Below are 41,890 nucleotides of genomic sequence, written 5' to 3'. Positions count from 1 at the left end.
TTCCACCCCACCCCATGCGAGGCAAGGTCCTATCCGGTATTAGACCCGGTTTCCCAGGCTTATCCCAGAGCTGAGGGCAGGTCACCCACGTGTTACTCACCCGTTCGCCGCTCGTGTACCCCCGAAGGAGCCTTACCGCTCGACTTGCATGTGTTAAGCACGCCGCCAGCGTTCGTCCTGAGCCAGGATCAAACTCTCCAACAAAAACTGGCTCTCACAACCGCACCACCCACGGACGGGACCGCGATGGCGCGTCAAACAAACTGGCACAAAAACCAATTCATAAACAAGCTCGACACACTGTTGAGTTCTCAAAAGACACCCGCACACCATCGCGATCCTCGCGGACCGGGCCGGGGCAACTTTTCCAACCTACATGGTCCTGTTCGCGGTGTCAACCGCCAGTCCCATGTTCCGGCGGTCACATCCTTGCGGACGTTCCTGCCGGGGGCGGCCGCCGTATTCGGGGGCCGACTCTGGGCCGGTGAAACCGTCCCGGTCTGTCGTACTACCCGCCGTGGCGACGAGGAGAAAGCTACCCAAGCCGCTGCAGCGCAGTCAAATCGGGGTCGCCTTCTCGTTGTGCATGCAGGTCAACGGCCTCGCGCCGCGGGGTATTCCCACCCGGCGCTGCGGCCCGTGAACCCGGACGTACAGAGGGGTCAACCGACCCGCGGGCCGGAGTATTCCGACCGCGGCTCGGACCGCTGAACGCTCCGCCCGGCCGGCCGGCCGGCCGGTCAGGAACGAACCACCTGGACCCCGGCCAGGTTCCGCTTCCCGCGACGCAGTACCAACCACCGGCCGTGCAGCAGGTCGCTCTCCGACGGATGCCAGGCCTCGTCACTGATCTTGGTGTTGTTCACGTACGCACCGCCTTCGTTCACCGTGCGGCGAGCGGCGCCACGGCTGTCGGTGAGGCCGGAGTTCACCAGGAGGTCCACGATCGTCGGCTGTTCGGTGAGCCGAGCGGTCACCGTCGGGATCTCCGCCAGGGCGGCGTCGAGCGTGGCGGCATCGAGCTCACGCAGCTCGCCGCGCCCGAACAGCGCCTGACTGGCCGCGACGACCTGCCGGGTGTGGTGCTCGCCGTGCACGAGCGTGGTGAGCTCCTCCGCGAGCCGCTTCTGCCCGGCGCGCAGGTGCGGCCGCTCGGCGATGTCCTTCTCCAGTGCCTCGATCTCGTCGAGCGACAGGAACGTGAACAGTCGCAGGTACCGGCCGACGTCGGCGTCCGCGACGTTGACGAAGTACTGGTACCAGGCGTACGGCGAGGTCATCTCGGGGTCGAGCCAGATGTTGCCGCCCCCGGTGGACTTGCCGAACTTGCGGCCCTCGGAGTCGGTGACCAGCGGCACGGTGAGCGCGTGTGCGGTGCCGCCCTCGACCCGTCGGATCAGCTCCACCCCGCCGACGATGTTCCCCCACTGGTCGGAGCCGCCGATCTGCAACCGGCAGCCGTGCTCGCGGTAGAGCCGCAGGTAGTCCTGGGACTGCAACAGCAGGTAGCTGAACTCGGTGTAGGACATGCCTTCGGCCGCGAGGCGGCGCTTGACGGTCTCCCGGCCGAGCATGACGTTGACGGAGAAGTGCTTGCCGACGTCACGCAGGAACTCCAGGACCCCCTGTCCCCCGGTCCAGTCCAGGTTGTCGACCACCAGGGCACCGGTCGGCGAGGAGTCGAACTCCACGAACCGCTCCAGCTGTCCGCGGATCCGGCTCGCCCACTCGGCGACGACGTCGGCCGTCTGCAACGTGCGCTCACCGGTGTCGCGGGGATCACCGATCATCCCGGTGGCCCCGCCGGCGAGCACGATCGGGCGCGCTCCGGCCTGCTGGAAGCGCCGAAGGGTGAGCAACGGCACCAGGTTCCCCGCGTGCAGGCTGGGGGCGGTCGGGTCGAAGCCGCAGTAGAGCGTCAGCGGGTCCGGCCCGTCGAGTTCGGACCGCAAGGCGTTCCGGTCGGTGCTCTGCGCGATCAGGCCGCGCCACTCCAGCTCGTCGAGGATGTTCGTGCTCACGTGTTCGATCCTCCCCCAATGCGAACGGCCGGCGCCCCGGGGTGGGGGCACCGGCCGTCGATCGTCCGGGCCGAGTCAGGCGGCGAGCCGCCCCGCGATCTCCCGCGGCAGCGAGTCGAGCAGCGACGGCAGGCTCAGCACGCTGCCGAACGACAGCGCGACGCCCTGTTCCTCGGTCAGCGTGATGACCCGGCCTTCCCGGCCGACCCGCAGTGCCGGGTACCCAGGTTGCCGCTCGATCTCCGACCCCTCGGTGCCGGGAATGGTGATCCACACGACGAGGTCGCTCTGGTCCAGGAGGTTCAGCCGCTCCGCGCTGATGTCGGCATAGAACCGGTCTCCCGCCAGCTGGTCGAACTCCGGCGGGATCTGGAAGCCGAGCGAGGACAGGAACCGGCCGCGCGAGTCCTGCGAGCTCCAGACGAAGTAGTTCGCGGCGTCGAGCGAGCTGCGGGCGGCCACCACCGCCTTCTTGCCGGCGAACTCCGCGTTGTCGGACCGGACCGCCGCGAACCGGCTCTCCAGGTCCGTGACCAGCTTCTCCGCCTCGTTGCTCTTGCCCAGCGCGGCGCCGATCAGCCGGGTTGCGTCCTGCCACGGGGCGCCGTAGTCGACGAACCCCTCCGGTTGCGCGATCGTCGGCGCGATACGGGAGTAGGTGTCGTACTGCTCGCGGGTCATCCCGGCACTCACGCCGACGATCAGATCGGGACGCAGCGCGGCGAGGGTCTCGAGGTTGATCTCACCGTTGAGTACCTGGGGCTGCTGACCCTGCAGTTCGTCCTGGGCCCACGGCCACGTCGCCGACGGCCGGTTCCCCGTGAACTCACGGATCGCGACCGGGACGACGCCGAGCGCGAGGATCGCGTCCTGGTCGGTGTAGCCCAGTGAGACCACCCGCTGCGGGGCGGACGGGACGACGGTGGTGCCGAACTTGTGCGTGACCGAGGCGGGGAAGGTACTCCCCGCATTCGGCACGGTCGACGCGGCCGTGGCGGAGCTCGGGGCCCCCGACGAGCCACAGGCCGCGGCCGCGAGCAGCGCGGTGCAGATCAGCGCGAGGAACCGCAGGCTACGGAGAGCCCGGGACGGTGAAGGAGGGGAGGCGGACACGAATGAAGGTTAGGCATCCCTACTTCGATCGGGAAGTCACAGAACGGTCACGAGCTTTCGCCGGCCGGTAGACGCTCACGGCGGGCGAGCCGTCCAACCAGAACCGCCACGGCAGCTCCGCCGCGGCCACCACCCCGACCCGCGGCCCGCTCCGGATCGCCGCCGGATCGACCGGTGGGCCGGCCAGCAACCGCACCGGCGACGCCGGGTCCGTGACGTCGACGCCGTTGTGCTCCCGCCCCAGCCCGAGCAGCGAGGCCAACCGGGCCGGGCCGCGCGCCAGGTCGGGGTCCCGGCGGGCGGTCGGACGCCGCGCCCGCGCCACACCCAGGTCCGACGTCACCTCTCCTGCGCGCAGCAGCACCGCGCCCGCGTCACCGTCGTCGAGGCAGGTGACGTTGGCGCAGAAGTGCATGCCGTAGACGAAGTAGACGTACAGGAACCCGGGCGGGCCGAACATCACCTCGTTGCGCGGGGTGCGGCCGCGGAAACTGTGCGACGCGGGGTCGTCCGCGCCGCGGTACGCCTCCACCTCGACGAGCCGGACGGCGACGGGGCCGTCGGGGGTGTCGGCCTCGATCGTGCACCCCAGCAACCGCGCGGCGGCCGGCAACACATCGGTCGCCAGCTCGCCACGCGGGAGGAGTCGCTGGTCGGGCGTGCGCGTCATCCGACCCAGGACCGGGCCCCGTCGATCGCCGCGCGCAGCCCGTCGAGCTGCTCGGCCACCTGCACGCCGGCCGTCCCGCCGCGTGCGTTGCGCGACGCGATGGACCCCTCGACGGTCAGCACCTCCCGGACGGCCGGGGTCAGGGCCGGGTGCACCCCGGCCAGCTCGGCGTCGGTCAGGTCCTCGAGGCCGACTCCCCGCGCCTCGGCCGCCCGGACGCACCCACCGGCCGCCTCGTGGGCGACCCGGAACGGCACGCCGGCACGCACGAGCCACTCGGCGATGTCGGTGGCCAGCGTGAACCCGGCCGGGGCGAGCTCGGCGAGCCGGTCGGTGTGGAACACCAGCGTGCCGACCATCCCCGCGACCGCGGGCAGCAGGAGTTCGAGCTGCTCGACGGAGTCGAACAGCGGCTCCTTGTCCTCCTGCAGATCCCGGTTGTAGGCCAGCGGCTGCGCCTTGAGCGTGGCCAGCAGCCCGGTCAGGTTGCCGATCAGCCGGCCGGCCTTTCCGCGGGTCAGCTCGGCGACGTCCGGGTTCTTCTTCTGCGGCATGATCGAGCTGCCGGTGGAGAACGCGTCGTCGAGGGTGATGTAGGAGAACTCCGCCGTCGCCCAGACGATCACCTCCTCGGCCAGCCGGGACAGGTCGACCGCGATCATGGCCAGCACGAAGGCGGCCTCGGCGGCGAAGTCCCGCGACGCGGTGCCGTCGATCGAGTTCGCGCTCGACGAGTCGAAGCCCAGCTCCGCGGCCACCGCCTCCGGGTCCAGCCCGAGGGAGGATCCCGCCAGCGCGCCCGACCCGTACGGCGAGACCGCCGCGCGGGCGTCCCAGTCGCGCAGCCGGTCGACGTCGCGCAGCAGCGCGTGCGCGTGCGCCGCCAGGTGGTGCGCCAGCAGGACGGGTTGGGCGTGCTGCAGGTGCGTGCGCCCGGGCATCGGGGCCTCCGGGTGCGCTCCCGCCTGCGCGACCAGTGCGTCGACGACGTCGAGCACGCCGGCACCGACCCGGCGGGCCGCGTCACGCAGCCACATCCGGAACAACGTGGCGACCTGATCGTTGCGCGACCGGCCGGCGCGCAGCTTGCCGCCCAGCTCCGGGCCGGCCCGCTCGATCAGCCCGCGCTCGAGCGCGGTGTGCACGTCCTCATCGGACTCCGCGGGCCCGAACGCGCCGGCGGCCACATCGGCCTCCAGCTTGTCCAACGCGGCCAGCATGCCGGTGAGCTCGTCGTCGGTGAGGAGCCCGGCGCGGTGCAGCACCCGGGCGTGCGCCTTCGAGCCGCGGATGTCGTAGGGCGCCAGCCGCCAGTCGAAGTGGGTGGACTTCGACAAGGCGGCCAGCGCGTCGGCCGGTCCGGAGGCGAACCGGCCGCCCCACAAGGCGGTCACGAGCCGGAGCCCCCCAGCCGCTGGTCCCGGCGGGCGGCGATCTTCGACGGCAGGCCCCACAGCTGCACGAAGCCCTTGGCCAGCGACTGGTCGAAGGCGTCGCCCTCGTCGTAGGTGGCCAGGTTGAAGTCGTACAGCGACGCGTCGGAACGCCGGCCCGTCGGGACGGCCCGGCCACCGTGCAGGGTCATCCGGACCTCACCGGAGACGAACTCCTGGGTCTGCGCGACGAACGCGTCCAGCGCGTACTTCAGCGGCGAGAACCACAGGCCGTCGTAGACCAGCTCGGTCCAGCGCTGCTCGACGGTCCGCTTGAAGCGGGCGAGGTCGCGCTCGACGGTGACGTTCTCCAATTCCTGGTGCGCGGTGATCAGCGCGATCGCGCCGGGGGCCTCGTAGACCTCACGGCTCTTGATGCCGACCAGCCGGTCCTCGACCATGTCGAGCCGGCCGACGCCCTGCGCGCCCGCCCGCCGGTTGAGCTCCTGGATGGCCTGCAGCACCGAGACGGGCTTGTCGTCGATCGCGACCGGCACACCTCTCTCGAACCGGATCACCACCTCGTCGGCCTCGCGGGGCTCGGCCGGGTTCGACGTGTAGGAGTAGACGTCCTCGATCGGGGCGTTCCAGATGTCCTCGAGGAAACCGGTCTCGACGGCCCGGCCCCACACGTTCTGGTCGATCGAGTACGGCGACTTCTTCGACACGTCGATCGGCAGGTTGCGGTCCTCGGCCCAGGCGATCGCCTTCTCCCGGGTCCATGCGAAGTCCCGGACCGGGGCGATCACCTTCAGGTCCGGGGCGAGCGCGCCGATGCCGACCTCGAAGCGGACCTGGTCGTTGCCCTTGCCGGTGCAGCCGTGCGCGACCGTCGACGCGCCGTGGTACTTCGCGGCCTCGACCAGGTGCTTGACGATCAGCGGCCGGGACAGCGCCGAGACCAGCGGGTAGCGGTCCATGTAGAGCGAGTTGGCCTGCAGCGCGGGCAAGCAGTAACCGTCGGCGTACTCGTCGCGCGCGTCGGCGACGACGGCCTCGACGGCGCCGCACGCCAGTGCCCGCTTGCGGATCTCCTCGAGGTCCTCGCCGCCCTGGCCGACGTCGACGGCCACGGCCACCACCTCGGCACCGGTCTCCTCGGCGATCCACCCGATGCCCACCGAGGTGTCCAGCCCACCCGAGTAGGCCAGTACGACCCGGTCCGTCATGTCAGTTCTCCTTCGTCGGTAGCGCTTGTAGTCGCTCTGCGAGCTCGGCGCCGGTGAGGGGCTCGCGGGCGACCACGAGGATCGTGTCGTCGCCGGCGATGGTGCCGACGACATCGTGCAATGCGGCCCGGTCCAGCGCGCTGGCCAGGTAGTGCGCGGCCCCGGGTGGGGTCCGGAGCACGGCAAGGTTCCCACTCGCGTCCGCCGACACGAGCAGCTCCCCCATCAGCCGGGCCAGGCGGGTGGTGCCGCCCTCGGGCGGGTGGGTCAGGCCGAAGCCCGGATTGCCGTCCTCCGGGATCACGTAAACCGGTGCTCCCCCGTCGGCACCGCGCAGCTTCACCGCACCGAGTTCGTCGAGATCACGAGACAGCGTCGCCTGGGTGGTGTCGATGCCCTCCGCGCCGAGCAGGGTGAGCAGTTCACTCTGGCTCCGCACGGCGCGTTGCGTGATCAGCTTGACGATACGGGCCTGGCGCGCCACCCGGCTCGCGGCGCCGGGCCGGGCCGCCCCGCCGTCGGGCCGGGCGGCTGTCATCGCCGGAGCAGCCAGGTCAGCAGCGCCTTCTGGGCGTGCAACCGGTTCTCCGCCTCGTCCCACACCGCGCTGGCCGGGCCGTCGATGACCTCGTCGGTGATCTCGTCGCCGCGGTGTGCGGGCAGGCAGTGCAGCACGATCGCGCCCTCGGCGGCCCGGGCCAGCAGGCCGGCGTTGAGCTGCAGCGGGCGGAACGGTGCGGAGCGGTCCAGGCCGTCGCTCTCCTGGCCCATCGACACCCAGGTGTCGGTGACCAGCACGTCGGCGCCGTCCACCGCGGCGTCCGGGTCGGCGATCAGCTCGACGCCGCTACCGGTCTCCGCCGCACGGGTCTTGGCGTCCCGCAGCACGTCGGGGTGCGGGGTGAAGCCCTCGGGCGCGGCGATGCGCACGTCCATGCCCGCGGTCGCGCCGCCCAGCAGCAGCGAGTGCGCCATGTTGTTGGCACCGTCGCCGAGGTAGGTCAGCGTGAGCCCGGCGAGCCGGCCGAAGCGCTCCCGGACCGTCTGCAGGTCCGCGAGCACCTGGCAGGGGTGGAACTCGTCGGTCAAGGCGTTGACCACCGGCACCCGGGAGACACTGGCCATCGCCTCGATGCGGGCCTGCCCGGAGGTCCGCCAGACCACCGCGTCGACGTAGCGTGAGAGCACCCGGGAGGTGTCCTCGATCGTCTCGCCGCGGCCGAGCTGGCTGGCCCCCGCGTCGATGATCAGCGGGTTGCCGCCGAGTTCGGCGATCCCGACCTCGAACGAGATCCGGGTCCGGGTCGAGGACTTGTCGAAGATCACCGCGACGGACTTCGGCCCGGCCAGCGGCCGGTGCGCGAAGCGGTCGGCCTTCATGGCGTCGGCGAGGTCGAGGATCTCGCGCTGCTCGTCGGGGGTCAGGTCGTCGTCGCGGAGCAGGTGCCTAGGCACTGGTCTCACCCGCCTTGTCGAGGATGCCCGGCAGGTCGGCCAGGAACTCCGCGGCCTGGGCCTCGGTGAGCACCAGCGGCGGAGCCAGCCGGACCCGGTCCGGAACGGCGTTGTTGATCAGGTAGCCCGCGTCACGGGCGGCGTTCGCCACGGCGGCCGAGACGGGTGCGCGGAGCCCGACGCCGATCAACAGCCCCGCGCCGCTGATCTCGCGGACCAGCGGATGGCCGAGTGCGGCGATGCCGGTCGCGATCTCCTTGCCCACCAGGTTCACCTGCTCGAGCAGGCCGTCGGCGAGCGTGCGCAGCACCGCGAGCGCGGCCGCGCAGCTGATCGGGTTCCCGCCGAACGTGGTCCCGTGGTGGCCGGGTTCGAGGAGCCCGCCGGCCGCCCCGATACCGATGCAGGCACCGATCGGCAGCCCACCGCCCAACCCCTTGGCGAGCGTCACCACGTCCGGGACGACCCCGGTGCTCTGGTGGGCGCACCATGCGCCGGTGCGGCCGATACCGGTCTGCACCTCGTCGAGCACCAGCAGCGCCCCGCGCTGTTCGGTGATCTCGCGGGCGGCCCGGAGGTAACCCTGCGGTGGCACGATGACGCCGGCCTCACCCATGATCGGCTCCAGGAACACCGCCGCGGTGTCGCCGTCGACGGCCGCGTCGAGGGCCGCGACGTCGCCGTAGGGCACGTGCGAGACGCCCGGCGGCATCGGCTCGAACGGGGACCGCTTGGCCTGCTGGCCGGTCAGGGCGAGCGCGCCCATGGTGCGGCCGTGGAAGGCGTTCTCGGCCGCGACGATGTTGGGGCGCCCGGTCCGCCGCGCGATCTTGAAAGCGGCCTCGTTGGCCTCGGCACCGGAGTTGCAGAACACCACCCGCGCCTGCGGAACGCCGAGCAGCTCGAGGAGCTTCTCGGCCAGCGCCACCGGCGGCTCGCTGATGTAGAGGTTCGAGACGTGGCCCAGCGTGGAGATCTGCGCCGTCACCGCCTCGACGACCGCGGGGTGCGCGTGGCCGAGGGCGTTGACGGCGATGCCGCCGAGCAGGTCGAGGTACCGGCGGCCGTCGGCGTCCCACACCTCGGCACCGTCGCCGCGCACGAGGGCCAGCGGCGGGGTGCCGTAGTTGTTCATCATCACGGCCTGCCACCGCGCCGTCAGGTTCTCGCCCGGCGCCGATGATTCGCTCGTGAACTCGCTCCGCGCCGATGATTCGCTCGTGAACTCGCTCATGGGATCACCATCGTTCCGACTCCCTCGCTGGTGAAGACCTCGAGCAGTACCGAGTGCGGTACCCGCCCGTCGATCACGTGCGCCCGCCCGACCCCGCCGCGTACCGCGCGCAGGCAGGCCTCCATCTTCGGCGCCATGCCGCTCTCCAGGTCGGGGAGCATGGGCTCGAGCTGGTCGGCGGTCAGCTCGCTGATCACCGACTCGGGGTCCGGGTAGTTCGCGTACAGGCCCTCGACGTCGGTGAGCACCACGAGCTTCGCCGCACCGAGGGCGCCCGCGAGCGCGGCCGCCGCGCTGTCGGCGTTGATGTTGTAGACGGTGCCGTCGACGTCCGGGGCGACGCCGGCGACGACCGGGATGCGTCCGGCCCGGACGATGTCGAGCACGGCATCGGGGTTGACCTGCACGACGTCGCCGACCAGGCCGATGTCCACCGTCTCGCCGTCGACCAGCGCGGTGCGCTTCTCCGCGGTGAACAGCCCCGCGTCCTCGCCCGAGAGCCCGACCGCGTACGGCCCGTGCTGGTTGATCAGCCCGACCAGCTCCCGGCCGACCTGGCCGACCAGCACCATGCGCACCACGTCGATGGTCTCCGGGGTGGTCACCCGCAGGCCGCCGCGGAACTCCCCCGGCAACCCGAGCCGGTCGAGCATGGCGGTGATCTGCGGCCCGCCGCCGTGCACGACGACCGGGTGGATGCCGGCCAGGCGCAGGAACACCATGTCCTGCGCGAAGGCCTGCTTGAGCTCGTCGTCGACCATGGCGTTGCCGCCGTACTTGACCACGACGATCTGGTCGTGGAAGCGCTGCAGCCAGGGCAGCGCCTCGGCCAGCACGCCCGCCTTCTCACCCGCGCGCTTGAGCCGCAGCGCGGACCCCGTCAGTTCGGGCTCAGGAGGGGTAGGCACTGTTCTCCTCCACGTAGGCGTGCGACAGGTCGGTGGTGAGGATCTCCGCGGCACCGTCGCCGAGGCCGAGCCCGATCTCGATGACGATCTCCTTGCCGGACAGGTCCGCGTCCGTGCGGCCGCCGGCGGCCACCCCGCCCCGGCACAGCAGCACGCCGTTGATCGTGACGTCGAGCGTGTCGGGGTCGACGGCGGCGTCGGAGTAGCCGACCGCGGCCGCGATCCGGCCCCAGTTCGCGTCCGAGCCGAACATCGCGGTCTTGACCAGGCTGTCCCGAGCCACCGTGCGGGCGACGGTCACCGCGTCGTCCTCGGTGGCCGCGCCCGTCACCTGGACGGCGATCCGCTTGGTGACGCCCTCCGCATCGGCCTGCATCTGCTGCGCCAGGTCCTTGCAGACAGCGGTGAGCGCGGCGGTGAGGGCCGCCGGGTCGGGGGTGACACCGGAGGCGCCGGAGGCGAGCGCCACCACCGTGTCGTTGGTGGACATCGAGCCATCCACGTCGAGCCGGTCGAAGCTGACCCGGACCGCGGCGCGCAGCGCCTGCTCGAGTACGGGCGCGTCGACCACCGCGTCGGTGGTGAGCACCGAGAGCATCGTGGCCATCGACGGGGCGATCATGCCGGCACCCTTGGTGAGGCCGCCGACGCTCCAGCCCGCCTCGTCGGTGTGCGCGGCCTGCTTGGCCATGGTGTCCGTGGTCATGATCGCGGTGGCCGCCGCGAGCCCGGCGTCCGGCGTGGCGGCGAGTTCGCCCGCGGCGGTCTCGACGCCGGCGAGCACGGTGTCACGCGGCAACTGCGCGCCGATCAGCCCGGTCGAGCAGACCGCGACCTCGATCGCGCCGCAGCCGAGCATCTCGGCCGCCTTCTCCGCGGTGGCGTGCGCGGTCTGGAAGCCCTCCGGACCGGTGCACGCGTTGGCGCCGCCGGAGTTGAGCACGACCGCCCGCAGCCGTCCGGTGGTGAGCACCTGCTGCGACCACAGCACCGGCGCGGCCTTGACCTTGTTGCGGGTGAAGACCCCGGCCGCGACCTGCTCCGGGCCGTCGTTGACGACCAGCGCGAGATCGGGGTTGCCGTTGGCCTTGATCCCCGCGGCGATGCCCGCCGCCCGGAAGCCCTTGGGCGTCACGACACTCACGGGGCCACCCCCGTGACGGGCAGGCCCGTGGTCTCCGGCAGCCCGAGGGCCAGGTTCATGCACTGCACAGCGCCTCCGGCGGTGCCCTTGGTGAGGTTGTCGATGGCGGCGACGGCGATCAGCCGGCGCGCGTCGGGGTCGACCGTGACCTGCAGGTGCACGGTGTTGGAGCCGAGGGTGGCCGCGGTGGTGGGCCAGGTGCCCTCGGGCAGCAGGTGGACGAACGGCTCGTCGGCGTAGGCCTTCGCGTAGGCCTCCCGGGCCGCGGCGCCGTCGCCGATCAACGGCGCCGAGCAGGACGCCAGGATGCCGCGCGGCAACGGGGCGAGAACCGGGGTGAAGCTCACGGTGACGGGCGTACCGGCGGCCACCGACAGGTTCTGCGCGATCTCCGGGGTGTGCCGGTGCCCGCCACCGACGCCGTAGGCGCTCAGCGAACCCATCACCTCGGCCCCGAGCAGGTGCGGCTTGAGCGACTTGCCCGCGCCGGAGGTCCCGGTGACCGCGGTGATCACGACGTTCGGTTCGGCGAGGCCGGCGGCCAGCGCCGGGAACAGGGCGAGGCTGATCGCGGTCGGGTAGCAGCCGGGGACCGCGACCCGCTTCGTCCCGCGCAACGCCTCGCGCGCGCCGGGCAGCTCGGGCAGCCCGTAGGGCCAGCTCCCGGCGTGCTCGCCGCCGTACCAGCGGGTCCAGGCGTCGGCGTCGGTCAGCCTGTGGTCGGCCCCGCAGTCGATGACGACGGTGCCGGGGCCGAGTTCGGCGGCCAGTTCGGCGGACCTGCCGTGCGGCAGCGCGAGGAAGACGACGTCGTGCCCGGCGAGGGTCTCGGCCGTGGTGTCGGCGAGGACGCGGTCGGCGAGGGGCAGCAGGTGCGGCTGGTGCTGACCCAGCGGCGTGCCTGCGCTCCCCCCGGCCGTCAACGCACCGATCTCCACCTCGGGATGCGCGAGGAGCAGCCGCAGCAGCTCCCCTCCGGCATACCCGCTCGCTCCCGCCACCGCGATCCGCACCACGTGGATGATTATGCAGAGCTACGCAAGATGATGCAAACCGATTCCGTCACAGCGGTTCGCCGTCCCCGTCGTTCAGCATCCCACCCGGAGCATCAGGACCGGCGCGGACGGGGGTGGTCAGGCACCCGTGGTCGGTGGGCGGCCGCACTCGTGCCGGTCCAGCAGGTCGAGCAGGCCCTCGGGGTAGACCGCGCGGTGCCGTCGCGGAACGCCGCGCGCGGCTGCCAGCTGACCGGACCGCCCTCGTCGAGCACGACCCCGACGACGTCGCGCTCGTAGAGCGACCGGTCCGTCAGGTCGGCGGTGCGGGCCAGGACGATCTCGTGCCCCGGGACAGCCGGCGTAGGTGACGATGTTCTCGAGCACCCCCACCGGCTCGATCCCGTCGAGCTCGACGGCGAGCTCCTCGCGCATCTCACGGCGCAGCGCATCCGCGACGGGCTCCCCGAACTCGACGCCGCCGCCGAGCGGCCGGTAGAACGCCTGGCCCTCGATCGGGTCGTGGCCCTCGGAGACGAGCAGATCCGCACCCCGCCCCACGATGGCGAGCGCGAGCGTGCGGATGCGGGGCGTGGTCGTGGCCTCAGACCGTAGCCGGGAATGATCGAGCAGCCCCGCGGCTTGGATCAAGCGTGGAGATCGGTGTGTACACGTTCGCGGACGTCGATCCGGAACCCGGCGGCATCGGCCCGGCCCAGCGGGTGCGCGAGGTCGTCGAGGAGATCGCGCTGGCCGACGAGGTCGGGTTGGACGTGTTCGGCGTCGGGGAGCACCACCGCGCCGACTACGCCGCGTCGGCGCCGGCGATGATCCTGGCCGCGGCGGCCGAGCGGACGAGCCGCATCCGGCTGACCAGCGCCGTCAGTGTGCTGAGCTCGGACGATCCGGTGCGCGTGTTCCAGCAGTTCGCCACCCTGGACCTGCTCTCCGGGGGACGCGCGGAGATCATGGCCGGGCGCGGGTCGTTCATCGAGTCGTTCCCGCTGTTCGGTCACGACCTGTCCGACTACGACGAGCTGTTCGCCGAGAAGCTCGACCTGCTGCTCGCGCTCCGCTCCCACGAGCGCGTGACGTGGTCGGGCCGGCACTGCCCCGCGCTGACCGACCAGCCCGTGCACCCACGCCCCATCCAGGACCCGCTGCCGGTGTGGGTGGCCGTCGGGGGCAACCCGCAGTCGGTGGTCCGCGCCGGCGCACTCGGACTTCCGCTGGCCGTGGCCATCATCGGCGGGCAACCCGAGCGGTTCGCTCCGCTCGTCGAGCTGTACCGCGAGGCCGCGCGCCGGTCCGGGCACACCGACCTGCCGGTCAGCCTCAACACCCACGGCTTCGTCGCCGAGACCCGCGAGGCCGCGATCGCGCAGTACCACCCCGGTCACGCCGAGGTGATGAACCGGATCGGTCGCGAGCGCGGCTGGCCACCGAGCACCCGGGCCGACTTCGTGGCGCAGACCGGGCTGCGCGGCGCAATGGCGGTGGGCAGCCCGGAGGAGGTGGCCGAGAAGATCCTGTTCCAGCACGAGATCTTCGGCCACCAGCGCTCGCTCACCCAGCTCGCGCTCGGCACCGTCGCGCACCGCGACGTCATGCGGGCGATCGAGCTGCTGGGGACCGAGGTCGCTCCGATCGTGCGGGCGGAGGTCGCCCGCCGGGAGACCGCGCCCGCAGCGACGGGCTGAACCGCCCCGGGGGGCTCTCAGGCTGCCGTCCCCCGGCGCTTCATCAGCGCCCGCGGAATGTAGACCCCGAGCCGCGCTGCCCGGCTGATGAGCAGCGCCCGGTCGGTGACGCCCAGCCTGGCGGCGATGTGCGGGATCCGTCCGGTCACGGTGCCCTCGGCCAGTTGCAGCCAGGCGGCGATGCGCCAGTCGGGCCGGCCCTCGATGAGCAGTCCGAGGATGGTGAGGTCGAACGGGGTCAGGCCGTGCAGGTCTGCGGGCGGGGAGAGCAGGACGACGGCCCACAGGTGGTGCGGGGGCTGGGGCGGGCACCTCAACGCCGTGACCTGCAGCAGGCGGTTGCCTTCGTCCGGCGTCAGGAACCGGGCGCGGTCGGCCCCGTCGTCGAGGTGCCGGGCGGCAGTGAGAACCACGGCCGAACGGGCCCGCAGCAGCGGGTGGCCGGGCATGTCGCCGAGCGGCGACACCTGCCCGGAGCGGGTGACCACCACTCCGGCCACCGCGCCGCGAACGGTCCGGGCCAAGGTGGTGACCTCGCGCATCGGGTCGACCGCATGGGCGATCGCGGGCGCCAGTCGTCCGGCGAGCTCACGCGCCCCGTCGGTGGCGTACGCCGCGGTGTCGGTGTGCAGGACCAGCAACCCCCGATAGGTGCCGCGTGGTGAATAGAGGCCGACTCCCATGGCCTCGCGGAACCCGGCGGGCGCGAGATGCTCGACCCAGACGAGGAACTCCTCCGGAGGGATCGGGCAGTCCTGCAGCCGCATCGGTGGACACGGCCGACCGAGACCGGCTCGTTCCACGTCCTCGAGCAGCGCCCGGCCGGTGAGGTAGCGCTGTGTCGCCACGTCGTAGCCGTTCATGACGAGGGTGCGGTGTTCCGCTTGCTCGGGATCGAGCAACGCCAGGAAGCCGGCCTGGAACGGCATCACCCGGTGCAGCGGCTCCAGCAGGGCCTCGGCCCGTTGCTGGATGCCGGCCGGCGCCGCGGCGATCCCTGCGACCTCGGCTGCGATCGCGGCGGCCGTCGGCCCGAACCCGCCTGCTCCGACCATCTCGGCCTCCTGTCATGCCGGGTCGCCGAGACCGGGCGGGATGTCGAGGCCCCGGGTGAACGCGCGGATCAGGGCGACCCCGCGGTGCGGAGTACCGAGCCTCGACGCCGCGTGGTCGATGTAACCGGTGAGCTCCCGCTCGGAGACATCGAGCGCGGCGGCGACACGCCCGTCGGGCCATTCGGCCAGGAGCATCCCCAGCAGTTCCAGTTGGGTGACGGTCAGCCCGCGCCGCTCCCCGACATCGGACACGACGATCGCCGCACACAGGAAGTGCGGCGGCTCGTCGGCGCAGCCCAGCACCGTGATCCGCCGTAGGGCCAGCACCGAACGGTTGAGGTACGGGCACAGGAACGACGCGTACTGCGACCCGCCCTCGGCCAGCCCGGCGACCACGGGGAGCAGCGTCGAGCCCGGGCTCAGCAACGGGTGATCGGGCAGACCTGTCAACGGCAGGACACTGCCGGCGCGGGTGAGCACGCCGCCGCCCGGGGCGCCGCGCACCGCCCGGGCGGCCACCGTCACTGTGCGGGCCGGGTCCAGCGCGGCCGCGATCGTCGACGCCAGCAGCCCGATCAGGTCGCGCGCCTCGTCGGTGGGATGGGCGATCGTGTCCGTGTTCAGCCCGAGCACCCCCACATGGCGGTCGTCGGCGGTGAACAGCCCCACGCCCAGAGCCTCCCGGAACCCTGCGGGCCACAGGTAGTCCGCCCGGGACCGCACCTCGTGGGCGGGAACCGGCAGGGCCCGGATGCGGCGCGCCGGACATGTCGGATCCAGACCCGCGAGCTCCACCTCGGCGACGGCGTCCGGCCCTCCCAGGCGCCGATGGATCCGCTCGTCGTACCCGTCGATGACCAACGGGACGAACGTCCTCGAGTCCGGGTCCAGCAGCGCGAGCCAGCTGGCTTCGAACGGCACCAGCCGGCGCAGAGGCTCCGGCAACGCCTTCGCCCGATGCGCCACCGAGCAGGCCGACGCCGTCGCGATCTGCTGCACCTCGAGGGCTACGCCGAGCGCGTCCTCCGCGAGCTGCGGCATCCGGCCCACCTCGATCCCGCTCGGGCCTCCAGCCGGCCACGCCGACGACGCGCACTGCACGGATGGAGCTTCCTCATGCGCTGCCCGCTCGCCGTCACGGCAGCCTTCACCGCCGGCCAGGCCACCGCATCACCCCGGCAGGGCGAGTCGACCGGCCCCGGTGGGCGGCACCGGTCGCGCGACGTCAGCGGAGTCCGGCCGACAACTCCCGCAGGTCACCGCGCGGGTCGTCGACGGTCTCCGCCGTGGTGCCGAAGCTCCGCACCGTCCGCGCGTCCCCGTACGCCGGCCGCCCCGGGTCGCCGGTCGTCGCGAACGCCACCCACGCCCGGTGCATCGCGTCGGCGAGCGCCTGGGGCGGGGCGGCGCCGACCAGGGCCCGGGCGCCCGGGACGTCCGGGGTGTCGAAGACGAACGGCAGCTCGAGAGCGTGGCACTCCCGAGCCGGCCGCCGTAGGCCGGCGAGTCCCGGTGGAACTCGTAGACGTGCGCGCCGCGATGCGCCTCGGCGAGCCGGACGGCCGGAAGTCGATAGCAGAAATCGGTCATCACGTCGGCCAGCAGCACGCCGGGGGTGGCGTCCGGGCGGGCCGCGCAGTAGCGGTCGAGCGTGCCGGGCGGCAGCCGGTAGCCCGCCGCGACGGCGGCGAGGGCACCGTCGGTGATCGCGTCGGCGACCCCGGTCGGGACCAGGAACAAGCGTTTGCGGCGATCTCACCCCACTTCGCCGGATCCGGGGCGGCCTGGAACTGCGCGGCCGGCGCCCGCTGGGCGCGCACCAGCTCAGCCGGTGGGATCGCGGCCGGCGACTCCCGGGCGGCCGGGGCCCCGAGCTGCTCGGCGAGGTACCCGGTGACCCGCGAGGCGGTGGCGGAGGTCAGCACGTGGTGTGCGGCGCCGCTCTGCAGGATTGCCCGGCCGGGCCGCACTACCCGCAAACGGCCGCGCGAGCGATGTCCCCCCGCTACCGTCCGGGCGATGGGACGGGGAACGGCGAGCACGCTGTACGGGATGGCGGTCCTGGCCGCCCTGGTCACGCCGGGCTGCACCCACACCGTCGACGGCGTTCCCGCGGCAGCCGCCGGGCCGCCGTCCGCGACCACCCGTGGAGTCGCACCGGCCGGGCCGCGCACCGGGCTGGACGCCGACGTGGTCTCCGACGAGTGCCTGCTCGACGCAACCCAGTTCGCCGCCCTGCTCGGCGAGCCTGTGCTCGAGCCGGAGAACCTGACCGTCCACCGCGGCGACGGTTCCAGCGGCACGAGTTGCTGGGCGCACGCCGCGGAGGGCTTTCCCACGCCGATCGGCGCGATCAACGTCTACACCGTCCGGACCGGCACCCCTGCGGACTTCGTCCGGGCCGCGCCCGCGGGTCGGCGCCGTGACCTGCCCGGCGCGGGCGAGGCGGCGGCGCTGGTCGACACCGGGAGCGGGCCGACGCTGCAGCTCGCGAGCCCCCGGTACCTGGTGACGATCATCGTGCTGCGGGACCGCGGCCCGGCCGACGAGGTGTGGCGCGCCGCGGCCCGGCAGGCGCTGGCCCGCCTCGACCGCTGACGCCGGTCGTACGCGGAACAGTCGCCGGAACAGCGCCGCCCGCTCACCGGCAGGTCAGCCGCGCAGGACGGCTCCGTGGCGCTCGGCGGCCACCGCGACCGCCGCGTCGCGAGCCGCGTTGGCCTCCTCGTTGGTCAGCGTCCGGTCGTCGGCACGGAACCGCAGCGAGAACGCCAGCGACTTGCGTCCCTCGCCGACCTGCTCACCCGTGTAGACGTCGAACAACCGGACCTCTTCGAGCAGCTCGCCACCGCCGTCGGTCAGTGCGTCGGCCACCTCGGCGGCCGGCACGTCCCCGGCCGTCACCAGCGCGACGTCGACCGAGATCGGCGGGTACGGCGACACCCGCGGAACCGGCCGGCGCTCGTCCAGCGGCAGGGCGTCGAGATCGATCTCCATGGCGGAGGTCCGCGGCGGCAGCCCGAGCGCCTCGATCACCTTGGGGTGCAGCTCACCGGCGTGCCCGACGACCCAGTCACCGACCCGCAGCGCGGCCACCCGCCCCGGGTGGAACGGCGCCAGCTCGGCCCGGGTCACCCGCAGCTCGACCCCGGCCGCCTGGCCGACCAGCCGGGCGGCCTCGATGGCGTCGGCCCAGCTCGCGGGGCGGCCCGGCCCCCACCAGCCGCGCGGCTCCCGGTCGCCGGCCAGTACCACGCCGACGTGCACCGGCTGGGCCGGCAGCGCGGCGTTGATCTGCGCGATCTCGGCGTCGGACGGCCGCTCGGTCACCCCGGGATCGGGCATCGGCACCGACTCCGCGTGCGGCAGCACGACCTGGCCGATCTGGTACAGGGCGAGGTCCTCCAGCCCGCGGGCCCGGTTGCGCACCAGGGTGTCGAGCAGCCCGGGCAGCAGCGTCGTCGTCAGCCGCGGCCGCTCGGCGTCGATCGGGTTGAGCACCTGCACGGTGCGGCGACGCACGTCGTCGGCGTCGAGGCCGAACGCGTCCCACACCGCGTCGCCGACGAACGGGAACGGCTCCACCTCGACGTGCCCGGCCTCGGCCAACGCCCGCGACACGGCGCGCCGGCGGCGCTGGGCCGGGGTGAGACCCCGGCCGGCCGGGGCGGCCGGCAGTGTCGACGGGATGGTCTCGTAGCCCTCCAGCCTCAGCACCTCCTCGACCAGGTCGGCCGGGGCGGTCAGATCGGGCCGCCAGGACGGCGGCGACGCCACCACCAGGCCGTGCCCGTCGGGGCCGGTGTCCAGCTCGACCGCGCAGCCGATCTGCGCGAGCCGGCGCACGGTCGCGCCGCGCTCGTAGCTGACACCGGCGGTGCGGTCGGGCAGCTCCAGCGGCATCCGGACCGGGGCGAGCCTCGGCGCGGCGCCGACATCGGTGCGGCCGGGGACGATCGTGCCCCCGCCGTGCTCGACGAGCAGCCGGGCGGCGCGCTCGGCCGCGATCGGCGGCAGCTGCGGGTCGACCGACCGCTCGAACCGCTTCGACGCCTCACTGGGCAGCTTGTGCCGGCGCGCGGCGCGCGCGATCACGGCCGGGTCGAAGTGCGCGGCCTCGATGAGGACGTCGACGGTGGCGCCAGGCCCGTGCACGGCGGGGATCTCGGTCGACGCCCCGCCCATCACACCTGCCAGTGCGATCGGCCCGGAGTCGTCGGTGATCAGCAGGTCGTCCGGGTCGAGGGCGCGCTCCACGTCGTCGAGCGTGGTGAGCTTCTCCCCCTCCTTCGCCCGCCGCACCACGATGTCCCCGGACAGCCGGGTCGCGTCGAACGCGTGCAGCGGCTGCCCGAGCTCGAGCATCACGTAGTTGGTGACGTCGACGGTCAGCGAGATCGGCCGCATCCCGGCTGCCAGCAACCGGCGGGCCATCCACCACGGCGTCGGCGCCGACGGATCGACCCCCGACACCCGGCGCGCGACGTAGCGCGGGGCACCGACCTCGTCCTCGATGCGTACCGGCCAGGACGACGCGTCCTCCCGCGGCACCTCGACCCGGGTGGCCGGGTCGGTGAAGTCCACGTCGAGCGACGCGGCGAGCTCACGGGCCAGGCCGCGCACCGCGAAGCAGTACCCGCGGTCGGGTGTGACAGCCAGCTCGATGACCGCGTCGTCGAGCCCCAGCAGCGGGATCGCGTCGTCACCGGGCTGCGCCGTGCCGGGCGGCAGCACCAGGATTCCGGTGTGGTCGGCGCCGATGCCCAGCTCCCGGGCTGAGGCGATCATGCCGTCGGAGACGTGGCCGTAGGTCTTGCGCGCCGAGATCGCGAACCCGCCGGGCAGCACCGCACCGGGCTGCGCGACCACGACGAGGTCCCCGACGGCGAAGTTCTGCGCGCCGCAGACGATGCCGCGCCGCTCGGGCGTGCCGTCCAGGCCCGGGCCGAACTCGACCTGGCAGTAGCGGATCGGCTTCTTGAACTCGGTGAGCTCCTCGATCTCGGCCACCCGGCCGACCACCAGCGGGCCGGTCAGCTCGGGGCCGCGGTGGATGTCCTCGACCTCCAGGCCGACCCGGACGAACGCCTCGGCGACCTCGTCCGGGTCGCTGGGCAGCTCGGTCGGGTCAGCAACCCTCACGTGGTCGGCCAACCACGACACCGGAACGCGCACGACGTACTCCTGACTGGGAAAGAGAGGAAGGGCTTCAGACGCCGAAGGCGCGGCTGAACCGGACGTCACCCTCGACCATGTCCCGCATGTCGGGCAGACCGTTGCGGAACTGCAGGGTCCGCTCCAGGCCCATGCCGAACGCGAAGCCCGAGTAGACCTCTGGGTCGATGCCGGCGGCACGCAGCACGTTCGGGTTGACCATGCCGCAGCCACCCCACTCGACCCAGCCGGGGCCGCCCTTCTTCTCCGGGAACCACACGTCCACCTCGGCAGACGGCTCGGTGAAGGGGAAGAACGACGGGCGCAGCCGGGTGCGGGAGTCCTCGCCGAACATGGCCCGGGCGAACGCGTCGAGGGTGCCCTTGAGGTGAGCCATGGTGATGCCCTTGTCGACGGCGAGACCCTCGACCTGGTGGAACACCGGGGTGTGGGTGGCATCGAGCTCGTCGGTGCGGAACGTGCGGCCCGGGCACACCACGTAGACCGGCAGCTCACGGTCGAGCAGCGCGCGCACCTGCACCGGGGAGGTGTGGGTGCGCAGCACCATGCCCGAGTCCTGGCCCTTCTCCGGGTCGCCCAGGTAGAAGGTGTCCTGCATGGTGCGGGCCGGGTGGTCCTTGCCGAAGTTCAGCGCGTCGAAGTTCAGCCAGGACGCCTCGACCTCCGGGCCCTCGGCCACCTCGTAGCCCATCGCCACGAAGACGTCGGCGATCTGCTCGGAGATCTGCGTGAGGGGGTGCCGGGCGCCGCGGGGGCGGCGGTCCCAGGGCAGCGTGACGTCGACGGCCTCCTCGGCGAGCACCTTCGCGTCGCGCTCGGCGGTCAGCACCTCACGGCGGGCGTCGAAGGCCTCCTGGACCCGGACCCGGGCCGCGTTGACGCGCTTGCCGGCGTCGGCCCGCTCAGGGCCGGGAAGCGAGCCGAGCTCGCGACGGGCCAGCTGCAACGGGGCCTTGTCGCCCAGGTGGGCGGGCTTGATCGCGGCGAGGGCAGCAAGGTCCTCGGCTCCGGCGAAGGCCTGTTCGGCGGCCTGCACGGCCTGCTGCAGGGCGGACTCGGCGAGCAGGGCGGGCGGCCGATCGTGGTCGGCGGGCGCGGACGACATCGAAATGGGGGGTCTTCTCCTCGACGGGCGGGACGCCCGCGATCGTAGAGCAGCGCGAACGACGACGTCGTTGCGGTTGCGCGGCGGGCCTCCGTACCAATGCTTCGGCCCTCGACCGCCGGGCCTCAGGGCGCGAGTCGTGGTGAGCCGGAACACGTTCTCCGGGTCGTAGCACCCCTGTGGCCGCCAGCAGCCGCGCGTAGTCACCACGGTAGTCGGCCTGCGCCCGGTCCGTGTCCTCGGCTGCGGCGACGTTCACGTAACCGCCCGCCATGGGGTGCGGCCGAAGCGCCTCGTAGTAGGCCCGGCCCCGGGCGTGCGCGCGGCAGTGTCCGCCGGATCGGTCCAGCCCGGCCGTCGCGTCCAGCAGCGCGGAGTCGGACCCGGCGGCGACGCCGTCGAGGTCCGCGCTCGACGCGCGTGCCCGGTCCAGATCCCGGGCGGCCGGCGCGACCTCGACGTCGGCGGCCAGCAGCTTGGCCCGCGCTACCGGGAGATACCGTCGACGGCGCTGGTCAGCCGGTTCGAGCAGGGGTGCAGCGTCGGGCGCCCGCACTCGCATACAGGCAGATCGCGGCCGCGGTGGCCAGGTTGAGGCTCTCCGCGCGCCCGTAGAGGGGTACCCGGACGCGGTGATCAGCCGCCTCGGCCACGGTGGCGGGCAGCCCGTGCGCCTCACCACCGAAGATCCACGCGGTGGGGCCGGTGAGCACCGCGGCGGCGTCCGGGGAGTGCAGGTCGAGCTCACCGTGGCCGTCGGCGGCCAGCAGGGTGAGCCCGGCGTCGCGGCAGGCCTGCAGCGCCGCGAGCGGGTCGCGCTCCCGGGCCAGCGGCAGGTGGAAGACACTGCCGGTGGAGGCGCGGACGGCCTTGCCGTTGTGCGGGTCGACGGTGTCGCCCGCGAGCAGTACCGCGTCGGCACCGGCGGCGTCGGCCGCCCGGACGACGGTGCCGGCGTTGCCCGGGTCGGCGACCCCGGCGAGCACCGCGACCAGATCCGGGGTACCGCGCAGCGCGGTGGCGAGGGGGACGTCCAGCAGCGAGCAGACGGCGACGAGACCCTGCGGGGTGACCGTGTCGGACAGCCCCTCGGCGGCCTTGTCGGTGATCTCCGAGACCGGCACGCCGGCGCTGCGCGCCGCATCGACCAGTTCCGGGTTGCGCTCCGCGGCAACCGGGGTCACGAACAGCTCGTACACCCGCCCGCCCCCGTTCAGGGCCTCGCGGACGGCCTGGGCGCCCTCGGCGAGGAAGCGCCCGGCCTTGTCACGCCCCGCGCGTCGCAGCAGCTTGCGAGCAGCTACGACGCGCGGAGTTCGCTCAGTACCAAGCACAGTGCCGGGACTGATCAGGCGGCGGTCCCGTCCTGGGACGAAGCCTGGGCGGGCACGTTGGCCCGGGCCAGCTCGACCAGCGCGGCGAACGCGGCCGGGTCGCTGATCGCGAGCTCCGACAGGTTCTTGCGGTCCACCTCGACGCCCGCGGCCTTGAGGCCCTGGACGAAGCGGTTGTAGGTCATGCCGTTCGCGCGCGCGGCGGCGTTGATCCGGGTGATCCACAGCTGCCGGAAGTCGCCCTTCTTGGCGCGACGGTCGCGGTAGGCGTAGTTCAGCGAGTGGAGCATCTGCTCCTTCGCCTTGCGGTACAGCCGCGAACGCTGCCCGCGGTAGCCGCTGGCCAGCTCCAGGGTTGTCCGGCGCTTCTTCTGGGCGTTGACCGCGCGCTTCACGCGTGCCATGGGTATGTCCTGTCTCTCGTACGACCGGTCGGCGGTCGGGGGCGCCGCCCGGTCGGGTCAGCGGGAAGGGTGAGCGCGGAGCGTCAGAGGCCGAGGAGCTTCTTGACCCGCTTGACGTCGGCCTTGGAGACCGGAACCTTGCCGGACAGCCGGCGGGTCATGGTGCTGGGCTTGACCTCGAGGCGGTGGCGCAGGCCGGCCTGCTGCCGCATGATCTTGCCACTGCCGGTCACCTTGACCCGCTTGGACATCCCGCTGTGCGACTTGTTCTTGGGCATGACTGTTCCGTTCACCAGTGACGTCCCGGGGTGGACGTCTGCGTCTTGTGTGGTGCGTTCCGTGCAGACCGTCAGGCCTGCGGCTCCTCGGCGGGCGCTTCCGCCGGGGTCTCGGCGCTCGCCCCCGCAGCAGGCTTCGGCTTGGCCGGCTTCTTCAGCGGAGCGATCACCATCGTCATGTTGCGGCCGTCCTGCTTCGGCGCGGCCTCGACGACACCCAGATCCACCACGTCCTCGGCGAGCCGCTGCAGGAGCCGGAACCCCAGCTCGGGGCGGGACTGCTCGCGACCACGAAACATGATCGTGACCTTGACCTTGTTGCCACCCTCGAGGAAGCGCACGACGTTGCGCTTCTTGGTCTCGTAGTCGTGGGTGTCGATCTTCGGCCGGAGCTTCTGCTCCTTGATCGTGGTGAGCTGCTGGTTTCGCCGGGACTCGCGGGCCTTCTGCGCGCTCTCGTACTTGAACTTGCCGTAGTCCATGAGCTTGCAGACGGGCGGGCGGGCCTGAGCAGCGACCTCGACGAGGTCCAGCTCGGCCTCCTGCGCCAGCCGCAGGGCGTCCTCGATACGCACGATGCCGACCTGCTCGCCGTTCGGGCCCACGAGTCGGACCTCGGGAACGCGGATGCGGTCGTTGATGCGCGTCTCTGTGCTGATGGGGTCTCCTTGATATCGACGTCGTTGCGGTGCGACGACAGCGAAGACCCGTCGATCATGCGACGAGCATCGTGACTCGTCGCCGGACCGGACCCGGGCACTTCGAGTGCACGGGTGGGAGCGGGGCTCCACTTGATCGCCCTGACGTAGATACCAACGCACGACAGGGTGGTCGCATTCCGAAGGGTACCAGCACCCCCCGCCGGCGCCGAACAGGGCCGGCCCGCCGAGCGCACGGGGCGTCGAGGTTCCGCCGACCGAGGACGGCTTCTCCCGGCCTCCACCGCCTGGTGTGAGATGACGGTCATGGCTCCGGCGCATGCGAACAAGGCCGCGGCCGGCTGGGAACAGCTGGCCGGGCGCACCTACGACCCGTTCCTCTGGCTCGGCGAGCGCCGGGGCATGCGCGACCGGCGGTCCTCACTACTCGCCGGGGCCCGGGGCCGGGTCCTGGAGATCGGGGCCGGCACGGGCCTGAACCTGACCCACTACCCCGACGACGTGACCGACCTGCTGCTCACCGAGCCGTCCGCGCCGATGGTGGCGGCGCTGCGCCGGCGGGTGGGCACCTCCGGCCGGCGTGGTGTCCGGGTCCTCGCTGCTCCTGCTGACGCGCTGCCGGTCCCGGACGCCTCGGTCGACACCGTCGTCTCCACGATGGTCCTCTGCACGGTGCCGGACCCGGGGGCCGCGCTCGCGGAGATCGTCCGGGTGCTGGCGCCGGGTGGCCGCCTGCTGTTCTGCGAGCACGTGCTGGCGGACGGGCCGCGGCTGCGGCGCTGGCAGCAGCGCCTCGCCGGCCCGTGGGCGGCGTTCGCCCTCGGCTGCCGGTGCGACCGGCCGGTCCTGGCCGACATCGCCGAGATGCTCCACGTGGAGCGGGTGGAGCGCGACCGCTGGCGCGGAATGCCCGTGCTCGTGGCGCCGCTGGTGATCGGCTCGGCCGTCCGTTAACGGTCCGCCGCCCGGCCCGCGTGAGGCGACAACGGATGAGACCGGGCGCGCCGCCGCGATCCGGGCGGCGGCGCCGGGCGGTATCCGCGCCGCCGTGACCGACGAATTGCTCCCCGTGTCCGGACCGGCCCGCCACCCGGTCGCAATCCGGCTCCCGGTGCGTTGTCCCCGGTCACCGCGGGTGGGAGCCTGGGTCCTCCAATTCGTCACCGGTGGACGGGAGGAACGTGGTGACGCTCAAGATCGGTGACACCGCCCCTGACTTCGAGGCCGAGACGACAGAGGGCCGCATGCGGTTCCATGACTGGATCGGCGACTCCTGGGCCGTGCTGTTCTCGCACCCGAGGGACTTCACTCCCGTCTGCACGACCGAGCTGGGGTACATGGCCAAGATCAAACCGGACTTCGACCGGAGGAACGTCAAGATCGTCGGGCTCTCTGTGGACCCGGTCGACAACCACGCCAAGTGGGCCGCCGACATCGCGGAGACGCAGGGATACGCGCCGAACTACCCGATGATCGGCGACTCCGACTTCACCGTGTCGAAGCTCTACGGGATGCTGCCGGCCGACACCACGGGCGAGGCGGTCGAGCGCACGCCGGCCGACAACCAGACGGTGCGCAACGTCTTCGTCATCGGCCCGGACAAGAAGATCAAGCTGGTCCTCGTCTACCCGATGACCACGGGCCGCAACTTCGACGAGGTGCTCCGGGTCATCGACTCGCTGCAGCTGACCGCGGAGCACAAGGTCGCGACGCCGGTGAACTGGCGCAACGGCGAGGACGTGATCATCGCCGGCTCGGTCTCCGACGAGGATGCGCGAAAGACCTACCCGCAGGGGTGGGAGTCGCCGCGCCCCTACATCCGGATCGTGCCCCAGCCGAGCTGACGCGGGCCCCGGAGCTGCCGGTGCGGGGGTCGGCGCCCACCCTCTGCCAGGAGGCACCGGCTCTGATGCCGGAGCCGTCGCACCTGCCCGGTCGGTCACGGACGCAGGCGCCGGCGTGTCGACCACGCCGGCGCCCGTCTCGGATCAGCTCGCGGCCGCCGCCTTGCGGCGCCGCGCCGGCTTGCGCAGGGCGACCGGAGGCTCCGCCTCCGGCGTCACCAGATGCTTCAGGAACTGCCCGGTGTAGCTGATCGGGTGCGCCGCGATCTGCTCGGGCGTCCCCTGGGCCACCACCGTGCCACCCCCGGAGCCGCCCTCCGGGCCCATGTCGATGATCCAGTCGGAGGTCTTGATGACATCGAGGTTGTGCTCGATGACGACCACCGAGTTGCCCTTCTCGACCAGACCGTTGATGACGAGCAGCAACTTGCGGATGTCCTCGAAGTGCAGGCCGGTGGTCGGCTCGTCGAGGATGTAGATCGTCCGGCCGTTGGAGCGCTTCTGCAGCTCGCTGGCCAGCTTCACCCGCTGCGCCTCACCGCCGGACAGCGTCGGCGCCGGCTGCCCGAGCCGCACGTACCCGAGCCCGACGTCGACCAGCGTGCGCAGATACCGGCTGATCGAGTTGATCGGGCCGAAGAACTCCGCGGCCTCCTCGATCGGCATGTCCAGCACGTCGGCGACCGTTTTGCCCTTGTAGTGCACCTCCAGGGTCTCCCGGTTGTACCGGGCCCCCTTGCACACCTCGCACGGGACGTAGACGTCGGGCAGGAAGTTCATCTCGATCTTGATCGTGCCGTCGCCGGAGCACGCCTCACAGCGGCCGCCCTTGACGTTGAACGAGAACCGGCCGGGCTGGTACCCACGCACCTTCGCCTCGGTGGTGGCGGCGAACAGCTTGCGAACGTGGTCCCACACCCCGGTGTAGGTGGCCGGGTTGGACCGCGGGGTCCGCCCGATCGGCGACTGGTCGACCCGGACGAGCTTGTCGAGGTTGTCGATCCCCGTGATGCGGGTGTGCCGGCCGGGTACCTGGCGGGCACCGTTGAGCTTGTTCGCCAGCACCGTCGCGAGGATGTCGTTGACCAGCGTCGACTTGCCCGATCCGGAGACCCCGGTGACCGACACCAGCCCGCCGAGCGGGATGTCGACGTCGATGCCGCGCAGGTTGTGCTCGCGGGCCCCGACCACGGTCAGCATCCGGTCGGGGTCGACCGGGCGGCGCTTCTCGGGCACCGGGATGGACCGGCGTCCGGACAGATAGGCCCCGGTCAGCGACGTGTCGTGGGACTCGAGGCCGGCGACCGGGCCGCTGTGGACGATGTGCCCGCCGTGCTCACCGGCCCCGGGGCCGATGTCGACCGCCCAGTCCGCGGCCCGGATCGTGTCCTCGTCGTGCTCGACGACGATCAGCGTGTTGCCCAGATCGCGCAGCCGGGTCAGCGTGTCGATGAGCCGGCGGTTGTCGCGCTGGTGCAGGCCGATCGACGGCTCGTCGAGCACGTACAGCACGCCGACCAGACCGGACCCGATCTGGGTGGCGAGCCGGATCCGCTGCGCCTCGCCCCCGGACAGCGTTCCCGCCGCCCGATCGAGCGAGAGGTAGTCGAGCCCGACGTCGAGGAGGAATCCGAGGCGGGCCTGCACCTCCTTGAGCACCCGTCCCGCGATCATGGCCTGCCGGGAGTCGAGCTCCATGCCGTCGAGGAAGGCCGAGCACTCGGCGACCGACATCGCGGACACCTCGGCGATCGACCGGTCGCCCTGGTCGCGGTGCTTGAGCGTCACGGCCAGCACCTCGGGCTTGAGCCGGGCGCCCTTGCACGCGGGGCACGGCACGTCGCGCATGTAGCCCTCGTACCGCTCCCGCTGCGACTCCGACTCGGTCTGGTCGAGCCGGCGCTCCAGGAACGGCACCACACCCTCGAAGTTCGCGTAGTACGAGCGCTCGCGGCCGTACCGGTTGCGGTAGCGCACGTGCACCTGGTCGTCGGTGCCGTGCAACACCGCCTTCTGCGCGGCGGCGGGGAGCTTGCGCCACGGGGTGTCCATCCGGAAGCCGACGGCGCCCGCCAGCCCGGCGAGCAATCGCCCGAAGTACTCGGAGGTCTGCCCGCCGGCCCACGGCGCGATCGCCCCGTCCTCGAGGCTCAGCTCCGGATCGGGGACCACCAGCTCCGGGTCGACCTCCTTCTTGATCCCGATGCCGTGGCAATCGGGACACGCACCGTAGGGCGAGTTGAACGAGAAGGTCCGCGGTTCGAGATCGTCGAGGCTCAGCGGGTGCCCGTTCGGGCACGCCATGCGCTCGGAGAACCGCCGCTCGCGGTGCGGGTCGTCATCCGGCAGGTCGACGAAGTCGAGCACCACCAGGCCGTCGGCGAGCTGTAACGCGGTCTCCACCGAGTCGGTGAGCCGCTGCTTGGCCGACTCCCGCACGGCCAGCCGGTCGACCACGACCGCGATGTCGTGCTTCTCCTGCTTCTTCAACTTCGGCGGGTCGGTGAGCGGGTGGACGGTTCCGTCGACCAGCACCCGGGAGTAGCCCTGGGACTGCAGCGTGGCGAACAGGTCGACGAACTCGCCCTTGCGGGTCCGCACGACCGGGGCGAGCACCTGGAAGCGGGTGCCCTCGTCCATGGCCAGGACCTGATCGACGATCTGCTGCGGCGTCTGCTTCTCGATCACGTGCCCGCAGGCCGGGCAGTGCGGCACACCGGCGCGCGCATAGAGCAGGCGCAGGTAGTCGTACACCTCGGTGATCGTGCCGACGGTGGAGCGCGGGTTGCGGTTCGTGGACTTCTGGTCGATCGAGACCGCCGGGGACAGGCCCTCGATGAAGTCGACGTCGGGCTTGTCCATCTGCCCGAGGAACTGACGCGCGTAGGCCGACAACGACTCGACGTAGCGCCGCTGGCCCTCGGCGAAGATCGTGTCGAAGGCCAGGCTGGACTTGCCCGAGCCGGACAGTCCGGTGAACACGACGAGGCTGTCCCGCGGCAGGTCGAGATCGACCCCGCGCAGGTTGTGCTCGCGCGCGCCACGCACGACGAGACGGTCGGCCACGGTGTGCGCCTCCTGAGGATCTGCTGACTGCTGCCGACCGGCAGGGACCCGACCTGCCGATCTGTGGGTCACGGCCATGCTAGGCGGGGGGTCCGACAAGGACATCCCGACCGACGGGCGCTCGGTGGACGACATCCGGCGCGCGCCGGACGCCCGGGTGGGGCCGTCCTGATGGTCAACGCGGTACCCGGTGCGCCCCATTCCCGAACCACCGTGCCCGCTCCCGGGACCAGGGTCGCACACATGTTCGATGCGCCCCGACCCGACCCCGGCGATGTCGCGGTCCCGAACGGGCCGCCCGAGGGCATGGCGACGTGCGAAAGGGCGAGGAAGGGCGTGGAAGAGCGCCGACACCGATAGGCTGCGCCCGTGGACGTCCTCGACGAGTACAGCGGGCACACCGACCCCGGCGGCGCCGCCATCCGCCGCGACCTGGACGCGCTGACGATCACCAAGGTGTCGGTCGGCCCGATGGACAACAATGCCTACCTGCTGGTCTGCAAGGCCAGTAACGAGGCGCTGCTCATCGACGCGGCGAACGAGCCCGACCGGCTCGCCGACCTGGTCGGCGCCGATGACACGCGTCCGGAGCTCAAGCACCTCGTCACCACGCACCGCCACTTCGACCACTGGCAGGCTCTCGGGGCGGTCGCCGGGATGTTCCAGACCCGGCAGATCGCGCACCCGCTCGACGCCCCAGAGCTGCCGATCCCGATGGACGAGCTCGTCGACCAGGGCGACACCGTGCGCTTCGGAGAGATCGAACTCGAGGTCGTCCACCTGCGCGGGCACACGCCCGGCTCGATCGCGCTGGTCTACCGCGGCGCCGACCGCCCGCACATCTTCACCGGGGACTCGCTGTTCCCCGGCGGCCCGGGCAAGACCGCGGGCCCGAAGGAGTTCAACTCCCTGATCAGCGACCTGGAGACGCGCGTCTTCGGCGAGCTGCCCGACGAGACGTGGGTGTACCCCGGCCACGGCGACGACACCACGCTCGGGAAGGAGCGGCCGTCGCTTCCGGAGTGGAAGGCACGCGGCTGGTGAGCTGAGCCCGACCCGCCCGGGGCCGTCTCCGTCAACGGAGGCGGCCCCGTCGTCTGCCCTGCGCAGTGCACGTGGCGGTCCTCCGGCCGCTCCCCTGTCCGTGCGCAGACCGGTGGCGGCGCGTCGGAGGTACTGGTGGCCGGCGAAGGCCCTGATCCGACCGCGGGACCGGGGCAGGTGGTGGTCGACGTCGCCGTCGCGGACCGCGCGCGGCGGGCGCAAGCTCGATCTCGTTCGCGCCCTCGGAGCCACCGCGGTCGTCGACCACTCCGAACCGGGCCCGGCGGGCGCGAACCGCGCTCGGCGCTGGTCCCTCGGTCGTGTTCGACGGCGCCGGCGGGCGGATCGACCCGAGCGGCGTTCGAGATCACGGCCCGCGACGGCTGGTTCTCCGCGCACCGTATCGGTCGAGACCGTGACCGGTCCGGGCGACCGGTACGGGACCGCCCCGATACGGGAGGCGGCCCCGTACCGCTCAGACCAGTCCGAGCGACAGCATGGCCTCCGCGACCCGGGTGAAGGCGGAGATGTTGGCGCCGGCCACGTAGTTGCCGGGCATCCCGTGCTGCTCGGCCGCCTCGCTGCACCGGGCGTGGATACTGCGCATGATCTCGCGCAGCCGCTCCTCGGAGTGCTCGAACGTCCACGAGTCCCGGGACGCGTTCTGCTGCATCTCCAGTGCGGAGGCGGCGACGCCACCGGCGTTGGCGGCCTTTCCGGGCCCGAACGCCACCCCGGCGTCGAGGAACACCCGGACCCCCTCGGGCGTGGTGGGCATGTTCGCCCCCTCGCCGACGGCGATGCAGCCGTTGCGGACCAGGGTGACGGCGTCGTCGGCCGTGAGCTCGTTCTGCGTCGCCGACGGCATGGCGACCTCGCAGGGCACCTCCCACACCGAGCGGCCCGACACGAAGTCGGCGTCCGGCTTGGCCTCGGCGTAGGTGCTGATCCGCTCGCGGCGGACCTCCTTGATGTCCTTGAGCAGCTCGAGGTCGATGCCCTTCGGGTCGCGCACGTAGCCGGTCGAGTCCGAGCAGGCCACCACGCGTCCGCCCAGCTCGTGGACCTTCTCGATGGTGTAGATCGCGACGTTGCCGGAGCCGGAGACCACGACGTCCTTGCCCTCGAAGGACTTCCCGCGCGCGGCCAGCATCTCCTCAACGAAGAACGTGCAGCCGTAACCGGTGGCCTCACGGCGCACCTGCGCCCCGCCGTAGGTCAGGCCCTTGCCGGTGAGCACGCCCGACTCGTAGCGGTTGGTGATGCGCTTGTACTGGCCGAAGAGGTAACCGATCTCCCGGCCGCCGACGCCGATGTCACCGGCGGGGACGTCGGTGTGCTCGCCGATGTGGCGGTGGAGCTCGGTCATGAACGCCTGGCAGAACCGCATCACCTCGCGGTCCGAGCGCCCCTTCGGGTCGAAGTCCGACCCACCCTTGCCACCACCGATCGGCAGACCGGTCAGGGCGTTCTTGAAGATCTGCTCGAACCCGAGGAACTTCACGGTGCCGAGGTACACCGACGGGTGGAAGCGCAGCCCGCCCTTGTACGGCCCCAGGGCGCTGTTGAACTCCACACGGAACCCGCGGTTGATGTGGATCTCGCCGCGGTCGTCCTCCCACGGCACCCGGAAGACGATCTGACGCTCGGGCTCACAGATCCGCTCGATGATCTTCGCGTCGGCGAACTCCGGGCGCCTCTCGAGCACGGGGCCGATGCTCTCCAGGACCTCGCTGACGGCTTGGTGGAACTCCGCTTCACCCGCGTTGCGTGCCAGGACATCCGCGTAAATCGATTCGAGCTTTCCCTGCAACGGCACGTAAACCTCGTCTCTCGTTCCGATGGTCATGCCGTCGGCCTCGGCCGTCTTCGCTGCCGAGACGGGAGGTTGCGGGCATTCAGAACGACGGCGCTGCCCGCTTCGTTCCCGATCGTCTCTCCACGGCACGATCCAGTTCAAACGTTGAGAGAGTAATCACCACCGCCAGAGGCAGATCATCACCGACTCGTGTGGTGACCCCTCGATCGGCGGGTCCACGCAGCGTCTCGTAGGCTTTTGCCCCGCGGTCGCCGCCGGCGGCCGATGTCTTCTGGTCGGTCGCGACGCCGGGACGCAGCAGCAGGCGTCGCGTTGACGGAAGCGAGACCGGATGGACGGCAGCGCGAGCGGGGAGGTCCGGCCGGGTCGGTTGCGCGGGGTGCTGCGTGGCGTGGCCCGCGGTGGCGTGGCCCTGGTGTCCGTGCTGGTCCTGGCCGTGACCGGCGTCGCGTGGTCGACCTACACCCGGCTGGGAGACATCGCCACCAGCGATGTGATCGTCGGAGCGACGGATGCCCGCCCCGCCGCAGGCGCACCCGGCCGGCCGGCCACCGCGTTGCTCGTCGGCCTGGACAGCCGTACCGACGTGCAGGGCGACCCGCTGCCCGCCGAGATCATCGAGCGGCTGCACGCCGGGGCCGACGACGGCCAGCTCAACACCGACACGATCGTCCTGCTGCGCATCCCGGCCGATCCGGCCGACCCGATCGTCGCGGTCTCGACCCCCCGTGACTCCTACGTCGACATCGCCGGCGGCCGCGGACGTCACAAGATCAACTCGGCGTACCGGCGGGCCCTGGAGGAGACCGAGCTGCGGCTCACCGCGCAGGGCGTCGGCGGCACCGAGCTGCGCCGACGGGGACGGGAGGCCGGCCGCAGGGCCCTCGTCCAGACCGTCCAGCAGCTCACCGGCGTGCGGATCGACCACTACGCCGAGATCAACCTGGCCGGGTTCGTGGAGCTCACCGACGCGATCGGCGGCGTACCCGTCTGCCTCAACGCCCCCGTCGGCGACGGCCCCTACTCCGGAGTCGACCTCCCCGCCGGCCCGCAGACCGTCCAGGGCAGGACCGCGCTGGCCTTCGTGCGTCAGCGGCACGGGCTGACCGACGGCGACTTCGACCGGATCGCTCGCCAGCAGGCCTACATGGCGGGTCTGGCGCACCGGCTCATCACGGCCGGGACGCTGTCCGACCCGGCCACGATGCAGCGGATCGTCGAGGTCGTGACGCGCTACGTGGTGATCGACCGGGGGTGGGACCTCGACGCGGTGATCGCCCAGTTGCAGCGCCTCTCCGGCGATGACCTCGTGTTCCGCACGGTCCCGACGCTGCGCCCCGACCTGCACACCCCGGCGGACGGGATCGCCGTGGAGATCGACGCCAGGGAGGTCCGCTACTTCGTGCAGGCGGTGCTCACCGGGGACGCCCTTGCCGACGTCCGCACCACGACGAACCCGGCACCCGGCACCCGGACGGCCGCCCCGGCGGGCCATCCCACGGCGCCGGCGTCGGCGACCACCACCGCGCCGCCCACGCAGCCGATCACCGCGGAGGGAGTGCCCTGCGTGGACTGACGGCGTGCCGCGCAGCGGCCGGCCGGAACGGTGGAAGTGCCCCGGGCGGCCGTCCTCGCGGTGGCGGCGAGGATCCGGTCTCGTCGCTGTCCGGCGTGTCCAGCGGTCAGCGCCGGATGGTCGCCGGATCGGCCACCAGAGCGACGAGGAAGAGGACAGCAGCGGCGACGGCGAGCATCGGAACCTCCCTGGGTGGGGAAGAAGGCCGGCCCGGCCAGGTCACGGGAACGCGGGGCCGAAGAGCAACGAGGACGCACCACCTGCGGCGGGAGACAACGGCGCCGGCACTTGCCGACCCCCGCGGATCCGCAGTCACTGGTCCCGTCCCGGACGCAGAACGGTGCGCCGGCTGCCGGGATGAGTTGTCGATGCGCTCACCGGGAACGCCGGATCCGACAGCGACCCGCGGCACGGTGAAGGGGACAGCGTGAGCCAGGACCAGTTCACCCAGCAGGACCCGACCGAGCAGCACGCCGCGCCGGGCAGCGGCGACCGGACGGTGGCGTACCCGGGGCGCACCGACGACATGGACGTGCGGCCCGACCACGGGGAGCGGACCTACCGGGGGACCGGGCGGCTGGAGGGCCGGAAGGCTCTGATCACCGGCGGTGACTCGGGCATCGGCCGGGCGGTGGCGATCGCATTCGCCCGCGAGGGCGCGGACGTCCTGATCACCCATCTGGAGGCCGAGACGCAGGACGCCGAGGACACCGCGTTCTACGCGCTGTTCTGGTTGTGCCAGGCGGCGGTGCCGCACATGCAGCCCGGGTCCTCGATCATCACCAGTTCCTCGGTCCAGGCGTTCCAGCCCTCGCCGCACCTGCTGGACTACGCGACGTCCAAGGCCGCGATCGTGAACTTCACCAAGGGATTGGGCCACGAACTGGCCGAGCGGGGCATCCGGGTCAACTCGGTGGCACCGGGCCCGGTGTGGACCCCGCTGATCCCGGCCACGATGTCGGAGGACAAGCTGACGTCGTTCGGCGCGCAGGCGCCGATGGGGAGGGCGGCGCAGCCGGCCGAACTCGCCCCGTTCTACGTCTTCCTCGCCTCCCAGGAGTCGAGCTACATGACCTCGGAGGTGCTCGGGGTGACCGGCGGATCCCCCATCACCTGAGGACGGTCCGTTCCGACGACGGTCCACGGCGGTGCGGCCCCGCCCTCCCCCGACACCCGGGCCGACGAGCAGGGCACCGGCGCTGTGGGCGGCTCACGGGCCCGTGGCGTCGTGCCGACCGGGCCACCCGGTTCGTTCACCGCAGGGCGTGCTGCGCCCCGACCGTGCGGGGGCGAACGCTGCGGCCCGGCCCCGGCCGCGGTGAAGCGAGCCCGGGCGCTCACGCACGGGGCGACCGGGCCCACCGCCGCTCGAAGTCCTCGGCCGCCCTGGCGAGTGCCCGGGAGGCGTGGCGCTCGTTGCGGACCCGCTGCGTGGTACCGCTGGGATAGCCGGCTTTGGCTGCCCGGCCCGCGGTGGCCTCGTGGAGGAAGACGAAGGAGTACATGAGACCGATCAGCGATCCGGCCACCACGCTCATCACCCGGACCCCCAACGGGCCCGGGATCAGCACCAGCAGGACGACGGCGACCGGTGCGAGCTGGGCCAACAACCGGGCGAGGTGGCGGAGTGGCCACGTGCGGCAGGTGAGGTCGTGCAGGACCCATTCCCGGTAGCGCCTCGGTAGCCGCCCGCCGGCGGCGTACCACAGCCACCGGACCGGGCCTGGGCGGCGCGGCGGCGCCGGTTGAGAACGGCTCATGACGCAGTTCCTCGTGCGCGCGGTCCGGCCATCGCGCACTCCCGGCCCCGGGACCGGGACGGTGTGGGCCAGGGCCGAGGACCGTGTGCGTGCTGGCACGGGAAGTGTCTCCAGCGCTCCGATGCTACGCCGCGGCGGGCGTGCCTCCACCCTCCGCGACAAGACGGCAGGTCGCGGTGCCGGGCTCCGCCGGGATGGGCCCTCCTCGGGCTCGGGGCGCGCGCACCGGCGGAGCAGGACTCACGGGCCGGACGCGCGGCGGCGTGCCCCTGCCGGATGCCGGCGCGCCGTCGGAGACCCCAGCGCCCGCGAGATGCCGCGGGCCGCGGTACGCACCGCAGGCGCCAGCGTGTGCGGCGACGCCCCGTCCGCGTGCACCACGAGGGACAGGGCGGCGACCACGCAGTCATCGGGCCCGACGACGGGCGCGGCCACCGACAGCGCGTCCATGGTCACCTGCCGGTCACTGATCGCGACGCCGGTGCGGCGGACGTCGGCGAGCATCCGGCGCAGCTGCCCCTGATCGGTGATGGTGCGCTCCGTCCAGCGCTCGAGCGATCCCGACAGCACCTGTTCCTGGACCTCGGGCGGGGCGAAGGCCAGCAGCGCGAGCCCGACCCCGGTGGCGTGCAGCGAGAACCGGCCGCCGACCCGGGTCAGCACCCGGACCGCGTCCCGGCCGGTGATCCGCTCCAGGAACACGAGCTCGAGGCCCTCGCGCACCGCGAGCTGCACGTTCTCGTGCGTCGCCTCGTACAGGTCCTCCAGGTAGGGCAGGGCGACCTCGCGCAGCTGCGGGCCCCGCGGCGCCAACGACGCGACCTCGAACAATCGCAGGCCGATGCGGTACGGACCGCGGCCCTGGCGCTCGAGCGCGCCCCACTCGCTGAGCTCGCGGACGATGCGGTGCGTGGTGCTCAGCGACAGCCCGGTCCGGCGGCTGATGTCGGACAGGGTGAGCTCCGGGGCGTCGGCGGAGAACGCGTCGAGAACGTCGAGCACCTTTCCCGACAACGAGCGCGGAGCCGCGTCTGCCGCCATCGGCACCCCCTCGTCACGCCGGTGCAGGCATCTTCTCCCGCACCAGCGCGTACAGCACAGCGGAGGCGAACATCAGCGCGGCCGCGACGAACACCCCGGGTGCCCAGCTACCGGTGGCGTCGCGCAGCAGCCCGCTGACCACCGGGCTCGCGACGGCGCCCACCTCCGCGATCAGGTTGAACAGCCCGAACATCGAGCCACGCTGGTCGGGCGGCACCAGGTCGCCGGTCATGCCGTGCTGGACCGGCTGCAGGGCGTTGAACAGCACGCCGGAGCTGAACAGCAGCAGGCCGAGCACCAGCAGCGACGGCTGCTCGCCGCGCATCACGCTGAGCCCGAACAGCACGACGAGCACCGCGTAGCCCAGGGTCAACCCGATCAGCAGCGGCTTGCGGCCCTTGCCCCGGCGCACCCGACGGTCGGCCAACCAGCCACCGGCCGGGAAGCCGATGATGCCCGCGACCGCGTTGAACGCCGCGGTGAGCGCGGCCGCGGTCAGGCTGCTCTGGGCGGTCTCACGCACGATGAGCACGGACCAGAACGAGAAGAACCACAGGTTCCACAGCACCGCGATGAAACCGATGTACATCAGCAGCGCGTCCCGGCTGAGCAGGGTCGACGCCCGTCCGGCGCGGATCTCGTTGCGCACGATCACCGCGATGTAGACGCCGGCGAGCAGCAGCGCCACCCCTGCGGTCGCCCACTCCGGCCAGCCCAGCCGGTCGGCCACCCAGAACAGGGTGAGCACCGCGGCGAACGTCGGTGCCGAGTACGCGATCAGCCGCAGGAACGGGGCACGCAGCCGCAGCGGGCCGCCCAGCCTGTTCCGGAAGAACCAGGCGGCGAGCGCGGCGACCACCAGGGTGACGGCGCCGAGCACGTAGAACGGGACCCGCCACGCCTCCTCCCCCATGCCGAGGGACCGACCCCAGTCGATCAGCAGCGGCGTCGCGACGATCCCGACGGTGAGCCCGATCGAGAGACCGGTGATCACGACGCCGAGGCCCAGGGTGCGCTTCTGGACCGGGGTGTGCGCCATGACCAGGGTGCGGTCGTTGGAGTAGAAGACCCCTTCGCCGAGTCCGGTCAGCACCCGCGCGGCGACGAACGCGATGAGTCCCGCGACCAGCCCGGACACGATCGTCATGACACCGGCCCACAGCAGCGAGACGACGATCATCTCGCGGTGCCCGAAGCGGTCGCCGAGCTTCCCGCCGGGGTACTGGGTCAGCATGTAGCCGACGAAGAACAGCGAGCCGATCAGCCCACCGAGCGTCGCCGGGTTCGCCGAGTCGCCGATGAAACCGGCCTTGTTCTGGATCATCCAGGCGATCACCGGGCCGGTGACCGTGCGGTCGGCGTAGCTCACCAGCCAGCCCAGCAGCAGCACCGCCCAGAGCGGCTTGTAGGGCACTCTCGGTGGCACCGCGGCGTCGGGCGGTCCCGGGTGGCTGCGCAGGGGCTCGCTCATCACGTCCTCCTCGACGGGTGCGCGGCTGTTGTTCGCTAGAGGTCGAGCACGAGACGGGGCGACCAGCACCGGGACACGCAGATGAACATCGTGTCGCCGGCCGCCCGCTCCTCGGCGGTGAGCAACGAGTCGCGGTGGTCGGGCCTGCCCCCGAGTACCCCGGTCTCGCAGGTCCCGCACGTGCCTTCCTGGCACGACGAGAGGACGCTGATCCCGGCGTCTTCGACGGTGTGCAGGATCGAGCGGTCCGGGAGCACCGTGAGGGTGAGCCCGGACCGGGCGAGCTCCACCTCGAACCCGTCCGCACGGACGGGTTCGCCCACGCTCCTGGGCGCGAACCGCTCGACGTGCAGCTGCCCCGCCGGGGCCCGCTCCTCGACCGCGGTGAGCAGCGGCTCCGGCCCGCAGCAGTAGACGAGCGTGCCGGGCTCGAGGCCACCGAGCAGCCCGTCCAGGTCGAGCGGCCCGGTCTCGTCCTGCGGCCGGACCTCGACACGCTCGGCGTACCGGTCGGTCAGCTCCGCGAGGAAGGCCATCGAGGTGCGGGTGCGCCCGCCGTAGACCAGGCGCCAGTCGCCGCCGGCCGCGTCCGCCGCCGCGAGCATCGGCAGGATCGGGGTGATCCCGATGCCGCCGGCGATGAACAGGTGGCGCGGCGCGTCGGCCAGGGCGAAGTGGTTGCGCGGGCCGCGGGCCCGGACCTTCGTCCCCTCGGCCAGCTCGTCGTGCACGAACGCCGAGCCGCCCCGGCCGTCCGGCTCGCGCAGGACCCCGAGCCGCCAGCGGGTGCGGTCGGCGGGGTCGCCGCACAGCGAGTACTGCCGGACCAGGTCGGGACGCAGCTCCAGGTCGACGTGCGCACCGGGTTTCCACGCGGGCAGGTCGGCGCCGTCGGCGGCGCGCAGGGTCAGCTCGACGACCCCGTCGGCCGCTGGGACGGCGCGGTCGACGAGCAGGTCGAGTTCGGCTTCTTCAGCCATGACGGAACCCTTCTGCGGGTGGCGGCAGCGGCCATGGCCGCTGCCGTCGCTCACGGAGGTCAGATGGAGGCGAGCTCGCGCGGGGCCGGCCGGGTCGGGACGGCGGGGGTACCGCCGTGGTCGGGATGGGCGAGCAGCCACTCCCACAGCTCCACCGGGTCCTCCGCGTCCCGCTCGGCGCCGCAGAAGCAGGTGCCGCGCAGCAGGTCGGTGCCCGGGAGCCACACCACGCGGCGCACGTGCTCGCCACGCAGCATCCGGGTCGGCGCCCCGGGGCCGGTCACGAGCCGACCTTCGTGGGGTCACCCGCCCGCGCCATCCGGGCCAGGATGCGGCGCGCGGCCAGCCCACCGGTGTCGATGTTGATGCTGAGCTCCTGGTAACCGGCCGGCTCGTCGGCGATGACCTTCTCCAGGACGTTGAGCGCGTCGACGTCCTGGAGCACCACGGTCCGGTTGGACTCGCGCAGGTAGTCCGAGACCTCCGCGTCGTCCTGGGCGAAGTCGCGCGCCACGGCCCAGAAGTCGTAGGTGCTGTTCTCCGTCGACGGCGTGATGGCGTAGACGACCTCGACGTGGAAGGCGTCCGGGTCGGTTCCGTCGGCGTTCGGCAGCACGCCGACCGGGGCGACGCGGCTGTGCAGCAGGTACAGGCACGGCGGGTGGAACTCGATGTCCTGCCAGCGCGTGATCCGCCCGGCGAGGCCGGTGGACTCGGCGTAGAACGGCGGGCACTCGGTGTCGTCCATGTGCCGGCTGACGTAGACCACGCCGGCCTCGTCGTCGACCTCGGTGGTGATCGGGGTCTCGGCGACCTCCGGGGTGCCGATGTAGCCGCCGTGGAGGTAGGTCTCGTGGGAGAGGTCCATCAGGTTGTCGACCAGCAGTGACGCCCGGGCGTTCAGCGGCTCCATCCCGCAGACGGTCGCGTAGCCGGGGTCGGCCAGCCACGGTGCCCGCGGCACCGGCGTGGTCGCGGCCTTCCCGGCGTCGCCGATCCAGACCCAGACGAAGGAGTCCTGCTCGACGACGGGGTAGGAGGGGACCCGGGCGGTGCGCGGGATGCGCTTCTGCCCGGGGACGGCGACGCACGCACCGTCGGTACCGTAGGTGAAGCCGTGGTAGCCGCAGACGATGGTGTCGTCGACGAGCTTGCTCTCCGAGAGCGGGAAGCGGCGGTGCACGCAGCGGTCGGCCAGGGCGACGGCGGTGCCGTCGCCGGTGCGGTAGAGCACGATCGGCTCGCCGAGGATGGTGCGGGCCAGCAGCTCGCGGCCCACCTCGGACCCGTACGCCGCGACGTACCACTGGTCCCGGACGAATTCGGACATCGGTGTCTCCCTGCGTGGTGGCGGGGTCGGATCGGGTGCTGCGCGCCAGGTCACCACGCCCACCGCCGGCTCCGGCACCCGACTTTCAGCTACTGAAAGACCGGCTGCTCCGACCACCGGTCCCGGCCGGATCAGGGACCTCGCTCCGGGTCGGGCGGCGTCCGAGGTGTGACCCCCGCGACGCCCCGCCCGGCCCGGCGCGCAGACTGATCCACCGTGACGGACAGCTTCCCGCGCCGGCAGGCCCGGACCCGGCGGTTCACCCTGGGCGCCCCGCGCGGCATCACGGTCTCCCCCGACGGCCAGCGGGTCGTGTTCCTGCGCAGCAAGGGCGGGACCGACCCGGTGAACTGTCTGTGGACCCTCGACGTCGCGACCGCCGAGGAGCGCCTGGTCGTCGATCCGCGCGCCCTGGACAACGGCGGTGACCTCACCGACGAGGACCTGCCGCCCGAGGAGCGCGCACGCCGCGAACGCAGCCGGGAGCAGGCAGGCGGCATCGTCGGCTACGCGACCGACCGACCGATGACGATGGCCGCCTTCACCCTGTCCGGACGGCTGTACGTCGTCGCCTTCGTGGCGGGGCTGACCCCGCGCCTCGTCGACTCCCCCGGTGGCGTGATCGACCCGCGGCCGGACCCGACGGGCGCCCGCGTCGCCTACGTCGCCGGGGGCGCGCTGCACGTGTACGAGCTCGCCGCCCGCACGACGACCACGCTGGCCGAGCCGGAGGAGGCGCACATCACCTACGGGCTGGCCGACTTCGTGGCCGCCGAGGAGATGGGCCGGATGCGGGGCTTCTGGTGGTCCCCGTTCGGCGACTCGCTGCTCGTCGCCCGGGTGGACGACTCCCCCGTGCAGCGCTGGCACATCGCCGACCCGGCCAACCCCGACCGCGAGCCGGCCACCGTCGCCTATCCCGCCGCCGGGACCCCCAACGCCCGGGTCACGCTGCACCTCATCGGTCTGAACCGGGCCCGGATCCCGGTCCGGTGGGATACGGCCGCGTTCGAGTACCTCGTCGATGCGACCTGGGACTACACCGGCCTGCTCATCACGGTGCAGAGCCGCGACCAGCGGACCCTGCAGGTACTGCGGGTGGACCCCGCGACCGGCGCCACCACCCCGGTCGCGGTCGGCACCGACCCCCGCTGGGTCGACATCCTCCCCGGGGTACCCGCCCGGCTGGCCGGGGGCGAGCTGGTCTGGACCGCGGACAGCGAGGGCGCGCACCGGCTGCTCGTCGACGGTGAACCGGTGACGCCGCCGTCGCTGCAGTTCCGCGGGGTACTCGACGTGGACGGCGACACGGTGCTGTTCAGCGCCTCGCAGGACCCGGTCTCGATCGGGCTGTGGTCCTGGTCGCGGAAGGCCGGGCTGCAGTCGTTGACCCCGGACACCGGCGTGTACAGCGGCCGGATGGGCGGCGGGACGCTGGTCGTCAGCGGGCAGGACCTCACCCACGACGGGCCGTCGGTCCGGGTCCGCCCGGCGACCGGCCGCGAACTGACGATCACCTCGTACGCCGAGCCGCCCGGCCTGGAGCCTCGGGTGGAGCTGTTCGCCGCGGGAGAGCGGGAGGTGCGCACCGCCGTGCTGCTGCCGTCGTGGCACCGGCCCGGGCAGAAGCTGCCGGTACTGATGGATCCCTACGGCGGGCCGCACTCCCAGCGGGTGCTCGCCGCGCGCGGCGCGTACCTGACCAGCCAGTGGTTCGCCGAGCAGGGCTTCGCGGTGGTGATCGCCGACGGCCGGGGCACCCCCGGACGGGGACCGGAGTGGGAGCGCGCGGTGTATCACGACCTGGCCGGCCCGGTGCTGGAGGACCAGATCGATGCGCTGCACGCCGCCGCCCGGCGCCACCCCGACCTCGACCTGGACCGGGTCGGGATCCGTGGCTGGTCCTTCGGCGGGTTCCTGGCCGCACTCGCGGTACTGCGCCGGCCGGACGTCTTCCACGCGGCCGTCGGCGGGGCACCGGTGACGGACTGGAAGCTGTACGACACCCACTACACCGAGCGCTACCTGGGTCGGCCGGACACCGATCCGGAGGCCTACCGGCGGTCGTCGCTGCTGGACGACGCCGCCACCCCGGCGGCCCCCGAAC

At 72.4% G+C, this 41,890-nt stretch carries 37 protein-coding genes and 1 rRNA gene; 8 read left to right on the top strand and 30 right to left on the bottom strand.

What is annotated here, in order from left to right:
* The 13 genes from HF519_RS13780 to HF519_RS13720 all read right to left on the bottom strand — a co-directional run.
* Positions 1–204, bottom strand: a 16S ribosomal RNA gene (locus HF519_RS13780); the annotation flags it as partial.
* Positions 205–740: 536 nt separating this feature from the next.
* Complete coding sequence (gene tyrS / locus HF519_RS13775; RefSeq protein WP_169413326.1) at positions 741–2,021, bottom strand: tyrosine--tRNA ligase; 1,281 nt, start codon at positions 2,019–2,021, stop codon at positions 741–743.
* A gap of 75 nt (positions 2,022–2,096) precedes the next feature.
* Positions 2,097–3,134 (bottom strand): iron-siderophore ABC transporter substrate-binding protein, encoded by a 1,038-nt coding sequence (locus HF519_RS13770; RefSeq protein WP_169413325.1) that lies wholly within the window; start codon positions 3,132–3,134, stop codon positions 2,097–2,099.
* A gap of 19 nt (positions 3,135–3,153) precedes the next feature.
* On the bottom strand, positions 3,154–3,804 hold the full coding sequence (locus HF519_RS13765) for a DNA-3-methyladenine glycosylase (protein ID WP_169413324.1): 651 nt from the start codon (positions 3,802–3,804) through the stop codon (positions 3,154–3,156).
* Complete coding sequence (gene argH / locus HF519_RS13760) at positions 3,801–5,198, bottom strand: argininosuccinate lyase (protein WP_169413323.1); 1,398 nt, start codon at positions 5,196–5,198, stop codon at positions 3,801–3,803. The genes HF519_RS13765 and argH overlap by 4 nt, the downstream gene beginning before the upstream one ends.
* The gene (locus HF519_RS13755; RefSeq protein ID WP_169413322.1) at positions 5,195–6,406 is read right to left on the bottom strand and encodes an argininosuccinate synthase; all 1,212 of its coding nucleotides are present in this window, start codon (positions 6,404–6,406) and stop codon (positions 5,195–5,197) included. The genes argH and HF519_RS13755 overlap by 4 nt, the downstream gene beginning before the upstream one ends.
* A gap of 1 nt (position 6,407) precedes the next feature.
* Entirely contained in the window at positions 6,408–6,944 is a 537-nt protein-coding gene (locus tag HF519_RS13750) for an arginine repressor (RefSeq protein ID WP_169413321.1), read from the bottom strand.
* The gene (gene argF / locus HF519_RS13745) at positions 6,941–7,861 is read right to left on the bottom strand and encodes an ornithine carbamoyltransferase (RefSeq protein ID WP_169413320.1); all 921 of its coding nucleotides are present in this window, start codon (positions 7,859–7,861) and stop codon (positions 6,941–6,943) included. Before argF ends, HF519_RS13750 begins: the two co-directional genes overlap by 4 nt.
* Positions 7,854–8,999 (bottom strand): acetylornithine transaminase, encoded by a 1,146-nt coding sequence (locus HF519_RS13740; protein ID WP_246243501.1) that lies wholly within the window; start codon positions 8,997–8,999, stop codon positions 7,854–7,856. The genes argF and HF519_RS13740 overlap by 8 nt, the downstream gene beginning before the upstream one ends.
* A 92-nt stretch (positions 9,000–9,091) precedes the next feature.
* Positions 9,092–9,979 (bottom strand): acetylglutamate kinase, encoded by an 888-nt coding sequence (gene argB / locus HF519_RS13735; protein WP_169413329.1) that lies wholly within the window; start codon positions 9,977–9,979, stop codon positions 9,092–9,094.
* 7 nt (positions 9,980–9,986) lie between these two features.
* On the bottom strand, positions 9,987–11,147 hold the full coding sequence (argJ, locus tag HF519_RS13730; protein ID WP_169413318.1) for a bifunctional glutamate N-acetyltransferase/amino-acid acetyltransferase ArgJ: 1,161 nt from the start codon (positions 11,145–11,147) through the stop codon (positions 9,987–9,989).
* On the bottom strand, positions 11,144–12,169 hold the full coding sequence (argC, locus tag HF519_RS13725) for an N-acetyl-gamma-glutamyl-phosphate reductase (protein ID WP_312860095.1): 1,026 nt from the start codon (positions 12,167–12,169) through the stop codon (positions 11,144–11,146). Before argC ends, argJ begins: the two co-directional genes overlap by 4 nt.
* 111 nt (positions 12,170–12,280) lie before the next feature.
* Positions 12,281–12,793, bottom strand: a complete 513-nt coding sequence (locus HF519_RS13720; RefSeq protein WP_246243479.1) for an NUDIX domain-containing protein — start codon at positions 12,791–12,793, stop codon at positions 12,281–12,283.
* A gap of 2 nt (positions 12,794–12,795) precedes the next feature.
* On the opposite strand from HF519_RS13720, the gene HF519_RS13715 reads away from it, so the two are divergent.
* On the top strand, positions 12,796–13,842 hold the full coding sequence (locus tag HF519_RS13715) for an LLM class flavin-dependent oxidoreductase (RefSeq protein WP_169413316.1): 1,047 nt from the start codon (positions 12,796–12,798) through the stop codon (positions 13,840–13,842).
* A gap of 17 nt (positions 13,843–13,859) precedes the next feature.
* Here HF519_RS13715 and HF519_RS13710 read toward each other — a convergent pair whose 3' ends face one another.
* From HF519_RS13710 to HF519_RS13700, 3 genes are all read right to left on the bottom strand, one after another.
* A complete protein-coding gene (locus tag HF519_RS13710; protein WP_169413315.1) occupies positions 13,860–14,897 on the bottom strand; it encodes a helix-turn-helix transcriptional regulator in 1,038 nt (345 codons plus the stop codon).
* Between the two features lie 12 nt (positions 14,898–14,909).
* Positions 14,910–15,938, bottom strand: coding sequence for a GAF domain-containing protein (locus HF519_RS13705; protein ID WP_169413314.1), 1,029 nt, complete (start codon positions 15,936–15,938; stop codon positions 14,910–14,912).
* A gap of 184 nt (positions 15,939–16,122) precedes the next feature.
* Positions 16,123–16,260 carry a hypothetical protein gene (locus HF519_RS13700; RefSeq protein ID WP_169413313.1) on the bottom strand — a complete coding sequence of 46 codons (138 nt, stop codon included), beginning with the start codon at positions 16,258–16,260 and terminating at the stop codon, positions 16,123–16,125.
* A gap of 656 nt (positions 16,261–16,916) precedes the next feature.
* On the opposite strand from HF519_RS13700, the gene HF519_RS13695 reads away from it, so the two are divergent.
* A complete protein-coding gene (locus HF519_RS13695; RefSeq protein WP_169413312.1) occupies positions 16,917–17,495 on the top strand; it encodes a hypothetical protein in 579 nt (192 codons plus the stop codon).
* A 54-nt stretch (positions 17,496–17,549) separates the two neighbouring features.
* On the opposite strand, the gene pheT is transcribed toward HF519_RS13695, so the two are convergent.
* The 6 genes from pheT to infC all read right to left on the bottom strand — a co-directional run bounded on the left by pheT (position 17,550) and on the right by infC (position 23,852).
* Positions 17,550–20,072 carry a phenylalanine--tRNA ligase subunit beta gene (gene pheT / locus HF519_RS13690; protein ID WP_169413311.1) on the bottom strand — a complete coding sequence of 841 codons (2,523 nt, stop codon included), beginning with the start codon at positions 20,070–20,072 and terminating at the stop codon, positions 17,550–17,552.
* Between the two features lie 34 nt (positions 20,073–20,106).
* Positions 20,107–21,177, bottom strand: coding sequence for a phenylalanine--tRNA ligase subunit alpha (gene pheS, locus HF519_RS13685; protein ID WP_169413310.1), 1,071 nt, complete (start codon positions 21,175–21,177; stop codon positions 20,107–20,109).
* Positions 21,178–21,692: 515 nt separating this feature from the next.
* Positions 21,693–22,511: a TrmH family RNA methyltransferase gene (locus HF519_RS13680; RefSeq protein ID WP_169413309.1), complete on the bottom strand. Its 819-nt coding sequence runs from the start codon at positions 22,509–22,511 to the stop codon at positions 21,693–21,695.
* Between the two features lie 14 nt (positions 22,512–22,525).
* Positions 22,526–22,915, bottom strand: a complete 390-nt coding sequence (rplT, locus tag HF519_RS13675; protein WP_169413308.1) for a 50S ribosomal protein L20 — start codon at positions 22,913–22,915, stop codon at positions 22,526–22,528.
* Between the two features lie 83 nt (positions 22,916–22,998).
* Positions 22,999–23,193 (bottom strand): 50S ribosomal protein L35, encoded by a 195-nt coding sequence (gene rpmI / locus HF519_RS13670; RefSeq protein WP_169413307.1) that lies wholly within the window; start codon positions 23,191–23,193, stop codon positions 22,999–23,001.
* 71 nt (positions 23,194–23,264) lie between these two features.
* Entirely contained in the window at positions 23,265–23,852 is a 588-nt protein-coding gene (gene infC / locus HF519_RS13665; protein ID WP_312860094.1) for a translation initiation factor IF-3, read from the bottom strand.
* A 306-nt stretch (positions 23,853–24,158) separates the two neighbouring features.
* Between infC and HF519_RS13660 the strand changes: the two genes are divergently transcribed.
* A complete protein-coding gene (locus HF519_RS13660; protein WP_169413305.1) occupies positions 24,159–24,806 on the top strand; it encodes a class I SAM-dependent methyltransferase in 648 nt (215 codons plus the stop codon).
* Between the two features lie 230 nt (positions 24,807–25,036).
* Entirely contained in the window at positions 25,037–25,696 is a 660-nt protein-coding gene (locus tag HF519_RS32855) for a peroxiredoxin (protein ID WP_169413304.1), read from the top strand.
* Positions 25,697–25,840: 144 nt separating this feature from the next.
* Here the strand turns inward: HF519_RS32855 and uvrA are convergent, their stop codons facing one another.
* Complete coding sequence (uvrA, locus tag HF519_RS13650) at positions 25,841–28,762, bottom strand: excinuclease ABC subunit UvrA (RefSeq protein WP_169413303.1); 2,922 nt, start codon at positions 28,760–28,762, stop codon at positions 25,841–25,843.
* Positions 28,763–29,131: 369 nt separating this feature from the next.
* Between uvrA and HF519_RS13645 the strand changes: the two genes are divergently transcribed.
* The gene (locus HF519_RS13645) at positions 29,132–29,806 is read left to right on the top strand and encodes an MBL fold metallo-hydrolase (protein ID WP_169413302.1); all 675 of its coding nucleotides are present in this window, start codon (positions 29,132–29,134) and stop codon (positions 29,804–29,806) included.
* A gap of 475 nt (positions 29,807–30,281) precedes the next feature.
* Here the strand turns inward: HF519_RS13645 and gdhA are convergent, their stop codons facing one another.
* Complete coding sequence (gene gdhA, locus HF519_RS13640; protein ID WP_211169982.1) at positions 30,282–31,655, bottom strand: NADP-specific glutamate dehydrogenase; 1,374 nt, start codon at positions 31,653–31,655, stop codon at positions 30,282–30,284.
* A 301-nt stretch (positions 31,656–31,956) separates the two neighbouring features.
* Here gdhA and HF519_RS13635 point away from each other — a divergent pair, with 301 nt between their 5' ends.
* Both HF519_RS13635 and HF519_RS13630 read left to right on the top strand, forming a co-directional pair.
* Entirely contained in the window at positions 31,957–33,201 is a 1,245-nt protein-coding gene (locus tag HF519_RS13635) for an LCP family protein (RefSeq protein ID WP_169413300.1), read from the top strand.
* A 427-nt stretch (positions 33,202–33,628) separates the two neighbouring features.
* The gene (locus tag HF519_RS13630; protein WP_369009250.1) at positions 33,629–34,318 is read left to right on the top strand and encodes an SDR family oxidoreductase; all 690 of its coding nucleotides are present in this window, start codon (positions 33,629–33,631) and stop codon (positions 34,316–34,318) included.
* A 220-nt stretch (positions 34,319–34,538) separates the two neighbouring features.
* Here the strand turns inward: HF519_RS13630 and HF519_RS13625 are convergent, their stop codons facing one another.
* The 6 genes from HF519_RS13625 to HF519_RS13600 all read right to left on the bottom strand — a co-directional run bounded on the left by HF519_RS13625 (position 34,539) and on the right by HF519_RS13600 (position 39,783).
* Positions 34,539–34,961 (bottom strand): DUF5313 family protein, encoded by a 423-nt coding sequence (locus HF519_RS13625; protein ID WP_169413299.1) that lies wholly within the window; start codon positions 34,959–34,961, stop codon positions 34,539–34,541.
* Between the two features lie 240 nt (positions 34,962–35,201).
* Positions 35,202–36,002, bottom strand: coding sequence for an IclR family transcriptional regulator (locus HF519_RS13620; protein ID WP_169413298.1), 801 nt, complete (start codon positions 36,000–36,002; stop codon positions 35,202–35,204).
* Positions 36,003–36,015: 13 nt separating this feature from the next.
* Entirely contained in the window at positions 36,016–37,473 is a 1,458-nt protein-coding gene (locus HF519_RS13615) for an MFS transporter (RefSeq protein ID WP_169413297.1), read from the bottom strand.
* A 35-nt stretch (positions 37,474–37,508) separates the two neighbouring features.
* The gene (locus HF519_RS13610; protein ID WP_169413296.1) at positions 37,509–38,453 is read right to left on the bottom strand and encodes a PDR/VanB family oxidoreductase; all 945 of its coding nucleotides are present in this window, start codon (positions 38,451–38,453) and stop codon (positions 37,509–37,511) included.
* A gap of 59 nt (positions 38,454–38,512) precedes the next feature.
* Positions 38,513–38,737, bottom strand: a complete 225-nt coding sequence (locus HF519_RS13605; RefSeq protein ID WP_312860092.1) for a hypothetical protein — start codon at positions 38,735–38,737, stop codon at positions 38,513–38,515.
* A complete protein-coding gene (locus tag HF519_RS13600) occupies positions 38,734–39,783 on the bottom strand; it encodes an aromatic ring-hydroxylating dioxygenase subunit alpha (RefSeq protein ID WP_169413295.1) in 1,050 nt (349 codons plus the stop codon). Before HF519_RS13600 ends, HF519_RS13605 begins: the two co-directional genes overlap by 4 nt.
* Positions 39,784–39,999: 216 nt before the next feature.
* Between HF519_RS13600 and HF519_RS13595 the strand changes: the two genes are divergently transcribed.
* The coding region (locus HF519_RS13595) for a DPP IV N-terminal domain-containing protein (protein WP_169413294.1) at positions 40,000–41,890 on the top strand (1,891 nt) is incomplete at its 3' end.

Source organism: Pseudonocardia bannensis, from assembly GCF_012911875.1.
Classification (GTDB): Bacteria; Actinomycetota; Actinomycetes; order Mycobacteriales; family Pseudonocardiaceae; genus Pseudonocardia; species Pseudonocardia bannensis.
The sequence above is the reverse complement of the archived record's forward strand: the minus strand, read 5'-3'. Positions and strand labels throughout refer to the sequence as shown.

Bases quoted from the DNA above. Each gene is read 5' to 3' on its own strand.
- HF519_RS13765 (WP_169413324.1), bottom strand. From the start codon at position 3,804: ATGACGCGCACGCCCGACCAGCGACTCCTCCCGCGTGGCGAGCTGGCG.
- HF519_RS13755 (WP_169413322.1), bottom strand. From the start codon at position 6,406: ATGACGGACCGGGTCGTACTGGCCTACTCGGGTGGGCTGGACACCTCG.
- HF519_RS13750 (WP_169413321.1), bottom strand. From the start codon at position 6,944: ATGACAGCCGCCCGGCCCGACGGCGGGGCGGCCCGGCCCGGCGCCGCG.
- HF519_RS13740 (WP_246243501.1), bottom strand. From the start codon at position 8,999: ATGATGAACAACTACGGCACCCCGCCGCTGGCCCTCGTGCGCGGCGAC.
- HF519_RS13710 (WP_169413315.1), bottom strand. From the start codon at position 14,897: ATGGTCGGAGCAGGCGGGTTCGGGCCGACGGCCGCCGCGATCGCAGCC.
- HF519_RS13705 (WP_169413314.1), bottom strand. From the start codon at position 15,938: ATGCCGCAGCTCGCGGAGGACGCGCTCGGCGTAGCCCTCGAGGTGCAG.
- HF519_RS13695 (WP_169413312.1), top strand. From the start codon at position 16,917: ATGGGACGGGGAACGGCGAGCACGCTGTACGGGATGGCGGTCCTGGCC.
- pheS (WP_169413310.1), bottom strand. From the start codon at position 21,177: ATGTCGTCCGCGCCCGCCGACCACGATCGGCCGCCCGCCCTGCTCGCC.
- rplT (WP_169413308.1), bottom strand. From the start codon at position 22,915: ATGGCACGCGTGAAGCGCGCGGTCAACGCCCAGAAGAAGCGCCGGACA.
- rpmI (WP_169413307.1), bottom strand. From the start codon at position 23,193: ATGCCCAAGAACAAGTCGCACAGCGGGATGTCCAAGCGGGTCAAGGTG.
- HF519_RS13660 (WP_169413305.1), top strand. From the start codon at position 24,159: ATGGCTCCGGCGCATGCGAACAAGGCCGCGGCCGGCTGGGAACAGCTG.
- gdhA (WP_211169982.1), bottom strand. From the start codon at position 31,655: ATGACCATCGGAACGAGAGACGAGGTTTACGTGCCGTTGCAGGGAAAG.
- HF519_RS13635 (WP_169413300.1), top strand. From the start codon at position 31,957: ATGGACGGCAGCGCGAGCGGGGAGGTCCGGCCGGGTCGGTTGCGCGGG.
- HF519_RS13625 (WP_169413299.1), bottom strand. From the start codon at position 34,961: ATGAGCCGTTCTCAACCGGCGCCGCCGCGCCGCCCAGGCCCGGTCCGG.
- HF519_RS13620 (WP_169413298.1), bottom strand. From the start codon at position 36,002: ATGGCGGCAGACGCGGCTCCGCGCTCGTTGTCGGGAAAGGTGCTCGAC.
- HF519_RS13615 (WP_169413297.1), bottom strand. From the start codon at position 37,473: ATGAGCGAGCCCCTGCGCAGCCACCCGGGACCGCCCGACGCCGCGGTG.
- HF519_RS13610 (WP_169413296.1), bottom strand. From the start codon at position 38,453: ATGGCTGAAGAAGCCGAACTCGACCTGCTCGTCGACCGCGCCGTCCCA.
- HF519_RS13600 (WP_169413295.1), bottom strand. From the start codon at position 39,783: ATGTCCGAATTCGTCCGGGACCAGTGGTACGTCGCGGCGTACGGGTCC.